Origin of the sequence: Bacillus sp. AFS059628, assembly GCF_002571225.1 — a bacterium.
Classification (GTDB): domain Bacteria; phylum Bacillota; class Bacilli; order Bacillales; family Bacillaceae_G; genus Bacillus_A.
On the sequence record NZ_NVEC01000029.1, the window covers coordinates 1 to 55,865 of the forward strand.

General features: G+C 34.7%; 50 protein-coding genes, 1 pseudogene and 1 other annotated feature. Of the genes and pseudogenes, 17 read left to right on the plus strand and 34 right to left on the minus strand.

Features of this window, described 5'->3' with window-relative positions:
- Window positions 1-306: 306 nt before the first annotated feature.
- Entirely contained in the window at window positions 307-798 is a 492-nt protein-coding gene (locus COL05_RS10960; protein ID WP_098668622.1) for a nitroreductase, read from the minus strand.
- Window positions 799-977: 179 nt separating this feature from the next.
- Here COL05_RS10960 and COL05_RS10965 point away from each other — a divergent pair, with 179 nt between their 5' ends.
- A complete protein-coding gene (locus COL05_RS10965; protein WP_098668623.1) occupies window positions 978-1,358 on the plus strand; it encodes a VOC family protein in 381 nt (126 codons plus the stop codon).
- Window positions 1,359-1,604: 246 nt separating this feature from the next.
- Here COL05_RS10965 and COL05_RS10975 read toward each other — a convergent pair whose 3' ends face one another.
- Window positions 1,605-2,651: a DUF2332 domain-containing protein gene (locus COL05_RS10975; RefSeq protein WP_098668624.1), complete on the minus strand. Its 1,047-nt coding sequence runs from the start codon at window positions 2,649-2,651 to the stop codon at window positions 1,605-1,607.
- A gap of 381 nt (window positions 2,652-3,032) precedes the next feature.
- Here COL05_RS10975 and COL05_RS10980 point away from each other — a divergent pair, with 381 nt between their 5' ends.
- Window positions 3,033-4,535: a malate:quinone oxidoreductase gene (locus COL05_RS10980; RefSeq protein WP_098668625.1), complete on the plus strand. Its 1,503-nt coding sequence runs from the start codon at window positions 3,033-3,035 to the stop codon at window positions 4,533-4,535.
- Window positions 4,536-4,581: 46 nt separating this feature from the next.
- Here COL05_RS10980 and lsrB read toward each other — a convergent pair whose 3' ends face one another.
- From lsrB to COL05_RS11000, 4 genes are read right to left on the minus strand one after another with little or no spacing between them, the layout of a single operon-like run.
- Window positions 4,582-5,625: an autoinducer 2 ABC transporter substrate-binding protein LsrB gene (gene lsrB / locus COL05_RS10985; RefSeq protein ID WP_098668626.1), complete on the minus strand. Its 1,044-nt coding sequence runs from the start codon at window positions 5,623-5,625 to the stop codon at window positions 4,582-4,584.
- Window positions 5,622-6,611, minus strand: coding sequence for an ABC transporter permease (locus tag COL05_RS10990; protein WP_142337429.1), 990 nt, complete (start codon window positions 6,609-6,611; stop codon window positions 5,622-5,624). The genes lsrB and COL05_RS10990 overlap by 4 nt, the downstream gene beginning before the upstream one ends.
- Window positions 6,608-7,561 carry an ABC transporter permease subunit gene (locus COL05_RS10995; protein ID WP_098668628.1) on the minus strand — a complete coding sequence of 318 codons (954 nt, stop codon included), beginning with the start codon at window positions 7,559-7,561 and terminating at the stop codon, window positions 6,608-6,610. The genes COL05_RS10990 and COL05_RS10995 overlap by 4 nt, the downstream gene beginning before the upstream one ends.
- Entirely contained in the window at window positions 7,558-9,039 is a 1,482-nt protein-coding gene (locus COL05_RS11000; RefSeq protein WP_142337430.1) for a sugar ABC transporter ATP-binding protein, read from the minus strand. The genes COL05_RS10995 and COL05_RS11000 overlap by 4 nt, the downstream gene beginning before the upstream one ends.
- Before the next feature lie 197 nt (window positions 9,040-9,236).
- Between COL05_RS11000 and COL05_RS11005 the strand changes: the two genes are divergently transcribed.
- From COL05_RS11005 to lsrF, 4 genes are read left to right on the plus strand one after another with little or no spacing between them, the layout of a single operon-like run.
- A complete protein-coding gene (locus COL05_RS11005; RefSeq protein ID WP_098668629.1) occupies window positions 9,237-10,169 on the plus strand; it encodes a sugar-binding transcriptional regulator in 933 nt (310 codons plus the stop codon).
- The gene (gene lsrK, locus COL05_RS11010; protein WP_142337432.1) at window positions 10,169-11,731 is read left to right on the plus strand and encodes an autoinducer-2 kinase; all 1,563 of its coding nucleotides are present in this window, start codon (window positions 10,169-10,171) and stop codon (window positions 11,729-11,731) included. The genes COL05_RS11005 and lsrK overlap by 1 nt, the downstream gene beginning before the upstream one ends.
- 25 nt (window positions 11,732-11,756) lie before the next feature.
- A complete protein-coding gene (locus COL05_RS11015) occupies window positions 11,757-12,119 on the plus strand; it encodes a cupin domain-containing protein (protein ID WP_000909986.1) in 363 nt (120 codons plus the stop codon).
- 6 nt (window positions 12,120-12,125) lie between these two features.
- Entirely contained in the window at window positions 12,126-12,908 is a 783-nt protein-coding gene (gene lsrF / locus COL05_RS11020; protein WP_000219776.1) for a 3-hydroxy-5-phosphonooxypentane-2,4-dione thiolase, read from the plus strand.
- A 120-nt stretch (window positions 12,909-13,028) separates the two neighbouring features.
- Here the strand turns inward: lsrF and COL05_RS11025 are convergent, their stop codons facing one another.
- The 5 genes from COL05_RS11025 to COL05_RS11045 all read right to left on the minus strand — a co-directional run bounded on the left by COL05_RS11025 (window position 13,029) and on the right by COL05_RS11045 (window position 17,405).
- Window positions 13,029-13,532 carry a GNAT family N-acetyltransferase gene (locus COL05_RS11025; protein ID WP_098668631.1) on the minus strand — a complete coding sequence of 168 codons (504 nt, stop codon included), beginning with the start codon at window positions 13,530-13,532 and terminating at the stop codon, window positions 13,029-13,031.
- Between the two features lie 293 nt (window positions 13,533-13,825).
- Window positions 13,826-14,518 carry a nucleotidyltransferase domain-containing protein gene (locus COL05_RS11030; protein ID WP_098668632.1) on the minus strand — a complete coding sequence of 231 codons (693 nt, stop codon included), beginning with the start codon at window positions 14,516-14,518 and terminating at the stop codon, window positions 13,826-13,828.
- Window positions 14,519-14,666: 148 nt separating this feature from the next.
- On the minus strand, window positions 14,667-14,993 hold the full coding sequence (hmoA, locus tag COL05_RS11035; RefSeq protein ID WP_000469503.1) for a heme-degrading monooxygenase HmoA: 327 nt from the start codon (window positions 14,991-14,993) through the stop codon (window positions 14,667-14,669).
- 96 nt (window positions 14,994-15,089) lie between these two features.
- Window positions 15,090-16,310, minus strand: coding sequence for an MFS transporter (locus COL05_RS11040; RefSeq protein ID WP_098668633.1), 1,221 nt, complete (start codon window positions 16,308-16,310; stop codon window positions 15,090-15,092).
- A 51-nt stretch (window positions 16,311-16,361) separates the two neighbouring features.
- Window positions 16,362-17,405: an ArsR/SmtB family transcription factor gene (locus COL05_RS11045; RefSeq protein ID WP_098668634.1), complete on the minus strand. Its 1,044-nt coding sequence runs from the start codon at window positions 17,403-17,405 to the stop codon at window positions 16,362-16,364.
- Between the two features lie 164 nt (window positions 17,406-17,569).
- Between COL05_RS11045 and COL05_RS11050 the strand changes: the two genes are divergently transcribed.
- Window positions 17,570-18,763 (plus strand): NupC/NupG family nucleoside CNT transporter, encoded by a 1,194-nt coding sequence (locus COL05_RS11050; RefSeq protein WP_098668635.1) that lies wholly within the window; start codon window positions 17,570-17,572, stop codon window positions 18,761-18,763.
- A gap of 49 nt (window positions 18,764-18,812) precedes the next feature.
- Here the strand turns inward: COL05_RS11050 and COL05_RS11055 are convergent, their stop codons facing one another.
- Window positions 18,813-20,060, minus strand: a complete 1,248-nt coding sequence (locus COL05_RS11055) for a glutamate-5-semialdehyde dehydrogenase (RefSeq protein WP_098668636.1) — start codon at window positions 20,058-20,060, stop codon at window positions 18,813-18,815.
- 31 nt (window positions 20,061-20,091) lie between these two features.
- Window positions 20,092-21,195: a glutamate 5-kinase gene (gene proB, locus COL05_RS11060; RefSeq protein ID WP_098668637.1), complete on the minus strand. Its 1,104-nt coding sequence runs from the start codon at window positions 21,193-21,195 to the stop codon at window positions 20,092-20,094.
- A 145-nt stretch (window positions 21,196-21,340) separates the two neighbouring features.
- Window positions 21,341-21,551 (minus strand) — a binding site (T-box leader).
- 339 nt (window positions 21,552-21,890) lie between these two features.
- Here proB and proC point away from each other — a divergent pair.
- Window positions 21,891-22,709 carry a pyrroline-5-carboxylate reductase gene (gene proC, locus COL05_RS11070; RefSeq protein WP_098668639.1) on the plus strand — a complete coding sequence of 273 codons (819 nt, stop codon included), beginning with the start codon at window positions 21,891-21,893 and terminating at the stop codon, window positions 22,707-22,709.
- A 191-nt stretch (window positions 22,710-22,900) separates the two neighbouring features.
- Here the strand turns inward: proC and COL05_RS11075 are convergent, their stop codons facing one another.
- Window positions 22,901-24,541: a M20/M25/M40 family metallo-hydrolase gene (locus COL05_RS11075; RefSeq protein WP_098668640.1), complete on the minus strand. Its 1,641-nt coding sequence runs from the start codon at window positions 24,539-24,541 to the stop codon at window positions 22,901-22,903.
- A gap of 75 nt (window positions 24,542-24,616) precedes the next feature.
- The gene (locus COL05_RS11080) at window positions 24,617-25,366 is read right to left on the minus strand and encodes an IclR family transcriptional regulator (protein ID WP_098668641.1); all 750 of its coding nucleotides are present in this window, start codon (window positions 25,364-25,366) and stop codon (window positions 24,617-24,619) included.
- A gap of 267 nt (window positions 25,367-25,633) precedes the next feature.
- Between COL05_RS11080 and COL05_RS11090 the strand changes: the two genes are divergently transcribed.
- A complete protein-coding gene (locus COL05_RS11090) occupies window positions 25,634-27,058 on the plus strand; it encodes an amino acid permease (RefSeq protein WP_098668642.1) in 1,425 nt (474 codons plus the stop codon).
- A gap of 62 nt (window positions 27,059-27,120) precedes the next feature.
- On the opposite strand, the gene COL05_RS11095 is transcribed toward COL05_RS11090, so the two are convergent.
- The 4 genes from COL05_RS11095 to COL05_RS11110 all read right to left on the minus strand — a co-directional run bounded on the left by COL05_RS11095 (window position 27,121) and on the right by COL05_RS11110 (window position 34,203).
- Window positions 27,121-28,308 carry an RtcB family protein gene (locus COL05_RS11095; RefSeq protein ID WP_098668643.1) on the minus strand — a complete coding sequence of 396 codons (1,188 nt, stop codon included), beginning with the start codon at window positions 28,306-28,308 and terminating at the stop codon, window positions 27,121-27,123.
- 275 nt (window positions 28,309-28,583) lie between these two features.
- Entirely contained in the window at window positions 28,584-29,615 is a 1,032-nt protein-coding gene (desA, locus tag COL05_RS11100; RefSeq protein ID WP_142337433.1) for a Delta(5) desaturase DesA, read from the minus strand.
- Window positions 29,616-29,906: 291 nt separating this feature from the next.
- Window positions 29,907-32,285, minus strand: coding sequence for an immune inhibitor A domain-containing protein (locus COL05_RS11105; protein WP_098668644.1), 2,379 nt, complete (start codon window positions 32,283-32,285; stop codon window positions 29,907-29,909).
- A gap of 256 nt (window positions 32,286-32,541) precedes the next feature.
- Complete coding sequence (locus COL05_RS11110) at window positions 32,542-34,203, minus strand: alkaline phosphatase (protein WP_098668645.1); 1,662 nt, start codon at window positions 34,201-34,203, stop codon at window positions 32,542-32,544.
- A 285-nt stretch (window positions 34,204-34,488) separates the two neighbouring features.
- Here COL05_RS11110 and COL05_RS11115 point away from each other — a divergent pair, with 285 nt between their 5' ends.
- On the plus strand, window positions 34,489-34,971 hold the full coding sequence (locus COL05_RS11115; RefSeq protein ID WP_000809097.1) for a DUF2975 domain-containing protein: 483 nt from the start codon (window positions 34,489-34,491) through the stop codon (window positions 34,969-34,971).
- A 10-nt stretch (window positions 34,972-34,981) separates the two neighbouring features.
- A complete protein-coding gene (locus tag COL05_RS11120) occupies window positions 34,982-35,197 on the plus strand; it encodes a helix-turn-helix domain-containing protein (RefSeq protein WP_000974619.1) in 216 nt (71 codons plus the stop codon).
- A 40-nt stretch (window positions 35,198-35,237) separates the two neighbouring features.
- On the opposite strand, the pseudogene COL05_RS11125 reads toward COL05_RS11120, so the two are convergent.
- The 8 genes and pseudogenes from COL05_RS11125 to COL05_RS11160 form a co-directional block, all read right to left on the minus strand.
- Window positions 35,238-35,548, minus strand: a pseudogene (locus tag COL05_RS11125) (hypothetical protein).
- A 107-nt stretch (window positions 35,549-35,655) separates the two neighbouring features.
- Window positions 35,656-36,042 carry a DUF3887 domain-containing protein gene (locus COL05_RS11130; protein ID WP_098668646.1) on the minus strand — a complete coding sequence of 129 codons (387 nt, stop codon included), beginning with the start codon at window positions 36,040-36,042 and terminating at the stop codon, window positions 35,656-35,658.
- 2 nt (window positions 36,043-36,044) lie between these two features.
- Window positions 36,045-36,722 carry a YhfC family glutamic-type intramembrane protease gene (locus COL05_RS11135; RefSeq protein WP_098668647.1) on the minus strand — a complete coding sequence of 226 codons (678 nt, stop codon included), beginning with the start codon at window positions 36,720-36,722 and terminating at the stop codon, window positions 36,045-36,047.
- Window positions 36,723-36,811: 89 nt separating this feature from the next.
- Window positions 36,812-38,128: a GHKL domain-containing protein gene (locus tag COL05_RS11140; protein WP_098668648.1), complete on the minus strand. Its 1,317-nt coding sequence runs from the start codon at window positions 38,126-38,128 to the stop codon at window positions 36,812-36,814.
- The gene (locus COL05_RS11145) at window positions 38,128-38,862 is read right to left on the minus strand and encodes a LytR/AlgR family response regulator transcription factor (RefSeq protein ID WP_098668649.1); all 735 of its coding nucleotides are present in this window, start codon (window positions 38,860-38,862) and stop codon (window positions 38,128-38,130) included. The genes COL05_RS11140 and COL05_RS11145 overlap by 1 nt, the downstream gene beginning before the upstream one ends.
- Before the next feature lie 162 nt (window positions 38,863-39,024).
- Window positions 39,025-39,606, minus strand: a complete 582-nt coding sequence (locus COL05_RS11150; protein WP_098668650.1) for a kinase — start codon at window positions 39,604-39,606, stop codon at window positions 39,025-39,027.
- Window positions 39,606-40,148, minus strand: a complete 543-nt coding sequence (locus COL05_RS11155; RefSeq protein WP_098668651.1) for a GNAT family N-acetyltransferase — start codon at window positions 40,146-40,148, stop codon at window positions 39,606-39,608. The genes COL05_RS11150 and COL05_RS11155 overlap by 1 nt, the downstream gene beginning before the upstream one ends.
- A 14-nt stretch (window positions 40,149-40,162) precedes the next feature.
- The gene (locus COL05_RS11160; RefSeq protein ID WP_098668652.1) at window positions 40,163-40,546 is read right to left on the minus strand and encodes a VOC family protein; all 384 of its coding nucleotides are present in this window, start codon (window positions 40,544-40,546) and stop codon (window positions 40,163-40,165) included.
- 283 nt (window positions 40,547-40,829) lie between these two features.
- Here COL05_RS11160 and COL05_RS11165 point away from each other — a divergent pair, with 283 nt between their 5' ends.
- Window positions 40,830-41,078, plus strand: coding sequence for a hypothetical protein (locus COL05_RS11165; RefSeq protein ID WP_000433607.1), 249 nt, complete (start codon window positions 40,830-40,832; stop codon window positions 41,076-41,078).
- Between the two features lie 318 nt (window positions 41,079-41,396).
- On the opposite strand, the gene COL05_RS11170 is transcribed toward COL05_RS11165, so the two are convergent.
- Both COL05_RS11170 and COL05_RS11175 read right to left on the minus strand, forming a co-directional pair.
- On the minus strand, window positions 41,397-41,933 hold the full coding sequence (locus tag COL05_RS11170) for a DUF2812 domain-containing protein (RefSeq protein WP_087955877.1): 537 nt from the start codon (window positions 41,931-41,933) through the stop codon (window positions 41,397-41,399).
- Window positions 41,934-41,940: 7 nt separating this feature from the next.
- Entirely contained in the window at window positions 41,941-42,258 is a 318-nt protein-coding gene (locus tag COL05_RS11175; protein ID WP_098668653.1) for a PadR family transcriptional regulator, read from the minus strand.
- 204 nt (window positions 42,259-42,462) lie between these two features.
- Between COL05_RS11175 and COL05_RS11180 the strand changes: the two genes are divergently transcribed.
- From COL05_RS11180 to COL05_RS11190, 3 genes are read left to right on the plus strand one after another with little or no spacing between them, the layout of a single operon-like run.
- A complete protein-coding gene (locus COL05_RS11180; protein ID WP_098668654.1) occupies window positions 42,463-43,392 on the plus strand; it encodes an AAA family ATPase in 930 nt (309 codons plus the stop codon).
- The gene (locus COL05_RS11185; RefSeq protein WP_098668655.1) at window positions 43,389-44,552 is read left to right on the plus strand and encodes a DUF58 domain-containing protein; all 1,164 of its coding nucleotides are present in this window, start codon (window positions 43,389-43,391) and stop codon (window positions 44,550-44,552) included. The genes COL05_RS11180 and COL05_RS11185 overlap by 4 nt, the downstream gene beginning before the upstream one ends.
- The gene (locus tag COL05_RS11190; protein ID WP_098668656.1) at window positions 44,527-45,636 is read left to right on the plus strand and encodes a DUF4018 domain-containing protein; all 1,110 of its coding nucleotides are present in this window, start codon (window positions 44,527-44,529) and stop codon (window positions 45,634-45,636) included. The genes COL05_RS11185 and COL05_RS11190 overlap by 26 nt, the downstream gene beginning before the upstream one ends.
- A gap of 56 nt (window positions 45,637-45,692) precedes the next feature.
- Here COL05_RS11190 and COL05_RS11195 read toward each other — a convergent pair whose 3' ends face one another.
- Complete coding sequence (locus COL05_RS11195) at window positions 45,693-47,150, minus strand: MFS transporter (RefSeq protein WP_098068300.1); 1,458 nt, start codon at window positions 47,148-47,150, stop codon at window positions 45,693-45,695.
- Window positions 47,151-47,553: 403 nt separating this feature from the next.
- Between COL05_RS11195 and COL05_RS11200 the strand changes: the two genes are divergently transcribed.
- Window positions 47,554-47,814, plus strand: coding sequence for a hypothetical protein (locus COL05_RS11200; protein WP_098049166.1), 261 nt, complete (start codon window positions 47,554-47,556; stop codon window positions 47,812-47,814).
- A gap of 87 nt (window positions 47,815-47,901) precedes the next feature.
- The gene (locus tag COL05_RS11205; RefSeq protein ID WP_098668657.1) at window positions 47,902-49,398 is read left to right on the plus strand and encodes a glycosyltransferase; all 1,497 of its coding nucleotides are present in this window, start codon (window positions 47,902-47,904) and stop codon (window positions 49,396-49,398) included.
- A 143-nt stretch (window positions 49,399-49,541) separates the two neighbouring features.
- On the opposite strand, the gene COL05_RS11210 is transcribed toward COL05_RS11205, so the two are convergent.
- From COL05_RS11210 to COL05_RS11230, 4 genes are all read right to left on the minus strand, one after another.
- A complete protein-coding gene (locus COL05_RS11210) occupies window positions 49,542-49,784 on the minus strand; it encodes a hypothetical protein (protein ID WP_098668658.1) in 243 nt (80 codons plus the stop codon).
- 624 nt (window positions 49,785-50,408) lie between these two features.
- On the minus strand, window positions 50,409-52,730 hold the full coding sequence (locus COL05_RS11220; protein WP_142337435.1) for a glycosyltransferase: 2,322 nt from the start codon (window positions 52,728-52,730) through the stop codon (window positions 50,409-50,411).
- Between the two features lie 52 nt (window positions 52,731-52,782).
- Window positions 52,783-54,300 carry a glycosyltransferase family 2 protein gene (locus COL05_RS11225; protein ID WP_098668659.1) on the minus strand — a complete coding sequence of 506 codons (1,518 nt, stop codon included), beginning with the start codon at window positions 54,298-54,300 and terminating at the stop codon, window positions 52,783-52,785.
- Between the two features lie 223 nt (window positions 54,301-54,523).
- A complete protein-coding gene (locus tag COL05_RS11230) occupies window positions 54,524-55,546 on the minus strand; it encodes a hypothetical protein (protein WP_098668660.1) in 1,023 nt (340 codons plus the stop codon).
- Window positions 55,547-55,865 lie beyond the last annotated feature (319 nt).

Here is a 55,865-nt window from a genome sequence, read left to right on the forward strand (position 1 = left end):
GCAGCAGTAGAATGAGATAAAGTGAAACTTTAATCAGTGGGGGTTTTCTTCATCCCCCACTGATTATCATCCCTCACCAATCGGACTTTTAGGGACAGCCCGACCCCCACCTAAATTCTTTGCTTTTCCTGAATTTTGAGGGTGGGGGTCTTACTGCCCGTTAAAGCGGGATAAAATGAATTTTCGCTCTATATAACATATATTAATATTTATGAGGTTGTATTATAAAAATTAAAAATATACTAATACTAGTTTGATTAAAGTTACCTAAAATTCTACTATCAAAATGAAACAATACTTTTTATGCTACATAGTTATTGCAATTCCTGCCAAAAATAAACTTACGATTGCTAAAAATTTTGTGCCGACTATAGCCCCTCTTAAATGAAACTTATAATCTTTATATCCCTTCATGCCTTCTGTAGTAGGAATAACAACAAATCTTGGGGTAATCCAGCAAAAGATTAGCCAATCCAGTATAAACAAATCTACTACATTAAAAATCATTAAAATACCAAAAGCATGTATATAGGCATCAATATATAATAATTTTTCATGTTTATGTAATATATATGTAGAAACGAAAGGAGTACCGAAAAGAATAGCATTATATGCAATGTTAAAGTAAATCGTTTGCTTTTTTTCATGAATCGATTTTGGAAACACTAACTTTTGAATATCTTTTGGATACTCAGTTAACGAAAGACGAGGATTATAATATAAAGATCCTAAAATCAATACAGATAATACAATAGACATAATGACACCAACGTATATCATTTGCTCAAATGGATTCATATGCTACATTCACCTTTTTCTTTAATTACTATGTTGCTCCTTTACTTAATTACACATTGTATGCTCATAAATAACCAAAAATTAATACCACCTTTAACGCCCGATCAAAGTTCTTGCAATGCAAAAACAATTTTTATAAAGTGAAAGCCTAATTAGTTAAGTTAGGATTGGTGAAAACTATGAAAATAGAACATATCGCAATATGGGTAAATGATTTAGAATTAATGTGTTCTTTTTATACGAAGTACTTTAATGGTAAAGCGAATTCTTTATATCATAATAAAGCAAAACAATTTGAATCTTATTTTATTACGTTCGAATCTGGTGCAAGACTTGAAATTATGCGTAAAAAAGGTATAGAAAAAGAGCCTAACCCCAACATAACTGGCTATGCTCATATGGCTTTCTCTGTCGGTAGTGAAGAACATGTAAATGAATTAACTACAAAATTAAAAAATGATGGTTATCCTTTATTAAATGGACCACGTTTCACTGGAGATGGCTATTACGAAAGTGTGATAAGCGATCCTGAAGGTAATCAAATTGAAATTACGATTTAATTTATCTTTTTTCTGAAGAACAAATGAAAATTAGTTTGGAGGAATATATTACATTAAGGAATGGCAAATTATTTTCATAAATGGTGTTCATGATGATTATGAATGTTGGCAAGCTGGTGTTCAATGTGAGAATTGGCTTGTTGTTACTGCACCTTGTAATGATATCTTCACTTGCATTCCCGATGAATTTAATAAAAAATAGCTAATGGCATATTCCCATTAGCTATTTTTTATTTTGAAGAAATATTAACAAAGCGTTTCCTTCCCAAGCTTCCACCTAAACCATCTCCCATGTCCTTCTGTTTCCCCAACCGTTTCACGATATTCGTTTCCGTTAATATAATAATCAATATGAAGGTCACGATCCCACATGTTGTTATATAGGTGTAATACATCACGTTTTGCACCGATTTCTTGTATTTGTTTTTCTAATTTATGTTTTACTTGTTCAGGTATTTGATTTGCGACGTGTGTATGGAAAATACAGATTATAGCATCTTCCCTTATTTGTTCAATAATAGATGGCAATAGCTCTACACCGTCGCCTTCTATTAATTGAACGGATTCATTTTTCACTAAAGATGCTGCTTGGTCAAACATTTCAAGTCTTTCTTTATGTTCTGGCCAAATGAGTGAACGTAGCCATAAATAATCTTCATCACTATGTAAATCATTCACATGTAAGTCCAGTCCAATTCTTTCTACGACAGATGGGCTTTCTTTTAGAAAATGTGGCACATTCTCCCCTCTTATTTCAGAAGTTACATGCACATTTGAATTTATATTTCCGTACATTTCATCCGTTCCGTACGAATAACGATATTGGTCCCAGAACAGTTGTAATCCAGAGCTTGTCCCAATTTCAATTAACGCTAACGGCTTTTTCACTTTATTAAATATGTAACAAAAACTTGGGTATAAGTACGCACATCGCCTTACTTCATTCGTTTGAACGAGTTTCGTTTGTAATAAAGTAATGATTTCTTCTCGGTACGTTTTACAGAAATCCTTAAAATGATCAAAAGCTTGGTCTAAATCGGTATTAGCATTTTCAACTAAGCTACTATAATACGTTTTTACATGATGTTCTTTCCCTGTTAGTAATAAATAATGTACGGCTCCTAATAGTAAGTTTGGGACTGGTTGACCTGCTTGAGCATAGGAAGATAGTGTAAGTACTTCCTCATCTTCAGCAATTTGTATTGATAAGTATTCATATAAGTCACTTGACCCTTTACATTCCTTTATTGAAAAATTTCGAAATAAGTTTGCGATTTGTTCTTGTGTACGCATTGGTATCCCTCCTTTTTAACATCACAGAATAATCTTACTATTTAAAGAACAAAAATTCCATAAAAAGGTATCCATTCTACCCACTTTCGTATACGTAAGCTTTTTCGGGATAATTTCAAACTGTATTTTTTTTCTATTTATCAGCTTAAAAGAGCTTGTTAAATAAGATTTTTGGCGAATAAAACGTTAAATAGTTTAAAATTATCAGATAACACTAGATATTTTAGTCTATTAATTATTATAATAGAGTATGAGATGGTTATATAATTGAGACAAAAAAGGTAAATACCTAGGTGGGGCCTAGGCGGTGTTTTCATTTTACGGCTTAGACATAGAAAACACCTACTCTTTTTTGCCAATATAGGGGATGGAGAGATTATCATGAGCAACATGCAGCAAAAAACAGACGTTATCTTAATTGGTGCAGGAATTATGAGTGCAACGTTAGGCTCATTACTAAAAGAATTAGCACCTGAATGGGAAATTAAAGTTTTTGAAAAACTCGCAAGTGCCGGGGAAGAAAGCTCTAACGAATGGAACAATGCAGGTACAGGGCATTCTGCGCTATGCGAACTGAACTATACTTCCGAAAAATCTGACGGATCTATAGATATTAGTAAGGCTGTAAAAGTGAATGAGCAATTCCAGCTTTCAAGACAATTTTGGGCATATCTTGTAAAAAGTAAATTAATTCGTAATCCACAAGATTTCATTATGCCTCTACCTCATATGAGTTTAGTACAAGGTGAAAAAAATGTTGAGTTTCTAAAAAACCGTTTTGAAGCGCTTTCAAAAAATCCGCTGTTTCAAGGTATGGAATTTTCCGATACTCCTGAAACATTAAAAAAATGGCTTCCACTCATTATGGAAGGACGTACATCTAACGAACCAATGGCAGCAACGAAGATTGACTCTGGAACAGATGTTAACTTCGGTGCATTAACTCGTATGTTGTTTGATTACTTACAAACAAAAAATGTCGAGCTAAACTACAAACATAGTGTCGAAAATATTAAACGCACGAAGAATGGTTTGTGGGAAGTAAAAGTACACGATATGAATAGTGGTAAAATTGAGCATCATACTGCAAAATTCGTCTTTATCGGCGGCGGTGGCGGGAGTCTACCTCTGCTGCAAAAGACTGGTATCCCTGAATCAAAACATATTGGTGGATTCCCAGTAAGTGGACTATTTATGGTATGTAAAAACCAAAAAGTTATCGAGCAACATCATGCAAAAGTATATGGTAAAGCTAAAGTTGGCGCTCCGCCAATGTCTGTTCCTCACCTTGATACGAGATATATAGACAATAAAAAAGCTTTACTATTTGGACCGTTCGCAGGGTTCTCTCCTAAGTTCTTAAAAACTGGCTCAAACCTTGACTTAATTGGTTCTGTAAAACCGAATAACGTCTTAACGATGTTAGCTGCTGGTGTAAAAGAAATGGGATTAACAAAATACTTAATTCAGCAAGTTATGTTATCACATGAAAAACGTATGGAAGAATTACGCGAATTCATTCCGAACGCGAAAAGCGAAGATTGGGATATTGTAGTTGCTGGGCAACGTGTACAAGTAATTAAAGATACTGATGCTGGCGGTAAAGGTACACTTCAATTCGGTACTGAAGTTGTTAGTGCGGCTGATGGATCAATTGCTGCATTACTTGGCGCATCACCAGGTGCTTCTACTGCTGTTCACGTCATGCTTGAAGTATTAGAAAAATGTTTCCCAAGCCGCATGGTAGAATGGGAAGGAAAAATAAAAGAAATGATCCCTTCTTACGGCATTTCACTAACAGAAAACCCAAGATTATTCCAAGATCTTCACACTTCTACAGGTCGTACGCTTGGATTAAATGAAAAAGAAACAGTTCATAACTAATGAAGAAATGAAAAAACGTCCGATATATTCGGACGTTTTTTCGTTACTAGAAATTATATTTATCAATATTCTCTTTCGTAAATACAACCCGCTCTGGCAATACGATAATTCCATTTCCTTCTGCCTCATAATCATAACCTTGGATGGAGTTTGGCTCTACTTTCACTTTTCCGATTCCTTTTACTTCAAAACTATCCCCTACTTTTAACTTCTTCCCTTTTACTACTATTTCATTTGCTACATACGTTGCGAGTGCACCTTGTTGTTTTACATCCCATAATCCAAATTGTTGTACTGTTCCTCGTTTTACGTAATCACGCATAACGTTTGGTGTAGAGAAGCCAGTTACAACAACTTTTTTATCCGTTTTCAAGTTTTCAGCTGCTTGTGCCATCGCTGGTAGTGCCGTTGCATCCGGGCAAATGACTGCATTAATATCTGGATACGTTTTTAATATGTTCTCCCCCACTGACAATGACTTTTGCGCATTATTTTCACCATACTGCGTCGTTACAATTTCCCAGTTTGGATATTTCTTTTTAATAATTTCTTTCGCTTTCGTTACCCATTGGTTTTGATCCGTTACCGTTGGACTAGAATAAAAGAATGCTACTTTTCCTTTATCTCCAATTTGTTTGGAAGTCATTTCAATTAACAAATTAGCAAGTTGATCTGGCGTTCCTTGGCTTATATAAAATGAACGGTCTTTCGGATTGACATCAGAGTCCCATGTTAAAACAGTCATCCCTTTTTTCTTAGCACGTTGCAATGATTGTGATAGACCATCTACTGACGTAGAAGAGACCATAAGTGCATCATAGTTTTGATTGATAAAGTTGTTTATATATTTCACTTGACCTGATACACTTGCTTCAGACGGTCCATCATATTTCACTTGTACGCCTAACTTATCTCCCATCTCTTTTGCTCCTTCACCACCCGATGTAAAGAAGCCAACTCCAGTTAATTTTGGAATGAATGCAAATTTCATATCATCTGCCTTTTTCTTATCTGCCGTTTGACTAGAGCAAGCAATTAAACCGATTAAACAAATGCATACTATTAATATAATCCCCAGTTTTCTCTTCATAACATTTCCCCCTTATGCAAGTTCTTTCTTTTCCACGGTGTGAATTGATGTAATTTGAAATATCTCATAATAACTGAAAGAATAAGAATAATACCAATAACTACGTTAGATTGTTCATTTGTTAAACCCGTCATTTGTAAGCCATACTGCATGAGTCCTATAAAAACACTCGCCAGTACAGTACCGATAATACTGCCTTTTCCCCCTGTAATAAGTGTCCCTCCTAATACAACTGCTGTAATAATGGGTAAAATCGTTTCACTTCCCATATCAGCACGGGCGGAACCGAAATATGCAGTTAAGAAAGCGCCACCTAATCCACCTCCTAACCCGGAAAGTATGTAAGCGATGATGACTACTTTTTTCGTTTTGATCCCAGTGTATTTTGCGGCATTTTCGTTCGCACCTGTTAATTTGACGTGGCGCCCATAAATAGTATGATGAAACAATACAGTGCATAAAATCGTTAATATAATCAATAACCATAATAAATTCGGTATCCCTATAAAACTACCGTTTGCCAGTTGTACAAATGTGTCAGGTAAACCACTTATCCCTTCATATCCAGAAGCACCTGCCCCTCCTGAAATGACGAGTGCAATTCCGCCGTATAAAAACATCGTTCCAAGTGTGACGACAAGTGGCTCTACATCTGTCATTTTTATAATGATTCCGTTTAAAGCTCCTGCTAAACAACTAATTATAAGAGTTAATATGACCGCTAGCAAAATAGGTATTCCATTCATCCAAAGTACACCGATCAAGATCGAAGTGAGCCCCATTATGGAGCCAACCGATACATCAATTCCTCCTGTTACAATAACGAACGTCATTGGTATCGCCGCGATTGCGATAAAAAGGAAATCGTTTGTACTAAAAAGGAGATTACTAATATTTAAGAAATCACTATTTATACAACTAAAGAGAATGAATTCTAAAAGAAGTAATACGATTAGAACACCTTCCCATCTGTATACATACTTCATAGATTCATCCTCCTTTCTGCCTTCCACTTTTTCATAACACTATCTAATATGACGATTAGTAATAATAAGAAACCTGAAATAGCATTATTCCAAAATGCTGGTATTTTTAAAAAGACGAGTGAACTGCTTATCACTTCTAAAAATATCGCTCCTAATGCAGCTCCAACTATAGAACCCGTTCCTCCTTTTAAATGAACTCCCCCTAATACAGCAGCTGCGATAACTTGTAGTTCTATCCCAGTTCCTGTTTGATTTGGAACGAATCCGATATTCATAACAAATATGCAACCAGCGAGCGCAGCGCTTATGCCTGAAATGATAAATGCATATATCTTCACTTTATTAACAGGTATACCAATAAGCCTCGCACCATCTTCATTATCACCTACCGCATAAAAGTATCTTCCGAATGGCACTTTCCTTAAAAAGAAGTATAGTAGTAATAAAATAATAAGAACAATCCATACAATTATCGGCAAACCAAATATGAAGCTTGATGACAGTTGCTTAAAATTGTTTGGTATGTCTTCAATCCACTTTCCGCCTGTGAAAATTAACATCGCACCTCTAATGATCCCTAACATACCTAATGTCATAATAATAGCTGGTACCCGAAACTTCGCAACGCCAATCCCATTTATAAAACCGAGAATAGCGCCAAGTAAAATAACAGCAAGTATGGACAAAAATGCATGATATCCATCCGTTAACAACATTCCGCAAACAGCTGCGCTTAATCCCATAATTGAACCGACTGATACGTCTATATTTTTCGTAAATAAGACAAACGATTGGCCAATTGCTAGCACGACTAAAATCACGCTTGATTTTATCATTAAAGATAACGAGTTAAGCTGAACGAAACTTGGATTTATCATTCCGACAATGGCAATGTAAATGAGTAATAATAGTATGATAGATGTTTCGTGCATTTTATACATACGTTTCATTCCGTTACACCTCCGTATGCAAGACGTGTAACTTCATTTACAGTCATATTTTGTTTCTCTAAATGAGAAACAAATTGTCCATTTCGCATTACATATACACGATTTACTAATTGAACGATTTCTTCAACATCGGAAGAGATTAATAATATCGCGAGCCCTTCCCTTTTCATTTTTTCTATCGTCTCATATACTTCAATCCTTGCTTTCGCATCAATTCCTCGAGTCGGTTCATCAAGAATAATCATTTTCGGATTACACGCAAGATATTTTGCCAGCACGACTTTTTGCTGATTACCTCCCGATAAAGATGCTAGAACTCCATCCATGCTTCGTACAACAATTCGAAACTGTTCTATATACGACTTAACTAAAGCGCTTTCTTTTTCTTGATTAATGAAAAAACGACTCTTCTGGTGTAAACTTGCTGCAGTCATATTTTCTTTAACTGATGCAATTGAGAAAATACCATTTCTTACTCTATCCTCTGGCACATAAACTAATCCCTCACTAAGCCTTTTATGCAAAGAGCATGAATCAATTGATTTTCCTTCTAATAAAATAGAACCTGATTTTATAGATTTCAATCCAAATATGGTTTCTGCTAATTCCGTTCTACCTGATCCAACAATGCCAGCAATACCTACAATCTCCCCAGCATGTACAGTAAATGATATATTTTCGAATGCGTAACTCGTTATATCAGTTACTTCTAATATTTTTTTCGTTTCTTTTGTCTCTTGCACTACTTCTCTTTTCTCTTCTTGTTTATACCCTTTCGGTAATAACCCCTCCATTAGCATGTCATATGTATAGTCACATACATCACCTTGGCTTACAATCATTCCGTCACGTAATATCGCTACTTTGTTCGCAATTTCAAAGATTTCTGGAAAGCGATGCGTAATAAATATCATTCCAATTCCTTTTTCTTGTAAACTTTTCATCAGCACAAAAAGACTCTTTATTTCATGAGTTGTTAATGTCGATGTTGGCTCATCTAAAATAAGAATCTCGGCTTCCCGTATTAATCCTCTAACGATTTCTACTAACTGTTGCTGCGCAATGGATAGTGATCCTCCTAGTTCTTTAAGGTCAATATCCCACCCTAAACTGTCCATCAATTGCTGAATCTTTACTTTTAATTCCTTTTTCTTCCCTTTTAGTCCGATACATATATTTTCTTCAATGGTCATATGCGGAAAAATGAGTGGTTCTTGTGGTATTAAGTAAATCCCGTCTCGGTGTGCTTCTTTCGGATTTACAAACTGTTTCCTCATTCCTTTTACATACATTTCTCCACTATCATACGAATATAACCCCGTTAATATTTTCATTAATGTTGATTTTCCAGCACCATTTCCTCCAACTAAAGCGTATATATCGCCACGCTCTACTTGTAAGTTCACTTCTTTTAGCACAAGTTGATTTGAAAACGCCTTACTCATTTTCTTTACTTGTAATAAGGGTACGCTCTCCACATGATGTCACCTACCTCTATTCAGAACATTTTTTGAGAAAATGATTATTTGTTCTACTTGTTTTGTAGCATTGTATATTCCTTTTTTCATATCTAGAACACTTTTTTCACCAGACAATTAATCGTTTCAACTGGAATAAACAAAATATATAGCACATATGTTTAAGCAGTGGTCAATTGTTGAAAGGGATGACGAGTATGACACAGCTGAACTTTGAACAGAATTTATTAACGAAAGTAGCTTGGTACTATTATAAAGATCAATTAACACAACAGGAGATCGCTTCACTCCTTCATATTTCAAGAAATAAAGTCGTCCGATTATTAGAAAAGGCGCGCAGTGAAGGGATCGTTACATTTCACGTAAAAGGGACTGGTTTACACTGTTTAAGTATTGAGCGTGACCTGATGAAAAAATTCCACTTAAAAGATGCTTTCATTATCCCTACTCCAATAAACAATTATCACACTTCTCTCGGAAAAGCTGCTGCACAATATTTAGAAACTCAGCTCCAGCAAGGCGATTTACTCGGCATTGGATGGGGCGAAACGATTAGCAAAATGCTAGAAAACATTCATTTTGAAAGTTCTATTAATCTTTCAATCGTAACGCTAACTGGAGGAGTAAATCACTATCTCCCAAGAAAACAAAACTATTTACACTGTATGCAAGGGGATCTTCACATCATCCCTACGCCGTTTCTAGCATCTACAACCGAAATGGCAAAAAGTATTCTATCAGAACCGAGTGTAAAAGATATGCTTCATGTCGCTTCACTTGCACATACAGCAGTTGTCGGTATTGGAGGATTATCTCAAGACGCTACGATTGTAAAGGAAGAAAAGTTAACGCTACGTGAGATGACGTATATTCGTAGTCAAAACGGAGCTGGTGATATTTTAGGACAGTTTTACAATACGAATGGTGATTTATTAAAGCTCCCACATCATAATCGACTAATTGGTACGCCGCTCACAATTCTGCGCAAAATGAAACATGTCGTTGGTGTTGCTGGAGGTACAGAAAAGATAGATGCAATTTATGGTGCCTTAAAAGGAAAGTTCATTCATACATTAATTACCGATGAGGAAACGGCCCTCTCCTTATTACGAAAGGATGGTGATTGTTAATGTCTCATTTATTAGCTTTTGATGCTGGTACAGGAAGCATTCGAGCTGTTCTTTTTGATTTACTAGGTAATCAGATTGCAGTCAGTCAAAAAGAATGGGTCCATAACACAGATCCTCGTTACCCAGGTTCTATGAATTTTGATGTAATAGAAAACTGGAAGCTAGTACAACAATGCACGAAAGAAGTTTTACAAAGAAGTAATGCCTCTCCCTCTTCTATTCAAGCAATTAGCGCTACCAGTATGCGAGAAGGTTTTGTTTTATATGATAAAAGTGGGCAAGAAATATGGGCTTGCGCAAATGTTGATGGGCGCGCATCCGCTGAAGTTAGTGAACTAAAAGAAATTCGGTCACATCTTGAAGAAGATTTATATACAAGATCTGGTCAAACTTTTTCATTAGGTGCTTTACCCCGCCTACTCTGGATTAAAAAACATGAACCAGACGTCTATAGCAATATTCATTCTTTTACGATGTTAAACGATTGGATTTTATATAAACTAAGTGGCGTACTACAAATCGATCCTTCAAACGGATGTACATCCGGTATTTTTGACCTGCAAAATAGAGTATGGGATAACGATGTCGCTATCGAGTGCGGTTTAACGTTGCCATTTTCACCAATAGTAAATGAAGCTGGTACAGTAATTGGTACCGTCACAAAAGAGTGTGCGACATTAACTGGATTATGTGAAGGAATTCCTGTCGTCGCCGGGGGCGGAGATGCTCAAATGGCATCACTTGGAACAGGAGTAGTTAGACCTAATCAGACATTAATATGCGGCGGTAGTTTTTGGCAGCAAGAAGTGAATGTTACTGAGCCAATAACGGATCCACATGCTTCCATTCGAGTAAATTGTCACGTCGTACCTAACCTATGGCAATATGAAACGATTGCCTTTTTCCCAGGCCTTGTTATGCGCTGGTTTCGAGACGCTTTTTGCCACGAGGAAAAGAAACTTGCTGACAAACTCGGTGTAGATGCTTATGCCTTATTAGAAGAACAAGCAAAAGACGTACCTGTCGGTTCACATGGTATTATCCCTACTTTTTCAAACGTAATGAACTACATTTCTTGGCGTCATGCCGCACCTTCTTTTTTAAATTTAAGTTTAGATGCAGACAAATGCGGAAAAAAAGAACTGTTCCGTGCTATTGAGGAAAATGCTGCCTTCGTTACACTTGGCAATTTAAAATTAATAGAAAATCTCACAGGAACATTCCCTTCTGAAGTCATTTTTGCTGGCGGTGCTGCTAAAGGAAAACTATGGCCACAAATTTTATCGGACGTCCTTGGTATTCCTGTGAAAGTACCGATTGTGAAAGAAGCAGCTGCTTTAGGAACTGCGATTGCTGCTGGAGTTGGCGCAGGCATATATTCATCCATGGAAGAAACTGCTGAACAGTTTGTACAGTGGGAGCACACATTCAAACCAGTTACTGAAAATCATGAACTATATAAAGAATTCTATGAAACATGGAAAACTGTGTATGACAGTCAACTCTCTTTAGCTGATAAAGGGCTCACCTCACATATGTGGATTGCGCCTGGTGCACTGTAACACATTACATAAAGGAGTGAAATGTATGTTAAAAGCGAATGAAAATGATTTCTCCTATCGCTTTGGTGATAACGGGCCGAAATATTTAATACAAGGTCCGAATATTGATCTTGGCCTTGTTGTCATTCAGCCTGGGCAAGAGTTTCAAAATCACTACCATACGACGTGTGAGGAAGTCTTTTATGCATTAGAAGGTGAAATTGATTTCTATGTGAATAACGAAAGGGTTCCGATTAAACAAGGCGATGTATTGCAAGTCCGTCCTCATGAATCTCACTATCTTATTAACCATTCTGACAAACCTTTTAAAGCAGTTTTTATTAAATCACCACATTTACCAAATAAAGATACGGTACAAACGGAAAATCCAACATTAACGAAGGAGTGATTTCTAATGACTTGGGGATTTAAAAATCGATTAAATACAATTTTACCTGATGGAAGAGCGGTTATGTTAGCGATAGATCACGGCTACTTTTTAGGACCAATTCACGGGCTAGAACAACCACTTGAAACAGTTAAAAACTTACTTCCTTACACAGATTCCCTCTTTTTAACTCGAGGCGTACTTAGCTCCTGTATTCCTGAAAACTGCAGCACACCGATGGTTATGCGTGTATCAGGCGGAGCTACTGTTGTCGGTAAAGATTTAGCGAATGAAACAATTGTTACACCTGTAAAAGAAGCAGTAAAACAAAACGCAATTGGCGTCGGTGTTTCTGTTTTCGTCGGATCGGACTATGAAACACAAACCGTATCAAATCTCGCAAATGTAGTTTCAGAAGCTCACGATTACGGCTTGCCAGTACTCGGTATTACTGCTGTTGCGAAAGAATTGCAAAAACGTGAAGCACGCTTTCTAGCACTCGCTTCCCGTGTATGCGTTGAAATGGGAGCTGACATTATCAAAACGTATTACTGCGAAGGATTCGAAAAAATAACGAGTACTTGCCCTGCCCCAGTAGTAATCGCTGGTGGTCCAAAACTAGATTCAATTGAAGACGCATTAAACATTACGTACAATGCACTGCAAGAAGGCGCAATTGGCGTAGACATGGGCCGAAACATATGGCAATCTGAACATCCTGCTGCGATGATTCAAGCGATTCATGGTATCGTGAAGAATGGATTGAATGTGAAAGAGGCACTCCAATTATTCGAAGATGTAAAAAATTAAGCTAAAATATAAACAAAATCAATATTTACCATAAAGAAAAGCCCATATGTTAGATTATTTAGTAATCTAACATATGGGCTTTCTTGTATATTTTTTATCGTTCCGAATTTGATCAGATTTCTACAGATCGCGCACATTCCAAACAATCTCACCACGTTCACCAAACGTACTGTGATGTCGCTTAAATCCTATCTTTTCTAATACACGGAAAGACGCCGTATTCCAAGCACCTACAGTAGACCAAAGTCTATGACGACCCGTAGCAATCGCTGCCTTAAGCACTGCTGATGCTGCCTCTGTCGCATAACCTTTGCGATGAGCATGTTGAAACAACTCATATGCAATCTCTGGCTCTTCAAGCGTGGAACGACCAATGATTAAGCCACAGTATCCGATAAAATCCCCTTCTTCTCGCCTACGTATAGTAAGAAGAGAAATGCCATTTTCAGTTGCTTTCTTGCGCATTTCGATAAGAGAGCTACGAACAGATTCAATGGTTGGCATGTCCACCCCACGTTCACCAATTAATTTTCTCAGCCAGACTGCATCAGATTCCTCCCACATATTCAGATCGAGTCGTTCTGTTTTTAACTGGAACGCCATATCTTTAAAAACAGCTGTCATAGCGGTAACCTCCTATTTATATCACTGTACTACTTATAATAGTTTCGTACTTTACCATATGGGAAACCTGCTTGATTCATACATTATTATTATTTTATGCATAAGCAATTTCTTTGCAAAATAGAACTTGTTTTCAAACTTCATTTTAAGTCTATAACATTTGATTTACACTTAATATTTAAAAATGTATTGCCCTTTCTTTTTTGCTAAAATTATGAAATTTATATCAACGATTTTTCCAATATATCGGATCTTAGAAACGAGATATCGATTTACCAACAACATTAGCACTATTATTTATGTAACACCCACTCCATTAACACGATTGCCGATTCAATACGTTCTTTCGTATCGCCTAAAAATAATTTATGAAGTAATGCTTCCAAATGAATTGGCTTATTCGGCAACGTTTGAATATATCTTAAAACAGATCCAGCTGGCGGTGTAGGTTTGTTATTAATGGCCCATATCCCTTCTAACAATGTCCAAATTGACGTATAAACGATGTATGAAGCCTTTAACTCATCATTTGCTTTCAAAGCAGACTGAATTTTAATGAGCGAACTATGTAACCAATGAGAAATACCTTTCACTTTGTCGCTAGAAACACGATAGTTTTCAAATTCATATGCAGCTATTTCCTTTAACTTTTTTAACTCACCGCTTTTATCAAACAAAATTTCCCCTTCTAAAAATGAGTATAGTTCCATTGGATTATTTTTAAAGTTTACTAGTATTTGATTAACGTCTGCATACTTATATTCAACTAAAATATCTTCTCTCGTTTCAGAATGAAATTTCTTCTTTTGTCCGTCCTCTAACAGAAAATATAAGTCTAAATCCGAATCAGGATATGCATCACCTCTTGCGACAGAACCGATAAGCATACATCCAATTACCTTATCTATTGATAAGATTTCAGCTACTATTGTTTGCACTAATTTTTTATGTTGCTCATGTTTAATAGATGTTTGTGCTTCTAACATTTGTAACCTCCAAACATTTTTTTCACTTCATTTACCTCCATTTATTACGAAACAATAAACATATATATGCTATCCACATTTTACCATACATTAAAAAAGAGGATATTCGTTTATTACTAAACAAATATCCTCTACCTTTACATATATATTACGATTGTTGATAAGCCGCTTTCGATGATTTCACATAATAAACTGCGTGATCCACGTTAATGATATGATCTGGTTTTGGCTTACCACGACTCGCTCTATGACCTGCTAAATGTTCTTCGCTTGTTTCCCAGTTTTTCCATGCTTCTTCAGATTCCCAGCGAATCATAACGACAACTTCTTCATCGCCGCGTCTTACTTTTTTCACAAGAACACTTAAGTCAATGAAGCCTTCAAATTTTTCAATAATACCTTCGCCAGTGAAACGTTCTACAACTATATTTGATGTACCTTCTTTTACTGTAAATGTTTTCGTTTCGATAAACATATATCCCACCCCCTCTTTATAATACGAATACTACTATTCTTCTATTATAGTTGATTATGATAATTATTTTCAATTATAAAGTTTTAATTATTTGCATTATGCTGTTTTCTCTTCAACTGCCTCATCTAAAAATTTGAAATACGGAAGTAATAATCCTATTAAAGAAGTAACACATATAATCGCACCGATGATAAAGTAAAGTGATCTTACTCCCCACATTTCACTTAGTATGCCTCCTAATAACACACCTAACGGCATAGCGGATCGTATGAAAAATAAACGCACTGAAAATACTTGTCCTATCATATTGTTTGGTACTGTTTGTTGGCAAATTGTTGTGTTATGAACATTGAAAAATGAAATACAAATGCCTGCAACTACTTCAATAAACACCGCAATTACTATACTATGATTGAACGTTAGAGAAATGTATGTGAGTCCTCCTATAAACAATCCACCAAGCATGAGTATACGCCGGCTTTTATATGTTACTTTTCCGACTAGTATAGATCCAATTACATAGCCAAACGGGAAACCAGCCATAAAATAACCAAACTCCGCATAACCTGCTGACAGTTCATCTTTTATATAAGGAAGATTTGTAACCAGCGTTACCCCGACCCCAAATTGTACGAAAGTAAGAAAGACACCGAGCCAAACGATAACTGGTTTTGTGAAAAAATATGTAAAACCATGAAGAAACTGTTCTAGCCACGTTTTCTGAATGGATTGTGTTGTTCTCTTTTCTTTTATATAAAGTAATAATGTACCACTAACAAATAGACAAATACATACGAAAGATAGTGTAAGTTCTACCCCAATCAAATGAATGACTACTCCGCCTAATATTGGCCCAAGAAACATCATAAGTCGAGCCATCCCATCAAAATACGCATTTGCATCTTGAAGTTGTTCTTTACTTACAATGCTCGGTGTAATTGCTTGACTTGCAGGTGTATATAGCGGCGTAATAAGTCCGATTATTATTTGTACGACATACACATGCCAAACTTCTATATTACTTGTAAGTATCATGACGAACGGCAATAAGAAAACGGCAGCTCGCACCCATTGTGAAAAAATCATAATCCACTTCCGGCTCCATTTATCAATAAATGGACCACTTATTAGTTGCAGTATGAGCGATGGGATGAAATATAATAGCCACATACTACTTAAAGCTGTTTTTGACCCTGTTAATTCGTAAACAAGAATCGAATTACATAACGTTCCGAAAGCCCCGCCCAATTCTGAAATCGCGCTACCTATCCACATGAAAAAGAACGAACGATTTTTCAATACATTTTTCAATTTCATACACCAACTTTTCTTTTATATTCCTCCCTTTATGTACATTCTCGTTGTTAATTATCTATTCAAAAACATATCTAATTCTTTCGCTAACGACTGTAATGCTTTCTTTCTTAATACATATTTGCCGTCATGTATATCTACTAACTTCGCTGCCCGTAACAATTTCAAATGGTGGTGTACTGTCGATTTACCGAGTTGCAGTCTTTCTGTAATTTCCTGCAATGTTCTTTCTTTTTTAAACAACTTTTTTACAATGCGTAACCTCGCTTCATCCCCAAGTGCCTTATGTTTTTGGACTAAAAAATAATTCGGTTCATATAAATCTTCAGGATGAATACTTTCGTTTGCGACTGGGTAATGAAATACTTTCGTATCTTCAATATCCGCCTCAATATTCCACGGTCTGTACGTTATTTGCGGGATAAGAAGTACATTATGAACACTTGGTTCTGGCATATAGTTCACACCGCCAGTCGCCCACTCGACGAACTCTTCCGGTTTCATCTTTTTATTCATCTCATTTTTCGCTTCATAGTCTCTTTGTAATATAGAAAGTATTTTCTCTTCCTCTTTCTGAATAACACTCTCATACCAACCTGTCATAACGCCTACTAAATGATCCTTTAGTTTTTGTACATCGATATTACATATAAAACGAATATACGCGGAGAAAAACTGATGATCCTGTGTCAGCTCCTCTAGTTCATATATTGCAGTTACGTCACCACTTGCTGCTAAATGTCTTTTCTTTTCATACTTCTCGCCTAAAAACGGTAAGCATATATATTTCAAATCTACTTCTGAAAGTGTATCGATTTTAGCATGAAACTGTGGTAAGTCCTGAAAATCCTCTTTATACAACAACTGAAGTAACGCTTTCCACGTATTATGTTCTTCTACAAACTGTAAGTGCTCTCTCATTTCTTCTGTTAATGATTCCTTAATTTCTTCCCATTCATTTTGACTCTTTTCAAGGGTATCGATTAACCTTTTATGAGTAATTGCCGCAATGCCTAGTGCACATTCGAAAAGTATCGAATATTTCACTTGAACGTTATAAGTTTCCCTCTTTCTACTCGTTATGTGATAGACCTCCATTTTTATCCCCTCCTTGTTTGCTATATATTGAATTCTATTTTTATCGAATTATCCCTTCTATATTTTTAGAATTAATGGAATTTAAGTTGAAATACATTCATTCTAAATTAAAAAGAATAGAAGCTTTTTTATATACAAATAATAACTTTCAAGGAGTTGTTGACATGTATTTTATATTAAATATGTTAGGAATTTTCGTTGTCATATTAATCGTTTTCCTCTGTTCGCCTAATAAAAAACAAATAAAATGGAGACCAATCGTTATTCTAATCATATTGGAGCTCTTTATTACATGGTTTATGTTAGGCACGAAGCTCGGCAGTATTATCATTAATAAAATTGCATCATTTTTCAGTTGGCTACTAGCATGTGCGAATGAAGGGATTCGGTTTGCATTTCCTTCCGCTATGGAAAATCAAACAATTGATTTTTTCTTTAGCGCATTACTTCCTATCATTTTCGTTATCACCTTCTTTGATATTCTTTCTTATTTTGGAATCTTAACTTGGATTATTGACAAAGTAGGTGCAGTGATTTCAAAGATTTCTCGTTTACCAAAGTTAGAAAGTTTCTTTTCGATTCAAATGATGTTTTTAGGAAACACCGAAGCACTTGCTGTTGTTCGTGATCAACTATCTGTTTTAAAAGAAAATCGTTTATTAACTTTTGGAATTATGAGTATGAGTAGTGTCAGCGGATCCATTCTTGGCGCTTATTTATCAATGGTACCAGCTACATATATTTTCAGCGCAATCCCTTTAAACTGTATTAATGCATTAATTTTAGCCAATGTATTAAATCCTGTGGAAGTTACGAAAGAAGATGATGTCATATATACACCTTCAAAACATGAGAAAAAAGATTTCTTTTCTACTATTTCAAACAGCATGTTAGTCGGGATGAATATGGTTATCGTTATTTTAGCTATGGTAATTGGTTACGTAGCATTAACTGCATGTTTAAACGGGATTTTAAGCTTTTTCGTAACAGGTTTAACAATTCAAAAAATCTTCTCCATTATCTTTAGTCCCTTTGCTTTTTTACTCGGTTTATCGGGCAGCGATGCTATGTATGTAGCTGAATTAATGGGGATTAAAATAACAACGAATGAATTTGTTGCAATGATGGATTTAAAATCGAATTTAAAGTCGTTACAACCACATACGATTGCGGTTGCAACTACATTTCTAGCTTCTTTTGCTAACTTTAGTACAGTAGGTATGATTTACGGAACGTACAATTCATTATTCGGCGGAGAAAAATCGGCCATAATCGGTAAAAATGTGTGGAAGCTTCTCGTTAGCGGAATGGCAGTTTCCTTATTAAGCGCCATGCTTGTTGGGCTATTTGTATGGTAAATACTCTTTAAAATAAAAGACACCCAATCGAATTGAGTGTCTTTTATTTTCATTTTCGAATCTGTCCATTTCCACGAATCACATATTTTGTAGAAGTTAATGCAGGTAGTCCCATTGGCCCCCTTACGTGTAGCTTTTGTGTACTGATGCCGATTTCTGCGCCGAATCCGAATTCAGATCCATCAGTAAAACGAGTGGATGCATTGTGGTACAGTGCAGCCGCATCTACAGCTGTGAAGAATTTGCTGACGTTTTCCTCGTTTTCTGAAATAATCGCTTCGGAATGCATAGAACCATACGTATTTATGTGATGAATCGCTTCTTCTATAGAAGAAACTACTTTCACTGCCAGCGTGAGTGATAAAAATTCTGTACCCCAGTCTTCTTCTGAAGCAAGTACAATTGAAGAATCAATTTCCAATGCTCTCTGATCACCGCGTAGCTCCACACCTTTTTCCTTCAAAGCTGAAAACAGCTCGCTACCAAATTGTTGCGCCCACTTCTCATCAAGTACAATCGTTTCAATGGCATTACATACAGATGGACGCTGCGTTTTTGCATTTATAATAATATCAATTGCCATTTGCTTATCCGCTGTTTCATCAATGAAAATATGACAATTCCCCGCACCTGTTTCAAGTACTGGAACAGACGCTTCTCTCACTACAGTATCAATTAATTGTTTGCCACCTCTTGGAATAAGAACGTCTAGGTAATCATTCATTGTAAACAACTGCTTTGCGCTATCTCTCGTTGTATCTTCTATAAGCTGTACACTTTCTGGAGGCAAACTTGTTTGTTTAAGCGCTCGGTGAATAACGTCAACAATAGCTTTGTTAGAATGGATAGCAGAAGAACTCCCACGTAATATAACTGCGTTTCCTGTTTTCAAGCAAATTGTAGCAGCATCTACCGTTACATTTGGCCTTGCCTCATAAATCATCCCAACAACACCAAGTGGTACACGCATCTCCTGAATAGATAGTCCATTTGGTCGCTCCCATTCACTTACACGTTCTCCAACTGGATCACGTAATTCAATTAACTGCTTAATTCCCTCTGCCATATCAACAATTCGTTGTTCAGTTAGCATAAGTCGATCAAGGAGTGAATCAGAAAACCCTTTTGCCTTACCTTCTTCGATATCACGTTTGTTTTCCTCTAAAATATAATCTGTTTCTACTATTAGCCTTTCAGCAATTGCTGCAAGTGCCTCGTTTTTTTGACTTGTAGATTTAAGCACAAGATCCATTGCAACTTCTTTCGCTCTTTTCCCCTTTACCAACACTTCATTCATTTTTATTTCCTCCTTTTTAACATCACTATTCTTAGAGTGCAACCCAATAATCTCTATGAATGACTTCATAATTATTTCTTTCGCCTCTTGCTTGAATATGTTGGCTTTGCATACCTTTTATCTCTCTTAATTCCTCTGCGCTATAGGTGCATTGTCCTTTTCCAATTACGCGCCCTTGCTTTGTCATTACTTCTACGACATCGCCAACTTTGAAAAATCCTGATACATTCGTGACGCCAGCAGGAAGAAGACTCTTACCATGCTGAATGATAGCAGTAGCTGCACCAGCGTCTACTTCAATTTGTCCGCTAACGAGCGAATGCAACGCGATCCATTGCTTGTTCATCTTCATTTCTTTTTGAGGGGCATTTCCGACATACGTACCATCACCTTTGCCCTTCAAAACATCTACAAACTTCTCTTGTCCACATCCTGTTCCAATAAATACACTCACGCCAAGAGAAAGTGCTGTCTTCGCAGCATCAATTTTTGATTTCATACCGCCAGTTCCAAGTTTTGAACCAGCATCTCCTGCAAGAGAAGCGATTTCTTCCGTAACTTCAGGAAGGAAATAATATTTTTTCGCATCCGCATTTTTCTGAGGATTTTTGTCATATAGACCGTTCACATCTGTAAAAATCATAAGCATATCAGCTGAAACAAGTCCGCTTACTAAAGCTGACAGCATATCATTATCACCGAACGTGAGCTCCTCTAAAGAGATGGAATCATTTTCATTAATGATTGGAAGAGCAGAACGGTTTAATAACTCTCCTAAAGTAGCGTAAGCGTTACTATATTGTTCTTTTCTAGAAAAGTCACTTCTCGTCAGCAATAATTGCGCAGTTACAATACCATATTTACGGAATTCCTCCGTGTACGCCTGCATTAACAAGCTTTGTCCGACAGCCGCAGCAGCCTGTTTTCCTTTAATTGTCACAGGTCTACTAGGATACCCTAGTGCTGAAAAACCTGCAGCGACGGCCCCAGATGTAATTAACAACACTTCATGCCCTTCCTCTTTCAATCGAGCCAATGCGGCAACGTGATCTGACAGTTGTTCTTTAGAAATGCCTCCGTGACTATCTGCCAAAGAGCTGCTCCCAATCTTTACAACAATTCGTTGTTTTTTCACTTTTGTATCCCCCAAGTCTAAAATCAAAGTTTTTTATACATTACACTTTTATTCATTCGGCTTGCAGCGACTACTATTCTCACCAATGCTTCACCTAGCCTATTAAAGAGCAAAATAAAAATGACCGCTTCGCCCTTAATAAAATAAAAAGGACGAAACGGTCATTGTTCCGCGGTACCACCTTAATTGATATACATAGATATCCACTTGGTGCCTATAACGCAGGCGAACGCCTAAACTTTCATTTAAGACTCAGGGATAGGTTCGATATATTCTATACGAGGAATCTTTCAGCCGGTGAATTCCACTCTCTTTCGCAAGAAGACATATGTACTATTTCCCTTCAACGATTTTCGGTTTAATTTTTTTATATTATGCGATATAGTTTGATTTGGTGTCAAGAGGTATTTTAAAAAATAAATAGAGCGGAAAGTAACTTGTATGAAATTAACCCCCTACTGAATGAAAATACAAATCGATATAAAGTTAAATCATATACATAAATATAAGCTCTTAAATGATAGTGTATATATTTACAAAATGTCGAATATAATTCATTTTTATCTTTTACTGTTGCAAAAAGGAATATATTCTCTTAGAATGTTTCTTTATATTGCATGGAGACGTTATTATTATTTTAAAATAACAATTTCAGAATAATATACTTTATTAAAAAGGAGCAAAATTGAATTATTATGAATAAACAAATTGGATTCATCGGATGCGGAAATATGGGAATGGCTATCATTGGCGGGATGCTAAACAAAAAGGTAGTGTCTGCAAATCATGTTATTTGTTCGGATTTAAACACTACGAATTTAAAACATGCTAACGAAAAATATGGGATAACTACAACTACTGACAATAATGAGGTAGCTAAAAATGCTGATATTTTAATTTTATCAATTAAACCAGACCTATACGCAGCAATCATTAGCGAAATAAAAGAAGTCATCAAAAACGATGTTATCGTCATAACAATCGCTGCCGGCAAAAGTATTAAAAGTACTGAAGAAGCTTTTGATAAAAAATTAAAAGTTGTACGAGTAATGCCTAATACTCCTGCTCTTGTTGGAGAAGGAATGTCTGCATTATGCCCTAATGAAATGGTTACAGAAAAAGATTTAGAAGATGTGCTAAACATTTTTAATAGCTTTGGTCAAGCAGAGATCGTAAGCGAAAAATTAATGGATGTTGTTACTTCAGTAAGTGGTTCTTCGCCAGCATACGTATATATGATTATAGAGGCGATGGCAGATGCTGCTGTACTAGATGGTATGCCTAGAAATCAAGCATATAAATTCGCAGCTCAAGCTGTTTTAGGCTCTGCAAAAATGGTACTAGAAACAGGAATACATCCAGGTGAATTGAAAGATATGGTTTGTTCTCCTGGTGGTACAACGATAGAAGCTGTAGCTACATTAGAGGAAAAAGGTCTGCGAACAGCTATCATTTCAGCTATGCAGCGCTGTACACAAAAGTCTATTGAACTGTCTAGTCAAGCAAAAAAATAAAACGATAAAAGAGATCACGTTAGCTATGAATTTAATTGAAAAATGGTGCATTACATACTCTCCCACTTTCACAACATAATAAACGGACAAACTCATAAACACTTGAGTTTGTCCGTTCTTTTGGTTATACTGAGATAATTTTATTTATATCTTCTTTTGGAACTCTAGTTTTAACTCTTCTTTATTCACTACTACGCTTGTGTAATTTTATTAGAAACTAATAATTTTTCAATGCATTTCGGCAACATATCTAATAGCGTTTCAAATGCGTAATTTACATCTAGACGTTCTGTCCATTGATGGGCATCTTTTCCTACCGGTCCCATGTTTAATACTGGAACGTCAAACTCTTCTAGTTCCTGAAGAGGGATGGAGTAACCTTTATCCCATAATGGCATATTGTCTACAAGTGAACTCATTGAATGTAGTGGATTCTGTAAGCCCACATAGCTCAAATCTGAAATTCCTCCAAAATAGTTTTGGTTTTCAAATGTAATGTTATGATTGTAATGTGCATACTTTTCCATTTCTGCAACTACTTCTTTAATTAATGGATTGTTGCGTGAACTTACAGCTGGATAATATGGTGGAGCAAAGAAAAGTACAATCATCGGCGCCTTTTCTTTACATAAAATAGCTAGTTTATCTACTAAATCAATTGTTACCGCACGATCATCTTTCTCTTCTCTATTTTTTATTATACTAGATTGAATATTATCTATTTTCGCTTGACCATGCTGTTCTATTGCATAAGCGATAAGCTCTTCATACGTTAATACATTTACTTTCATATTAGGCGGTATAAACGGATTATATTTAGAAAAGCGATATGCTTGCTTTTCATATTTCTCTTCTATTTTCTCTGCTACTTTCGTTACTTTTTGACGTAACAATGAAACGACATCTGTCATTGATTTTTCTAGTAAAAACAAATTAAATAATGTAACGGCACGATGCGGAATTTGGACAGAATAATCCTCCTTTAAGTCCCTTTGCAGTAAGTTAGTTGGCGGAGGACTCGCTTCCCCTTCTACAATATCACAAAGGTCTGTATTCAACTCTAATTCTGCTGTTATTAATGACGCCATATAACTCCCATTTAAGCCCGCAAAAGGTTCACCTACATGTGTTTCTTTACCATAGCAAAGAAATCCAGGTAACACTTTACCAATAGAACCAGTGTAAATATACTTATTTTGGTCACCAGGATGTCTTGCAAACATAGGCTCTGAATTTAGCACTGTTTTATAATTTAAATCATGTTCTCTTGCTAATTCTAGTAATCTTGGAACAGCAGCCCTCATTCCCACCGAATTTACTTCTTCATCTGGAACGGCTAATAAAAGAACATTTCCATCAAATCTTCCTTCACAGGCCTGCTCAATCATTGCCATTTGTAACGTGAGGCCGCATTTCATGTCCATTGTTCCTCTACCAAATAGCCAATCTCCTTGTTCTATATCTTCACGTACATGGCCTGGTAGTTCATCTTTATGAGAATAAAACATAGACGTTAACTTTTTAGGGTTGAATGCATCCTCTTTCCATACTCCGTAATCTTGTACATCTACAACATCAAAGTGACTAACTAGAATTACTGTATTTTTTGTACAATCGCTTTTCTTTACGAGCGCTGTAACAAAATATCGTCCGTCCCCCGTCGGATTTTTTTGCAAATGATGCGGGTTGTCTTTGAAGTACTGTAAATCAGATAATTGTTCCACAACAAAGTCTGGCAATATTACTTCAGCTTCTGTACCTGTAATACTAGGAATTTCAACAAGACTGCTTAATAATTGAATCAATTGTTCTTTTGATTGCCACTTTGACATATAAATCCTCCTATTTTTCCGTATTATGAAAATGAATTCCAGTATATGAATAAAAAATGACGACAGTTATCAAAATTATAGTTCTGATGTACTGCCGATTTTTATTGATATTTCATGAGCTGCTTGTTTTACCTTACTAATAAGAAAAGATAGTCGATCTTCATTAATGCGATGACTAATTAACCCAACACTTAATGCTCCTACTACTTTATGATTAAATCCGATAATTGGTGCAGCTACTGAAGCTGTCCCTTCTGTTTTTTCACCATAACTTACCGCATATCCTTCATTTCTTATATGCTTTATTTGCTCTAAAAGAATGCGCTTTTGTTCTGGTAAAGAAGAAAGCAAATGTTCTACAATATGTTCCATTTCATTCGTTTTCATATTGGCAAGCATTGTTTTATTTGCAGCACCAATTGAAAGTGGAATTTGCTCCCCTAAGTTATCGATCACTCGAATTTTTAAAGGGCTATCAATTCTTTCAATGATAATAGAATGTGTTCCATTTGGAATGTTCAAATACACACTTTCTTCCACTTCAGAGGCTAATCGCTTCATCACTTCTCTTGCCACAGATCTGTAGTCTACTTTCTCCAATTGACGTAATCCTATTTCCATCCACATGGGCCCGATTTTGTATTGTTTCGTTTCTGAAATTTGTGTAACTAACCCATGCTCGATTAGAGAATTAAGTAATCTATGTACTGTACTAACTGGGAGATGTGTTCTGTCCGCTATATCAGAAATAGCCCAATACTCTTTTTCATTAGTAGAATTTAATAATTTTATAATGCTTATCGCTCGATCAATGGACTGTACCATAACTCACCTCAACTTGACTTATAATATGTTAGTACGCTCAATTATCTATCAATTTAACAAATATTCAAAATGAAATCAATAAATTTATTTAATTTTCTAAAAATAAAAATATACCGCCAATAATAATTTGAAAGCGTAAACAAAAAAATATTGACTTTTCTTTTCAATTATCTGAAAATTATAACAAGATTTCACATCACGGAATACATTCCACAATACGGAAAAACATCAAACTTTATTCTATCAACTACGAAAGTGAGGAAAACAATGACGCAAGTAAACAATACAAATAATGAATTAAAACGTACGATGAAAAGTAGACACTTATTCATGATTGCACTCGGTGGTGTGATTGGAACGGGATTATTTAACGGATCTGGCTTTATTATAAGTCAAGCTGGACCTGGTGGATCCGTACTTGCCTTTATGGCTGGTGGGTTATTAATGTATTTCGTTATGCTATGTCTTGGTGAGCTTGCTGTAGCCATGCCTGTTTCAGGTTCGTTCCAGGAATATGCCACTAAGTTCATCAATCCTGCAACTGGATTTACAATCGGATGGTTATATTGGTTAAGCTGGGCGAATACGACCGGTCTTGAATTTACAACTGCCGGCATTACAATGCAGCGATGGTTTCCTGATATTCCTGTTTGGGTTTGGTGTTTAATATTTGGCGTTACGATCTTCACGATTAACGCATTATCTGCTCGTAGTTATGCAGAAACAGAATTTTGGTTTTCAAGTATAAAAGTATCTGCTATTATAGCTTTTATTATTCTTGGCGGCGCCGCTATGTTCGGTTTTATTGATTTAAAAGGCGATGAACCAGCCCCATTATTATCAAATTTCGTAAATCATGGCGGTTTATTCCCAAATGGACTAGCAGCTATTCTATTAACAATGGTTACAGTCAATTATTCCTTCCAAGGTACAGAACTTGTCGGAATCGCAGCAGGTGAAAGTGAAGATCCAGCAAAAACTTTACCTCGTTCTATTAGAAATATTATATGGCGCACAATGTTTTTCTTCGTCTTAGCAATCTTTGTTCTCGTTGCTTTAATTCCTTGGGAAGAAGCAGGATTAACAAAAAGCCCGTTCGTTGCTGTATTTGATAATATCGGTATTCCATATGCAGCGGATATTATGAACTTTGTTATCCTTACTGCTGTTCTTTCTGTCGCAAATTCTGGGCTGTACGCCGCAACTCGCATGCTTTGGTCATTATCAAAAAATGAAATGGCTCCAGCCTTTTTGAAGAAATTGTCATCACGCGGAATACCTTTAAACGCTTTAATTATGACAATCGCTATTTCTGCTTTTTCCCTTTTGACGAGCGTTGTAGCTGCTGAAACAGTTTACTTATGGTTAATTTCTATTTCTGGCGTCATAACAATCATTGTTTGGATGTCAATTTGTGTCTCTCAATTCTTTTTCCGTAAACATTATTTAGCAGACGGTGGAAGATTAGAAGACTTAAAATTTAAAACTCCACTTTATCCACTTGTACCAATTCTTGGTTTTGGATTGTATGGCATTATATTAATTAGTCTTATCTTTATCCCTGAACAACGACTTGGAATCTATTGCACTGTACCATTTATTATCTTTTGCTACACGTACTATCACTTTAAAGTTAAGAAAAGAATTGCTACTAACACTCGTAGTGAAAGTAAAATTAGCGAAACTATGTAATACTATACTTATATATAAAAGACCGCACATAGCTTTTACCTTATGTGCGGTCTTTTATCATTCTAATTCGCTTTAAAATTATATAATGGCTTAATAATGTGCTTTATATCTATTGTTTCTTTCGTATTTTCGATAATTTCATCCATTGGCTTATATACCATTGGTGCCTCATCAATCGTGCTTTCTACTACTGATGTAGTCCAAACCTCTGTCATCGTATTTTGAAATTCCTCTAGACTCAATGATTCTTTAGCCTTCTTACGACTCATGATACGTCCTGCCCCATGCGGACCAGAAAAGTTCCAGTCTGGATTACCTTTACCAAATGCAATAATTGAACCATCTCTCATGTTAATTGGAATAATGACTCGTTCATCTCTCTGAGCTGAAATAGCCCCTTTTCGTAGAATCATATTTCCCATGTCAATATAGTTATGTATTGTAGTAAATTGATCCGTAATTTTCCAGTCCATTCTCGTAACAATTTCATCAATCATTGCTTTACGATTTAACGCAGCATACTTTTGGGCAATATTCATGTCATTCATATAATCTTTGAATCCTTGTCCTTCTAAATAAGCTAGTTCTTTACGAATCTTAGGCTTCTGAATTCCACGTAAAGTTTCTTGTATTTCTTTTGTTCTTCCCTCTTCAGTTAACCTCTTAATAATCTCATCTTTCATTGATGTAACATCAATGAGTTGTTCATATGCGAAGTTTTGGTAATACTCTGCTATTTGTTTACCTAAATTACGAGAACCACTATGAATGACAATATATACATTACCTTTTCCATCTTCATTTAATTCGACAAAATGATTTCCTCCCCCAAGTGTACCAATACTTTTTTGAGCGCGTTGTAATGTAAATGGAGCTCTCACACCATCAAAATCAATCATTTTTGAGAATCGATGTTCTTTATCTCGTATACGAAAACCACTTGGAACGAACTTACGAATTGTTTCGTCTAAGCAATCGAAATTAATTTCTTCTTTTTTCTTATCAATTACAACAACTTCCATCCCACACCCAATATCTACCCCTACAAGATTAGGAACAATTTTATCTTGTATTGTCATTGTTGTCCCAATCGTACAACCTGCTCCTGCATGTGTATCTGGCATAATACGAATTTGACTATCCTTTACGAATTCTTGGTTACAAAGATCAATAATCTGCCCAGTCGCAGTCTCATCAACGTTATTTGTAAAAACTTTCGCTTCATTGTATTTTCCTTGTAATTTCAACATCTTTCATGTCCCCTTCCTTTTGAAAGAATTATTTTATTACGTTGTTTCTGTTCTTATCATTACTCTCATCCACCTTCTGCTTTCCATTATATATGCACGATATCCTTCACAGTAATAAAAAATTATGATGATTATTCTTATTTACATAATATAATTACCGTCTCTTTATGTTTATACCTACACATGTAGTTTTCCACATCCTCGATATCCGTTATGTATAACAAAAACTCCCCTTACATCGTTAATGATTAAGGGGAGTTTTATAGCCGATGAAATTATAGTTCCGATTTCACCCGGACAGAAACATTGTTTTTAATTATATTTTTGACTTCTTTAAAGCTAACAAAATTGTTACTTTTCTCATCCCAAAGACGGAAACGAAGTGAACGCAAGCTTGTAGCAAGTGTAATCGTTGGTACATTTTTTAACGGAAGCGTATTATTGTGTGCCTCTTCTAGTTTATAGTTAGGCACTCTTGGACTTAAATGGTGAACATGATGAAATCCAATATTACCAGTTAAGAATTGCAAGATTTTTGGAAGTTTATAAAATGAACTTCCTTCCACAGCCGCTTTCACATATTCCCAATCTTTATCTTCTTCAAAATAAGAATCCTCAAATGTGTGCTGTACGTAAAACAGCCAAATCCCTACTGAACCTGCAATTAAGAATATCGTACCATGTACTAATAGGAACGATTGCCATCCTATTGCCCAGCAAAGTATAGCTACTACAGCAACGATAATAATATTCGTCAAATAAGTATTCATACGTTCTTTCTGTCTAGCACCTTTTCGGTTAAATCTATTTTTAAGCAAGAAAACATAAATCGGACCTAATCCAAACATAACGAATGGATTGCGATATAAACGATATGCTAAACGAAGTCTAAATGGCGCAGCTACATATTCATCCACTGTAAGCGTCCAAATATCTCCTGTACCTCGCTTATCCAAATTACCACTTGTAGCGTGATGAATCGCATGCTCATGTCCCCATTGATCAAATGGGAATAATGTTAACACACCCATACATGTCCCTACTATTCTATTGGCACGTCGACTTTTAAAGAACGAATAATGGGTACAATCATGAAAAATTATGAAAATTCGTGTCATAAAACCAGCAGCTAACAGAGATGGAACTAATGCTAACAAATAAGAAACAGACAAACTTTTATAAGCAAGGTACCATAAAAGAATAAATGGCACGACTGTGTTAATAAGTTGCCACACACTTTTTTTAATCGTTGATTTTTCATATGGAGCAACTTGTTTTTTTAAATTTTTAGTATTTTCTAATGTCATTGTTCTAATTCCTTTCCTTTTTGTTGCTAATTCACATTATAGCATACTATTAGTATCAGGTGTTAAAAGTAGATGTAATAAATATTATATACTATAAAAATTTCTTTTTTCTTACTCAGTACTTACAAATTACTTACGCCTAAAATAGGGCTATAATTGGACAGATTGAGCATTTTATTCATCGAACGAATTCCCAGTATTTACAATTAAAACAGAGAATTTTTTTACAAGCAGAAAAGAGCTACCATAAGTTAGTTTCACCAGCTTATGGCAGCTCCTCTTCATTTCATTTTATCGATGGATCCAAACTGCACCTGCAGATTTGTCTTCCGCTTGACCTACTACTTCAAACTTCAATCCCAGTTTCGGCAACTTACGTCCGGCATCCGGAATTACGTTATTGATGTACTGCTTAGAATCATCAAATTTTGCAACGCCTGGTAATCCTTTGTAGTCAAAGATACCGCGAGTCGGTGAATTTACTTTCCATGCTGGCGTTTGATCGAATGAAAATGCCGCATCAGCAATTTGATAACGCGTACTGCTCTTCACAGTTGGTTGTCCGTTTAATGTCCCTACGATTGCCTCTGGATGAGAATCTACTACTCCAAGGAATCCTTCACCTGGATGGACACCTACCCAGTTATCTGTAAAGCTTTGATCCGCATACCATACAACCATTCCTGTATTAAATACTGGACCACGTGCATGTTGTAACGCTGTGTCAGAACCGGCGTAATTTCGCCATTCGATATAGTAGTTATGTTTTTTCTGTTCAAATCCGTTAGACACTGTAAATCCTTTTAGCGTCATTGCTGGCTGACCTTCTGCATCATCAGAGAAAACAACTTTTCCATCTACAGTTAATGCTGCATTGTCTAGCGCAAATCCTTTATATGCTACTGCAATATCTGTTACATACTCAAATTGCAGTTTTACTTTCTTTCCTTTAAATTGACTTAAATCGTATGATTTATCAACCCACTTACCATCCGTTGTATCTACGCCGCCTTTTACATCTTTTTCGCCCATTCGATCAATACGTGTCTTCGTTCCATCTTCTGTAATCGCATTTACGTCAAGGAAATCATACTTCGCTTCCAGTTCATAAAAAGCCTTATAATCAAACTTAGCATCCGTTGCTTTCGTCAAGTCAAATACTGGTGTCTCAAGTGTTGTATGCATGTCATTTCCTTTTGTGCTGTAATAAAACTTCTTACCAAATGCTGATTCAATATTTTTTATATCTTTGTCTGGCAAGTTCACACGAACGATTCCTGGTCGATTTGATTTTGTCACACTTTGATCTAAATACGTTGCAGCACCAATTCCCGTACGAAGTTTCTCATAATCTACTTCAAGGATATTCGCCCAGTTCCCCTTCATATTCTTTTGGAAAAACTCTTTATTTTGCGGTGAAAAACTTGTTGGCTCTGTTCCTGCAATTTTTCCAGCCCAGCTACCGCCACTCATAAGAGACCATGATTCAACAGGTTCACCTTGTCCAGAGTACTTTGTGTCATATTCATCTGGTAAACCTAAATCATGACCATACTCATGCGCAAACACACCAACTGCTCCGTCTTCAGGCTCGATTGTATAATCATATGCAGCCATCTTTCCGCCCCAGTTTGATACATTAGATTTTGTACCATCAATCGCATAAGGCTTCGATCCTAGTTTTGAACGATGAGACCAAATCGCATCATCTTTTAATTTACCGCCGCCAGCTTCTTGCCCTACGCCAGCATGTACTACCATTAAGTGGTCAATAATTCCATCTGGTTCATTTTTATTTCCATCACCATCTTGATCATATTGATCAAATTGGTCATAATCTGCTAAATTAATACCTTTTGCTACTGCTGCTTTCAATGCTTCTTTCACAAAATCCTTTGGACCTAAAGGACCTTTGTTGTCATGACCAGTTCCCGCATCAGCACCATAATCTGACGCTTTTCCTGGAACAGTAAGCCATTCCGTTACAGTTCCATCAACTGTGTAGCTTCCGCCAGATTGTTCTTCATAATACTGTTTAAAAGTATTAATCTTCGATCCATCAAATAACGTAAATGGCTCATCACCAAATAACATTTTTTGATAATGTTCACGATTAAAGTCCTTAGAATACATATAACCCGGTTCTTGATCAATATTATTATGCTTAAAATCGCTAAATTCTACGAGTAAAACAAGTACTTTATCTTTTCGGACAGCTCCATTATACTCAGCTTGCTTTGCTGGTGTAGTAGGTACTTTTCCAGTTAATTTTCTAGCATTCAATCCTACATCTTGTCCAGCAACTGGTCCTACTTCGGGTTGCTGTGCCTTTTCATTCTCCTTCATTTTTGCATCTTTTACTTTTTTCATAAAATCTGAAGCTTCTTGCGTAAGGTTATCTCCCGTCAAGATTTCTTTTCCAGGGTTTTCCCCTTTCTTTTTCTCAACATATTTTTCGACAGCTTTTGACGTTTCAGCTTGTGATGCAGATTGATCAATTATTCCCCGTTGTTTCAGTGCTTCTGCCAAACGCTCCTCAGGTATTAAATGCTCATCAATTGGTAGAGATGGTGGCGTATCAGCATACGCTGCATGACTTCCAAAAGCAAACGTACTACTTAGCACTGCCGCTGTCGTTAATACCGTTAAAGGCTTTAATTTCTTTTTCAATGTATTTCCTCCCCAGTGTCTGCAAATTATCGTTTTTTGCCGATAGCAACATAATATTCGTTATAATACGAATATTCAATCTTTTTAAAGGGCTAAAATGTTGAGAAATATTTTTCGGAGTGTGAAAAATATAAAATAGATACATTTACAGGAAGTCCACTCTAGAAATTGTGACTCCCTTCCTTCTTTTTTTCGAGTGAATTCTCATCCACAAAAAAAACCAATTCCTAAGTACTAGCTAAGGAATTGGCGTTTTTTAACGAGTATACTTTATGAATAAACGGATTGCTTCTTCTGGTACATAGAACTTGCCGTTGCTTTCTACAAAAACACTTCCTAATTCATAATCTTTATTCTGAACATGCATTATATTTTTGTTAACAAATAATTGAGCTGTTACATTATTACGTTTTACTATGAGCACCGGGTTTGCTGCATTAGTATTATCTATAGTGACTGTTGCTCCGTTTTGTTTAAAAGCTGATTCACTCTCTACAAATAACTTGTTTGTTACTTCTTCTAAGTTAAAACCCATTGCTTTCGCCATCGTCTTCGCAATGTCTGTGTTTTGAATCAAACCGTATGGCTTTTGTGGACCGTAAGAATACAAAAATACATCCTCACCTGTATGACCACCTGTTGTAAAGCCTATGTTCGCACGATTGGCCAATAATGTAGTGAATATCGGACCTACTTCCGATTTCTTTTTTACTGCTTTTACTCTTTCTTTTTCATCATAAGTTAAATTGTCCAAACCGTATAGCTTAGCTACATCCTCTACATTTGATAAATCCGATTTCAGTTTATTAGTAGTCCCTTCAAGTGTCATTTTCGCTTTTTTTAATGGATCAATATATGTAGAAATCGGCGTAGTATTATATCTTTTTGTCGTATTCATATTCCCGATAGAAATACCGCTATTACCATGGTCAGCTACGGCTATTAGCATCGTATTACCATCTTTTTTTGCAAACTCTAATGCTTCTGCAACTGCATTATCAAATGCTAATACATCGCTAATCATCCCTATTGGATCATTCGTATGAGCTGCCCAGTCTGGTTTACTTCCTTCCACAAATAAAAAGAATCCATCTTTATCTTTTGATAGTGTTTGAATTGCTTTTTCCGTCATTTGAGAAAGTGTCGGTTGCTCTGGATTTGTTGCTTCACGATCCATATCAAACGCTAAAGCATGATGTGAAAAAGAGCCCCAAATTTTCCTAGATTTAGCATTCAATAATGCATCTTTCGTTTCAACAAAGTCATATCCTTTTTCTTGAATCACCTTTACTAAATCTTCACCATCTTTTCTTTTTAAAGGTAACAGTGCTGCTTTCCCACCGCCTAATACGACATCTATATGTTGATACACTTGTTGCTCCGCAATTACGTCAAAATGCTTGCGGTTTACATGGTGAGCGGAGAATCCAGCCGGAGTAGCATGCTGAATTTCAGCTGTAGCAACAATTCCAGTTGCGCGGCCAGTACGTTTGGCACCTTCTAAAACATTGGCAACTGGCCGTAACTTGTCCTCTTCTTTTATTGGTTTTAAGCTAGGTGAACTTACAATAGAAGGTAATATACCTACATATCCAGAATTCGATTTATTCCCCGTCGCTAAAGCTGTAGCTGCTGGGGCTGAGTCTGTTATAGCTGATTCAGCCGAATATGTACGAACACCTCCTGTTACCATTTCGTCTAATGCAAGTGGTTTCCCTTTATACAAGCGAGCTAATGTAGTTGCTGAAGAACTCGTTCCGTCCATAACCATTATGATTACATTTTTCGGTTGACGTTCTACCTTTTTCACTTTAGCTTCCACTCTATGATCATTCTTCAAACTTTCAGTACATAACATACTTATTGTGATTGTTCCTAATAACAACAATCTCTTCATCTTTAAAGCTAATTCTGACATTATTACGCCTCCATTTGTTTCACACTCATTTACATACAAAGGTCTGATTTCCCTTTACTTTTCACAACCTACACATGTTTTATTAGTCCCCAATTCTTATAAAGCTAACAATCGTAACTTTCTCATTCATTACATGTCGGTATAGTTTATCTATCTTAATAAAGAAGATTTTTCATTATTAACTTGTTTAACAATAAATCCCCAATTGAAATAAATAAAAATTTATTGTTAAACAATAAATTTCATGGTAAATTAATAAGATATTAAATAAATGAGGTGCTTTTTATGAAACAAGGGTCAACACTCTTCTTAAAGACAGCTGTGATTCTAATGGGTATCCCCGTTCTTGCTATGTGCATCTTTTTAGTCCCTAAAATAGGGAATTTCGCTGCAGAACTATATCCTGATATTGCATATATTAAATATCTTGTATTTATCAACTTATACGCAACAGCAATACCTTATTATTTTGCGTTGTACCAAACATTCAAGCTGTTAAACTATATTGATAAGAACAACGCATTCTCAGAGTTATCTGTTAAAGCTTTAAAAAATATTAAGTACAGTGCATTAGCAATTAGTGTATTATATGTATTAGGTATGCCACTTTTCTATCTTGTGGCAGAGAGAGATGACGCCCCTGGCATTATTATTATTGGAATGATTATGATTTTTGCTTCAATGGTAATCGCGGTCTTTGCTGCCGTTCTCCAAAGACTATTAAAAGATGCGATAGATATAAAATCAGAAAATGATTTAACGGTCTGAGGTGAATAATATGGCAATTATTATTAATATTGATGTAATGTTAGCGAAAAGAAAAATGAGCGTAACAGAGCTTTCGGAGAAGGTTGGAATTACAATGGCTAACCTTTCTATTTTGAAAAACGGAAAAGCAAAAGCAGTTCGCTTTTCAACTTTAGAAGCCATTTGTAAAGCATTAGAATGCCAACCTGGGGATATTCTAGAATATCAACCGGAAGATACCGAATAAAAAGAGTCCTTCATACGAGAAGGGCTCTTTTTATTGCATATTACGGCGCAAAACTAATTTGACCAGTAAACAATAGGATAATTGCGATTATCCAAAATATAAAAAATGATGAGGACAGTATGAATGAAAGAATTGCAATTCCCTTCTTCTCGTTTTTTTCATCATCGTAATGATAGAAAGTATGATTCCTGCAACTGTCAAGGCGACTGTAATATAATCTCCCACTATATTACCTGCATTCGCTATCCTTGTTGGTGTAATAAAAACGAATAGAAAACATAAAACGCCGATGAGTAAAGATATATAACTTATCATACTGTACCTCTTTTTAAGAACTATTTCAGTTTTCATGCTAACCCACCCCTTCTCTATAGCTATGAGTTCATATTAGCACTAATAACCATAATTTGGTTATACAAAAAAAATAGATGCAGCGGAAATTTCCACTGCACCTGTTTTTATTTAATAAATAAACCTGCTATTTCCTCTTTGTTATTATAAGTTATAATAAATGTCCGTTGCTCCTTACTATATTTCGCTACAAGAATAACAATGTATAAACCATCTTTTTCTTCAATCGATTTTTTCTCAATTTTTTCGAACGTACCGGCTTTCTCTATTACAGGTGTAAGATCTTTCATTTTTTCTTCTGGTAATCCCGCTTTCATTTTACTATCAAATTTTTCATGCACTTCTTTATACTTCGCTTCATTTAATAATGATACGATTTCTTCCGCCTTTGGAATAAACTTTTTTGACGTACTTTCATCTACTTTATTACCGGTACATGCTGCGAGCGCGAACGCCGCAATGACACTTATAATAATAAGTAACATTCTTCTCATTTTCATACACCCCTTCTTTTTAAAATGAAACTATAACTAAAAACAAGTAAAGCACAAATTGCTAATGAAACTTCTGACATAATGATCCCGTTTTTCCCTTGTACATATAGCGATATAATGACAGCTAATGCATTTGCAGTCCCATGGATGAGAATTGCATATACAACATAACGAAATTTCTTTTGGACGACAGCTTGCAATAAAATGAAGGAAAGCCCAATATGCAATACCATCGCGAAGATGCGCTCAATACCGGCGAAATAGTAACTGTCACCATTTTGAATGGCTGTTTGTGACAATAATAGAGATATTACCGGAATGCCAACTATCAACACTGCTTCAATACCACCATGCCCTGTTCCAAATAAAAAACCAGACTGCCAATCTCGTTGCTTCATAAAATAACGCATTGCGATAAAACGAGCTATCTCTTCAAATATTCCAGCTGATAAACTAAGCAAAAGTGCAAATAGTACAGGCTGCATAACAGAAAACATTTGAAAACCTGTGCTAGTTCCATTTACATAATTCAGTAATGGTATGCGAATCAATATTTGTGATACAACAAAAGCCAATATACCTAACATATATGGAATAGAGCGTTTCTTCCAGACAGCATATAAAAGTGCTACAAGCGGTAAACCAAAGCTAATCATTGTTGTAAAAATAAGACCATTCATCTCGCTTCACCTCTTACTTGAAGTGTATAAAAACGAGTGAAAAAAGTATGTAGTTCTTTCCTATTCGGTTACATTTTCATCATAGATGGTCATTTTATCTCTTTTAATATAAATGTTTGCTTGAAATACGGACTTACATAAGTTGTTTCTAACGTCGCATTATTTGTTTTATTCATGATCCGTTTTAACGAGAATAACCCGTATCCTCTAGCTGCTTTTTTACTTGAATAGTTTCTCTCATAAATTTTTTGCAAATCAATTGCTTCACCCTTTGAACTATTGCGCACGATAAAATATTGTCGTGAATCCATTTCAAAAAATGCAATTTGCAATATCTTTTCCTCACTATGTACCGCTTCTTCAATTGCATTATCTACTAAAACTGAAATGATGCGAATAAATGAAATGATTTTCATTGAAACACTTTCAATGTTCTCTGGTATATCGAGCATTACTTTTATTTGTTGCTGCTGGGCATTGCCGACTTTCGCCCTTAATACACTTCTCACTTCAGGAATATGTATGCGAGATAATTTCGCAATATCAAGTTCATGATCATTTATTGTTTTTAATGTAGGTGCTATAACGTCATAGTACACTTGCTCAATTTCTTTCACATTTTTTGTACGTATACCCTCTTCTAACGATAGTAATACGTTCATATAATCATGACGGAAACTAGCGAGCTCATCGTGCATATCTTCTAATTTCTCTACATAATCTAATAACTCTTTATCTAAACGTTTTTCATGCTCTTCTCGTAACTTTTCTTTTGATAAGTGTGAGCTTATTAGCACAATGATTAGTAATAATAAAAATATAATAATCGCTGAAATATAACTTACTTCACTGTATTGTTGATTTAATTGTGCTAAAAACTCAGTTGATGGCTGAGTTAAAATTAGTTCAATAATAAATCCGGCAATTAATAATATATAAGTTACATAGTATAGCGGACTACCGACTATATATTGAGCAATTTTTTGGATTCTTTTACGGGCTACAAAAATACCGATAACAGTAAGTGTCGATACGATAAGATGAATTATGCTACCCGTCCATAAATATAAATTGAATGGCGTTAACATAAAGATTTTCATTCCTAAATCCAAAAGTAACATTTTTACTAACGTTATAATCACCATGCTCACTAGTGCAAAATATACATTATGCTTAAGTTTTAGTTCATTTTGCATTAGTCCTAAACTTATTAAAAATAACACAATCGTACTATTCAATTCTGGATATCTCGTTACTGTTACGACAATCGCAAGTAAAATAATGAATACCGCACTTAAAGCTATTAACATTCTATATGACAATCTATTATACCGGATTAATTGAATGTACAAAAACGTATGGCTCATACTAGTAAGCAGTATTGCAAATAAATCATAAATATACATTACATCTCACCCTTTAATATGTTACGTACTTTACTCACTAAACGACGTGATACTGGAATGCGTTTCCCGCTTTTTAAAACTATCATTTTCTGCTTCGCATCATAAGAAGACATTTGCTTCGTATTCACGATATATGATTGATGACATCGAAATAAACGTTCATCTATTAATTCAATTTCTTTTAAAGTCCCGTAAAAATAAACAATTCGATCTAACGTCACTAATGCTACACGATGCGGTTCATCGGTCATAACATATTCAACTTCATGAAAAGGAACCCGTACAGTGGCATTACTATTTTCAACGATAAAGTCATCGGACGGAATAATATGCTTATTTCTCGCTTCATATTGGAGTAAACATTGTTCAAAAACTTTACACCTCTCCTCGTATGGCAACCCTTTATCAATAAAAGTTAAAGCTGATACCATGTATTGATATGAAATAGGTGCAAATTCAGAATGCGTCGTTACAAACACAATAATTCCTTGCGTATCATACTTTCGTATTTCTTGCGCCACTTGTAAACCTTTACGCTCTTCTCTTTTTATCTCTATATCTAAAAAATAGATTGGGACATACTTCGCCTTTGGAATGTTAGTAATGATGTTTTCACTTTTACTAGTCACCTCTATGAAATCAAAAGGCAACATATATTTCTCACAAATCTCTTCAACTAACCGCTTCATTTGCTGCGCCTGTATGACATCGTCTTCTAAAATGAAAATACTCATGTGATCACTCGCTTTATTAAAATCTTTTTATCTATAAATTTATCTATATCTATACAATTCAAATTGTTATACTAATCTCCTTCCTAAGAATTAAAATAATTAATTTGCTATTACATAGAGAAACCTCAACTATTCAAACACAAAGTTGAGGTTTTCTTCAAATCATTCTATAACTAAATCCGCCCGATCCTTCGGTAATTCCGTTTCTAAGTAATAATCCTCTGCTTTCCAATACCTATTTTGAAACTTCGAAAGTTTCTTTTGGGTCTCTTCGCTTTCTCGCAGAAACCGTGTCTCTCTTGGACAATCTAAATACACCATATAATGAAAGAAATCTCTCCATTCTTTTCGTTGTAAAAAAACACCTTCAATTACAATTACACCTACTATGGGGATCTGTACTTTTTTCATTTCGCATGAATCTGCCACATCATGATAGAACGGTAAATTCAGTTTTGTTTCAGTTTGTAACTTTTGAAAAAACTTCTGCCGAAGCCACTCGATATCCCATTGTAAATAATAATACTCATACCATTCTTCATATCCTGTATCATATCGTTTATTACGCTCTACTATATGATCATCAATATGAAAAATATGAAACGGAATACTTTCTTGTTTCATATTTTTCTTTAAGTTTGTTACAAATGTTGTTTTTCCTGATCGGCTTAAGCCATCTATACCTAAAATGAACCTATTTTCTTTATGCTTCTTCATAACATTTATAATTTCACTCGTACTCATTATTTCTTCCACTCTTCTTTTAATAACGAATATAAAATCGTATCATGCGCAACTCCATTTTGAATCATATGTTTTCGAAGTAATCCTTCTTCTTGAAATCCTGCTTTATTTAATAATTTTTGAGAAGCTTTATTTTCTACATATACAACAGCAGCAATTCTCGTAAGTTGCAATGTTTCAAACCCGTAAGCTAAAATCGCCTGTAACGCTTCCGTTGCGTACCCTTGTCCCCAATATGTATCGTCTAATTCATAACCAATTTCAGCTCGCTTATGATGCTTGTTTATTAAATGAAATCCACAAGTTCCAATTAATTGGCCCGTGCCCTTTTTCTCAATTCCCCAGCGAAATACACTTCCCTCTTCATAACGATTTTTAAACGTTTGAATCGTTGTTTTCGCTTGCTCAATATTTTCAAAAGAATCCATTCCGAAATAACGTATAACAGATTCTTTTGAAAAATAACGGAACATCGTTTCTGCATCTAACAGTGTTAGTTCTCTTAATACTAAACGTTCTGTTTCTAGTTTCGGAAACCCCATAGCTTTTTCTCCTTCTATTCTAATGAACTGCAAATTTCAATATAATTCCCATCTGGATCGGCAATGTATGCAATTGTTTGTCCCCACGGTTTCACAATTGGTTCAACTAAAACCTTAATACCTTGTCCTCTAAATTGCTCAATCGTTTCTTGTACATTTTCGACAACGAATCCTAATTCGAAATGAGAAGATTGTAACTCGCCTTCTGTAAGTGGTAGTCCTGTTAATTCTTTCACATCTTGCCTCGTGTTCATCGCTAATATTGTATCTCCAGTATTAAATTCAATATATGTACCATGCTCTGCTTTTATAGGTAACTGTAAAATATCTTTATAAAACCTTACACATTCTTCAAACTTTTCTACATATAAAATTATGTACTTCATTTTTAAATTCATTTTACATCCCCCTTTATATCCATCCCTAAAATTTCGACAAAAGTCTCATAAAAACCTTGTTCCTTATAGTAACGAGCACAAAAAAATGAGGCCGATTTCTCGGCCCCCCAGCTTATTGGCATAAAACAGGAGATTTGGTTTGGACATAACCAGTTCGTACCCTTATTATATTTTATTTTTTCTGAATTTTAAATACATTAAACACCTATTTATATTGAGAAAGTTTTTTTGCTTGCATAAAATTAATGAGTTTAAGAAATGCTACAAATGGAGGTGTATACATATGGAACCAATGCTATGTCCAAGCTGTAAAACGAACCGTACTCGCTTTAATATTCTTGAACAACAAGTAAAACCAGTCAAGTTAAATCCACAAACTGGTCAAGTAGAAGAAGAATACACAAATGAAAATATGAATGCTTTTCATATGGCCTATCAAGGACCAACATATAGAGTCCAATGCGCTGTATGCGGACTTGTTGAAAACCCAGAGCAATTTATTAAACCTGCGCAAAATCAGTCTTTTTCTTAAACATTTTTATTACCCCCTACCGATTTTTTGTAGGGGATTTTTCGATTTAATATGTTAATCAAAAAATGTTTTTCTTCCTTATTATAAGTTACACCTCACACCTTTTTATCCATCTTTTATTTTTTGATTTTTAATATAAATCGTTTTTTCTTCTTTTATTATTTCGGGGATGTGTGTTGGTAAATGTAAATTCCGCACCTTCATATAGAATTTTATTATGTAAAAAATAACGAGTAAAAATACAATTATTTAAAAACAAAAGAAGTTAATCCCGATATTTCCCTTACAAAATCAACTTCTTTTTATTTCTACTTCTTATTATAATATTTCACTTTTTAACTTCTTAATTTTCCAAGTGAGTCTTATAAAGAAGTATATCCACATACAACCTGTAAGACCCGTCATAGCTTTCGCCCACATTGGCACTCTTGATTCCATCGGGCTTATAAATAGATTGTACATTGATGGTAATATAGTTGCTAACATAATAACAAAGAATACTAATAACTGATTTAGTTTTTGTATCCTCGTCTCCTTTTCCGAGTAAATATCAGGCAATTCATTTACTTCTTCTACTTCTTTACAAAAATAATTCCAGCTTGTGAAACTTGTTACGCGTTTCCAACCTGACATTTCGTATATTTCGAAATACTCTTGTCGTTGTTCTTTCGAATCTCTATAAACCAATCTAAAATCAGCTTTGTATATTACATCTTTTGGCTCAGTTTTCTTAAACGTATACATTACATTATATTTTTGTAATGCCCAACCTTGTTGATGCATCTTTCGTAAAAAAGCTTCTTCTTTTTCTAAATTCCATGCCGTAAAAAACTTAAATACCCTTTTTGTCTCCATCTTCCATTCACTCCCCTAATATACTATTTCCATTCCTTACAGATCTCTGCAACCTGTTATACTCTAGCTCTAATACTTCTCTACCAAGTGACGTTAACTCATAGCATTTCTTTCTATCTGTAGAGGCAACTTCAACAATTAATTTCTCTTTTAATAACTTCGTCGTATTGCCATATAAAGTACCAGGACCGAGTTTTACTTCCCCATTTGTCATCTCTTCTACCATTTGCATGATCCCATATCCATGCATTGGTTTCACTAGTGATAACAATATGTAATATGTCGCCTCTGTTAATGGAATATATTTTTTCGCTTTCGTATTCATTATAATCACCTCCGATACATCGCTTTCTGATATATCGTGTTGCGATATATCGTATACCGATATTATATATTCACATTTCAAAATATGCAACTATAATTTAATAATCGGATATTTATTTCTTTGAATTGAAAAATCATATCAATTTTCTGAATAATTCGTTAAAATATAGAAATATCCGTTTATATTTTGAAAGGAATGATACATATGATAAATAAATTAAAAGAAAATATAGGATCCGTTTTTGTCGGTAAAGAAAATGTTATTGATTTATTACTTGTTTCTTTGCTTGCTGACGGGCATGTACTGCTTGAGGATGTGCCTGGTACGGGGAAAACGTTACTAGCGAAAACACTTTCAAAAAGTATTGGTGGTAATTTTTCTCGCGTCCAATTGACACCGGATGTACTTCCGAGTGATATAACAGGTATTGAATATTTTAATCCGAAAACGAGCGAATTCGAGTTAAGACTTGGACCAGTCATGACCAATATTTTACTTGCGGATGAAATTAACCGCGCTATGCCTAGAACACAGTCTAGTTTATTAGAATCGATGGAAGAACGACAAGTAACGCTTGAAAAGCAATCTACTCCTCTTCCGAAACCGTTCTTTGTTATTGCAACGCAAAATCCAATTGAATCACAAGGAACGTTTCCTCTACCAGATGCACAGCTTGATCGTTTTTTTATGACAATTTCTATAGGTTATCCGGAACCTGAAGATGAGTTGAAAATGATGCGTCGTTTTCGTAACGATACACCGTCAGAAAGCGTCAAGTCTGTTATTTCTTTAGAAGACATTTTAGAAGCACAGAAACGAGTAAAAGAAATTTTCGTATCAGAACCGTTAGAACATTACATTATTAAACTTGCTCACGCTACAAGAAATCATGATTACATCGCTAACGGTGTAAGTCCACGTGCCACACTTGCTTTAGTGCGTGCTGTTCAAGCACTTGCCTTTTTACGTGGGAGAGAGTATTGCACGCCTGAAGATATACAATTTTTAGTTCCTTCTGTTTGGAATCACCGCATTGTCTTATCAATGGAAGGCGCATTACGTACGACAAAAAATGAAATTATGCAGAGGATTTTAAAAGAAGTTGACGTACCAGTGGAGATTGAGCAAGCATGAATGGACAGCGCGTTGTAACTGTACCGTTATTTTTCCAACTCCATATTATTCAACTAACTGTCCCAGGCGCTATACTATTTACATTTTTCATGCCGCAACGAATTATTATGTTTCTCTTTTTCATCTACTATTTATTTGCGATTTTCATTTATAAATATGTCGCTTACATAGAGAAAAAGTTTCAAGTGATAAACGAGAAACAAATAACTCGGTTATTCCCTAATGAATCTGGACAGTTTTTCATTCATTTAAAAAATGGAGCAAATATACCACTCGTTAACGGTGTTTGTTATTTTCATTTAAATCCGTCCCTACTACCACAAAAAGATCAAGGGATTGAACAAATATCGAAAACGTTATTTTCTTTCCCGTTTTCACAACCTGCATGTTCAGCGCAAAAATGGGATTTAACATTAACCGCAACGAAACGTGGTGTGTTTCAAATTGAACAATTCGAATGTGTCTTAAAAGATCCTTTTCATCTTTTAACTGTACATTTACCCATTTATGATAAATTACGAACTGAAATTATTGTGTACCCTTCTCCTAAGAAAGTAGCAGGTTTGCAAGAACTTCAGCAACTTCTAACAGGATCTTATCGAACGAATTTTTCTTTTTACAATGATGAAACATCTATTATCGGTGTTAAACGATATGAGCGTGAATCTTTTCGTTCTATTCATTGGAAAGCATCTGCTAAAATGCAGACATTACAGGCGAAGCAATATGAACCTGTTAAAAATTATAGTTGGACAATTTGTCTTTCATTAGCTGCTGATCGCGGATTTGGTTGGAAAGATAATATTGAAGACCTTATTTCATTTGCAACATACATCTGTCAATACGCAACAAAGCATCAAATACCGTTTGAATTATTTATTAGTGTATTAGCTGAAGGTGGTCCTCTGCATTTACCGCTAAATGAAGGGCAAACACATTACGGAATATCTTTAGAGGAATTAGCGCGTATTTCAGATGATAGTACGTTACTTCCGAAACAAGGGTTCCTTCATTATGTAGAGAGAAAAAGGGTACAATCATCCAAAATGATATACATTGGTTTACAGAGAAATGAACTCCCTCTTCTCTCACAACCTACGTTTCTCATCACTAACGAAGGGATGGTGGAAAAGCTTGAAAACTTGGCTCTATCACGTTAATGACTTTATTCTGCTGCTCCTCCTTTCGTTATTAACGGAAAGAGATGAACTTGTTGCTATTACTATATTTTTAGCAACAGACTATATGGGAGTATTGCTTATCTATAAACTAATGAAGAAAAAAACACCAGGTTTTGTCATACTGTTAATGACTCAAATAATCGGTTGTTCTATCTTTCTCCCTTTCTCGCTATTTAGCACAATTATGTTACCGCTTTTCTTCTTTATCGTACATGTAGTCGGGCCTGGATATCCAGTTCAAAAATCGTTAGGCGGCATCGTTTGGTTTGGTATTTCAGCTATATTTCATGCGCCCTTTCCACCTTTATGGAAACTGTCACTATTAGTTTTACACATTATGATTACATTTTGGTTAACCGGGGCAAATCGTAATCAACAGTTATTACGTTTCGCTTCTATTATTACAATTGTTGTAATGAGTACCATACTTGTTCTAGTTTTCCCTTTTATTCGTCTTATTTTTAGTTTTATGACAGAAGTAGTCGCATTAGGGGTCGGTTATGTTATAAATCCATTTCTCATAGCAGCTGAATTGAAAGATACTGAAGGGGTTTGGGCAAGTAAAGGGCATCTCTTAAAACCACAAATTGCAGATGGGAAAACACCTCCTGATTTTGATCCACCCCTTATAAATAGCATGACCATAATAGCCTGTGCTGCCATTGCTATTTACGTCGTATGGAAAATATTAAAAAAACGAAAACAATTCAGTTTACCAAATATGCCTGTCTTCGAATCTACTATCATTACTGATAAAGAAGGAGTGAGCCAAAAACGTTTGAAGCGAAACAAACCGCCGCATAACGAAATTCGAAAAGAAATTTTCAAACTTGAAAGTAAGTTAGCTCCTCCTTTGAATAGAAAACGAGGAGAAACTGTTGAAGCATGGTTAGGACGAATAAATAGTGAAGAAAATGTAAATATTGAGAGTCGTATTGTTATAGATGCTTATAATATAGTGCGTTATTCAAATGAGGAAAACACCGTACTGTTACATGAATTTAAGGAAGAGATTCAAAAACTCTATGCATATCAGAAGAGTTTGAAGAAAAGAAAGAAATAACACAACAAAAAGACTCCTATTTTCATAGGAGTCTTTTTCTACTTCTACGTTACTTTTTAAATTGAAGCATTCTTCCCTGCCTCGATTTCTAATGACTCTTCATGCCACCAAAGTGTTTCTTCAGGGTCTTCTTTCGCAATTTGATGTGCTTCTTTTTTCGTTTCTACTGTAGGATATGAACCTTTTAGCGCACGTCCTGATGTTGTAACGAATAATACACTAAATACGACTAATCCAATAATACTTACACCCGCTAAATAAAATGCCGGTGCTAGCGGGTTACCAGTCGCATGAACTAAGTATGAACATACGAGCGGCGTTGTTCCACCGAATATAGATACAGAAATATTAAATGAGATCGAAAGTGCTCGATAACGTACATCGGTGAAAAAGAGTGATGGTAATAACGAAGGTAATGTTCCTTCATATACACTTAGGAAGAATCCTAATACGAAAATACCTGCAAATATAGCTGCAATATGCCCGTTACCTATTAGTAAAAATGCTGGGATTGCAAATATAGTTAAACCGAGTAAACCAATTTGCACGACGCGTTTATTACCAATTTTATCACTTAATTTACCGAAATATAGTGCTAGTGGAATCATAAGTGCCATCGTAATAGAAATAATTAATAAGCCAGTTGTTTCTTCGACTTTAAGTACTTGAGTTAGATAAGAAGGAATATACGAAAGAATCATATAATTCGTAATATTAAAGAAGGCGACAATTACTGTGCTTAATAAGAAGTCTTTTTTGTGATATTTCATAATATCCATAAATGAAAATTGTTCATTGTCTTCAGATTCCTCTTGTGCTTTTTCCATCTCTTCAAAGATGGGAGATTCATCTAAATGACGGCGTAAATATAAACCGACCAAGCCAATTGGTGCAGCTACTAAGAAAGGAATACGCCAGCCCCAGCTGAGCATTTGTTCATCTGTTAACAATAACGTCAAAATGGTAACAATTACCGATGCAGCAATGTAACCTGAGAGTGTTCCAATTTCAAGACCACTACCGAGTATACCACGCTTTTTATCTGGAGAAGATTCTGCGATATAAACCATTGCACCTGAATATTCGCCGCCTGTAGAGAAGCCTTGAATCATTCGGGCAACTAAAAGTAGTATTGGTGCCCATACACCAATTTGTTCATAGGTTGGTAGTAATGCGATGAATAATGTAGAAAGTGCCATTAAAATAATAGTAGTACTTAACACGATTTTTCGGCCGTACTTATCTCCTATTCTACCAAAGAATACACCTCCGATTGGTCGAACGAGAAAGGCTGCTGCAAATGTACCGAATGTAAGTACAAGTTGCAATCCACTATTATCAACACCTGAGAAGAATAATTGACTTAAGATAACCGCTAAATACGCGTATAATCCGAAGTCAAACCACTCCATTGCATTCCCTATACCAGTAGCAACTACTGCTTTCCTGGCTTGTTTAGGATTGACAATATTAACGTCTTGAGGTTCAAAATTTAAATCATTATTTTGTTGCATATAATTAAACAGCTCCTTTTTTAATTTAACTTCTTTAAGCACACCTTCTCTTATTGAATAAAATTAATCCGAAGCACTTAAGGAAAAGCAACGTCTCCTTTTCTGTTATTATTATTTCACATAATTAATTATTTGTCCAATTAAATGCTCTTTTTGTATAAATTTACACCCTATTTAACTTTTCATAAAATGAAGTTAAGGCTATATAATATATACCTTTACACTAAAAATGAACCATTCATTTTTTTATATTTATAACGTTTCTATAATCGCTTCCTCTAACTTAGAAATCAGTAACTTTTACTTAAGATTTGCATATATTTAAAAAGTGAACTCATTAGCTCGCATTCTGTTTTATTACATTTAACTATAATATTATTATAGTTTTAAAGGAGGCTATTTTATGTTGGAAATAATACTTGTAGTTGCTACTGTTTCTTTTCTCTTAATTATTTCTGGATTTTTCATTATCTTAAAACAATATAAAGAAATTAAAAATATAAAGACTATATTAACTACAAAAAAAGAAAATGAGAAAACTTCCCCCGAAAACTCCATCCCTTTGCAATTAGACCTTAGTGTTCTCAATAATTTACTCGCTTCTGGAATCAATAAAAACTCTAATTCAAGTAATGAAAATTGTGAGTCTGATAAAAACAAATGATTGTTATGCTTATACCAAAAAGAAAATATATCTCCTATTTTATCAAATCTTATTAACAACTACCTCTGATTAAAAAGGAGGCTGCTTATGTGTAAAAATTCAATTTCTATTATTATCCCCATACAACATAAAATAAAAAATTTACCTAGAATTTTGGAAGCATGTAAACAACTACAGCCTTTAGAAATTATCCTTACTATTAACGGATATACTCAGGATTCAATTGAGAGTGCAGATTCCTACAATTGTGAAATTATTCCACTAGAAGAACCGATAGAATCTACTAATCTTTATGTAATTGGCGCAAAAAAAGCAAAGGGGCAGTACCTCTTATTTTTAGATGAAAATTACATGATTGACTCCTTCTCACTTATACAATTTCTTCAACCATTACGAAATGGATCGGCTGACGTCGTATTAAATAATTTAGATGAATTTTTTTATCAAAAACAACAGCCCCATTTAGCAATGATTTGGCAACAAGTTACAAATCATTTTTTTCATCACCCGGATTTAAATATTAACTCCTTATTATTCCCTCCCTATGCAATGACAAAAGAAGTACTTGAGGTAATTAATCCAGATAATTTATCAAATCCAATATTGGCCCAAATGAAAATTATTAAACATAAATTTCGAATTTGCGATCAATTCAACATTTCTATCCCTCAAGTTCCCTCTTTTCCTTCAACTCAACTCATTCATTATCATCTTGAAGCCATTGCAAATTGGCTCAATATAGAGCAAAATCCAAGAGGAAACTTTACCGACAATAATCGAAAGCGTGATATTATTTTAGGGCTTCAAAACGGGGAACAAAAATCCATTCCAAAAATAATTACAGGTAAAGAGTTTTATTCGAATACTTATGGAGAGCAACAATTATCAGTTATCATCCCTGTTCAAAATGAAGAAAAAACGATAGAATCTGTCATTTTTGAGGTACAGAAATTAAAACCTTTTGAAATTATCGTTATTGTTAATGGATCAACAGATAAAACAGAGGAATTGGCTAAGGGTTGCGGTGCAACAGTTATTAGTTACGAAGAAGCACTTGGAAATGATACAGGACGTGCTGTTGGTGCCTTTTTTGCCAAAGGTGACATATTATTATTTATAGATGGAGATTTCTTAATTTCTAGTTATGAATTATTACCATTTGTACAATCTATTCAAAATGGCACGGACTTAGCTTTAAATAAACTAGAGTACTACTATAAGTATCGTCTCCCCTATTCTATCGTCACCGCATGTAAATATGCTGTCAACTTAGCATGTAATCGAAAAGATTTAGGTATGGGATCCACAATTGCTGTCCCTCATGCTTTTAGTCGAAAATGCATTCATACAATTGGATTTGATTCACTTCTTTCACCAACCTTAAGTCAAGTGAAAACAATTTTAGCAGGCTTTCATGTACAAAATATCCATTCTGTCGACGTTGATAAATTGAATCGTGTTCGACCAGAAAAACACTTCACTGAGAAAGGTTCCCTTTCATTAGCAACACAACAAATCATTGGTGATCATATAGAAGCAATTTCTTATCTCATCGAACATAAAAGAGGTAAAGAGTGCTTTTAATTATACATCCTGTCTACTAAATAATATATTATCTCATTTTTAATATATGACAGAATAAAAAAGATGGGTTGTAACCATCTTTTTTATTTTTACATTAGATCAAAAGAAAAGTAGCAGGTAGGCTTTTCATTTCTGTATCTTTCTTAAGAAGTTTGAAAAGAGAGGCTTGTTAATGAAGAGTCAACACTTAAATCATCTTTTAGTACAATTGAGAAACATGCAACTAATGGTAAAGTAATAACAATTGATCCACTAGGACTAATTACAATAGTAGGACTTGTCCCACATGTGCCTCCACAATCGACTACTGCATCAATTCCACTACCAGGGGTAATTGTAATTTTAAGACACACATCTAAACAAACATTATTCGTAGTACATGCCATAACTCTCCCTCCTTTCTTTTAACAATATATGCAATTTATTGAATTCGGACACGACTCTCCTACTAAATTTTATAAAATAGATGCTATTTTACTATTCGTTTTATAGGTAATTAACGTTTGATTAAACTATCTAAATCCAAAAAAACTCATATCATCTTTTACTGAAATAGAAATACATGCGATAAAGTGAAACTTTAATCAGTGGGGGTTTTCTTCATCCCCCATTGATTTAAAGTGGGATAAATGGTATTACATTAAAATCAGATGAAAATTCATCATCGCATCTTACAAATATTTCTGCCCCGCCATTTGGATAAACTTTAGTTTCTAAACAAATATTAAAACAACTTTTATTGATGCAAGACAAGGCATTCCCTCCTTTCTTGTACCTAACATTAATTTATATAGACATAAAAATATCGTTACTTCTTTATTTACTCTTCACCTTATATACTTAAAATAAAGTGAAATAAAAAAAGTAAAAACCTCTTCATGTATTTGAAGAAGTTTTCACTTACAGCTGAACCAAAAGAGTAACTTTTTTAGAATTTTGTTTTCATCCCAATATTCAACTTACACTCTATCCGTTGCTATTTCACCCTTATTAGTAAAGTAGCTTCCAAATTAAAATAAATCTTTAAAATCCCTATTCTTCAGTAAATAAGAAAGCCCTTCTACATGATCGCCGGTAATTCTCAATACAGCTGGTGGATGTCCTACTGTTGCAAAGTGTTCATTTGGACGAATACGATTTGGTTTCATTACATCTACAAAATGGACACATTCGACTTTATACCCTTCTAATATTGCCTTTACTTGTGCAACACACGCTGTGTGAAGAGTGTCCCACCCGATTCCCTCTAAACATTTTCTACTAATAGCATGGGGAACAGCAATTGTAGATCCTACCCCTAAATCTTTACGGTTACAAGCAATATTCAACATATATTTATATAAATTTACAATATATAGAGGAAATCTAAGATTTAAATTTAAATCGTTTAAAACCATATCAACACCATCCGCAACAGCCTGTGTTAACGGATGAAGATCTTTTGCTGGAATAGCAAAATCAGCATCAATAAAGAGAAGTATATCCCCTGTGGCTTCTTGTGCACCAATTGCCCGTCCTACATCATGCCCTACTCTTTCTTCATAAACAATTACTGTTGCCCCTGATTGCTTAGCGATTACTTCTGTCTGATCTGTTGACCCATTAATGACAACAATTATTTCTTTCGGTTCAATTTTTCTTGCCTCAAGGATAACTTCTTTAATTGTCGCTTCTTCATTTTGTGCTGGTATAACAATTGATAACTGTTTTCCATTATAAATTGATGAATTCATACCCCATCCTTTATAGAAACGTGAATAACTCTTTTGTTTTTTTAGTTGCTCTATAATGTCTCTTTTTCTTCCTCCATCTGTATAGTTCCCTCTATTATCTTTTCGTTGTAACCAACTTTCCAAAGCTTTTACATTCTCTTTAATCTCACATACTTCTAATTTAGTTAATTCATTTTTATAGAAAGAGGTTTTGTTTGCGGGTATATTATTCAAGGAGGTGTTAGTGATAGCTGACGAGGATTGTAGTCGCCACCCTTTCTCAATAAGAGTTATTTGAGATAGAACCGGGGTTTGCAAAGTGTCATATCCAATGTCTTCAATTGCTTTTTTTATAATGGCATATGGCATAGATAACATCGAATCATATTTTAAATCCATACGTCCCAATACATCGTTTACTATTTTTCTATACACCATAGCAATACTTGGCCATTCCACACTTATCTTTTCAAAACATACGGAGTCTATGTTATTTAAGATTACATCCTGTTCCTTTTTTAGTATCGGTTCTAAAAATCGTTCTAGTTCTACCGAAAAGATAACATCTTCTCCATCTAAAAATAAGACTACATCTCCATTGGCGATTTTCGCCCCATGAACAGGTGCTTTCCGTTTATTTTTCTCTTCTATAACAATAACGTTACTTTCAACAAATGTAGGTATAGCTTGTATTGCACTCATTCTATCATCAGCCACAATAATAATTTCTAGTGGTTTTATATGCTGCACTTTGTTTAAAATTTGATTCAATTTCGATTTTTCTTCTCCTAAAACTATAACGACTGACAGCCCCACTTCTTTTTGTTCTTCTTTTATAATTTGGTTAGGCTTTACTTTTTTTATATATTCAATTGTTTCACTCTTACCTACAGCTGCATGCCCTGCTTTTTTATCGAAATATAAGTCTATTACAATTTGATTTATTTCCGTATCTTTATCCAGTTGTTCTAATTCAGAAATGAATGGTAGTAAATGATTTTGCACATCAAATTCACATGTAAAATTTTGCAAAAAATAAATATTCGGTACATATTTAATGTTATTAAAAAATTTCACAACATTAATTCTTTCCCCAAATTTCTCCTCAACTTCTTCTCTTGATAAACCTGGATAAGACAAATCGAAAACTAGATTTATTGGTACAGGTATCCATTTTAATAAATTTGTTTGAGGATTATTAATTAAAGCTGTGGAGCCCTTAACGAATCCAGCTAAAATTAAAGACATAAACCCTCCCCCGGAACTACCATAAAACAACACATTTTTCGAATCAATTTTTAACTTTGTAAATAATATTTTTAAAATATTTGCTATATCTTGCAAGTAAAATCTATCTAACTTCCCTTGTCCCCAACCTAAAGACAATTTTCCAAGATATAATGTAGGATCATTATAATATATAACAGTATCTTCAAATTCATCCATCCATGAATGCCGATGAAAAATAGGTGGACCAATTGGCTGTTCTTGAAATCCACCTGCTCCGGATCCAAAAACAATAGTATTAGAAGCATTAGGCTTAATACGAATTAAAAATTCATACGTTACTTTATCCCAATCAATCTTGAGTATAAACGGTTCTGTAGTTTGAAAATCCATTTGCCATAATTCTTCATATGAAATGTTAATTTTCTTGTACTGGTCTAACAGTTTAATCACCCTTTCCATCTATTTTGAGATGTTCTATTAAGTAAGAGAGAGCTTCAACGTGATCTCCAATTATTCTTAATACTGCTGGAGGATGTCCATTGTGACTTACATTCTCCATTAAACGTATTCTATTCGGTTTTACAACATCAACGTAATGTACACATTCTACTCTATACCCTTGTAATATAGCTTTTACTTGTGCAAGACTAGGGCATAGTAAACTTTCCCACCCTATTGCATCTAAGCATGATCTACTCATAGCATGTGGAATGGCTACTAATGAGCCATTACTTAATTCTGGTCGATTATATGCTAAATTAAGCATATATTTTACGACGTCTACAACATAAAACGGAGGATGTAACATCGGATTCAAATCATTTAATGCGATGTCTACACCAGCTGAAACTGCTTTTGTAAAGTGATGCAAATTACTTCCTGAAACGCTAAAATCACCATCAATAAATAAAAGAATATCTCCTGTAGCTTCAAGCGCTCCAATAGCACGTCCAACATTATGACCAAGTCGTTCGTTATATTCAATAATAGTAGCACCAAGTCTTTTAGCGATACTGGCCGTTTGATCTGTCGAACCATTTACAACGACAATTATTTCTAGCGGTTCTATTTTTCTTGTCTCAAGTATTACTTGTTCTATAGTCTCTTCTTCATTTTGCACTGGTATAATGACAGAAAGTTGTTTCCCGTCATAAATTGAAGAATGCATTCCCCAACCTCGGTGATAAAAAGGATATTGCTTGCTTTTACCTAATCTTTGAATAATATCTCTTCTTTTTCCTGCATCAGTAAACCCTACTCTTCTTCCCTTTTTCTCTATCCATTTAGAAATACCGATTAAATATTTTTCCACTTTCTCTTTTTCATTCTCTAACAATTCTTTTTTAACTAAATACCCTTCTTCTTGTAACGTCTCATCTCTAGATAACGTTTTTATTGCATATTGATCGTTAATCCGCCAGCCCTGATTCACTATGTTCATATGAGCTAGAACGATATTTTTCATATAATCTAAGCCGATATTTACCACTACTTCTTTCGTAAGTGCATATGGTAATGAAAGTATTGAATTACTTTTTAAATCTGGTCGACTTAAAATTTCATTTAATATTTTTCTCCAAACAATATCCATATTTGGACATTTACCAACTTCTACAAATTTATCTATTTTGTTTAATACTACATCAGCCTGATTTGTAACAACTGGTTCAATAAATTTCTTCATCTCATTTGTAGATAATGAAAAATTACTATCTACAAATAACAAAACATCTCCTTTTGCTGCCTTTACAGAAGCTTCATACCCATCATAATACGTACTATATTTATCCATCAAAACAATATGGCATTTATGTTTCTTTGCTATTTCATACAAATTACTTCTATCGTTAGGAACGAAAATTATAATTTCAAGAGGATTTAGCTTCCATATAGATTGAATTGACTCTTCTAATATTTGCTCTCTTTCACTATACAAAATAATAACCGTTAACGATTTCATTACACGCCCCCTTTACACATCATGTGACATAAAATATTAAGTATTACCATTTCCTATGAATTTGCTACTTTATTAACATATTCAAAAGTGAATTATACTGTGTAAAAACAACCGTCTATTTTTGAAAATATAAGTTCTGCACTTACCTCCTTCCTCTTATCATTGTTTGTTACAACTCTCACCATAAAAAGCAAAAAAAAGTCCTAATTTCTTTAGGACTCTTTTAAATAAATTTATCAATATTATTAATTTTATATACTACCTTTTTCCATGTTATACCGCGATCTTTTGTAGTAAATATTTCTTTTTTATTACACGCCCAACCTTTACGCCGATTAAAAAAATGTAAACAAAATACATTTTTTAATAATGGATTACTTGATACTTTAATCCATTTTGCTCCTTTTTTTATTATTTGGTATACACTTCCATTTTCACTATTTATAACCCAGCCATAATAGGAACTAAAAAACGAAACAGCCACTTTACTCGTATTTATTGTTTTATTTGAAATATGCCATGAATTCCCTTTATCAAATGAGTAATTCATTAAAAATACATCATCATTCATTTTAGTTGGTATTACTAATAAGTTATTTTTATAGATTGCTTTATAAGCCATAGTAGTCTCATTATTAATTCCTTCAAGACTTGGAATATCTTTTATAGGATGCCAACTTTCCCCACCATTTATTGTTTTAAATACCGTTGATGTTTCATAATGTTTTTGTAGTGAAATAAACCCAATTAGATCATTTATAAATGTTATCCCTGAAATACTATCACGAATACTTATATTTTTTATTACTTTCCAATCTTTCCCTTTCGTTTTCAAATAGTATAAATTATGTTCAAATTTATTTGATGCAAGCTTTCTAGATAGTACAATCCATATACTATCCATATTCGTGGCATGCAATTGCACTTGAACATCAGTCGATTTCTCCCACTCTTCTTCAATTGGTAATATAAACTCACTCCATTTCTCTCCTCTATTAACTGTATAAAATATAGCTGGCAATAAATCGTCATTCGTTTTTGTTAAACCATATGCCCAAGAGCTTCGAGCGTTTATTGGATATGCAAATAATATAATTGAATTAAGAGGATTGACAACATCCCATTCTACTCCTCCGTTTCGAGTATATAAGATGGCTTGCTTTTCATTTGTATATTGAATACCAGCCCAACCATATTTATCCGTTCTCATTTGTAAAGAAGTAAATTGAATATCATTATTTTCCAATATATCACCTCATTCTTATTATTTATATATTCGTATGCTATTATTTTCAAAACGTTCTATCATTAGTTATTAGTACCAATCGTTTATCTACTATCTTTATATTTACTTTCTCTTTTCTTCAAAAGTAAATATCATTCAATCATGTATCAAATCTAATAAAATCCATTCTAATTCTTGCTATTATTATTTAAAAACAACTGGATTTTATAAAGTGAAACTTTAATCAGTGGGGATTTTCTTCATCCCCCACTGATTATCATCCCTCACCAATCGGACTTTTAGGGGCAGCCCGACCCCCACCTAAATTCTTTGCTTTCGC

Bases quoted from the DNA above. Each gene is read 5' to 3' on its own strand.
- COL05_RS10990 (WP_142337429.1), bottom strand. From the start codon at position 6,611: ATGAAGTATGTATACAGATGGGAAGGTGTTCTAATCGTATTACTTCTT.
- lsrK (WP_142337432.1), top strand. From the start codon at position 10,169: ATGTCTCATTTATTAGCTTTTGATGCTGGTACAGGAAGCATTCGAGCT.
- COL05_RS11050 (WP_098668635.1), top strand. From the start codon at position 17,570: ATGTATTTTATATTAAATATGTTAGGAATTTTCGTTGTCATATTAATC.
- COL05_RS11220 (WP_142337435.1), bottom strand. From the start codon at position 52,730: ATGGATTTTCAAACTACAGAACCGTTTATACTCAAGATTGATTGGGAT.
- COL05_RS11040 (WP_098668633.1), bottom strand. From the start codon at position 16,310: ATGAAATTGAAAAATGTATTGAAAAATCGTTCGTTCTTTTTCATGTGG.
- proC (WP_098668639.1), top strand. From the start codon at position 21,891: ATGAATAAACAAATTGGATTCATCGGATGCGGAAATATGGGAATGGCT.
- COL05_RS10980 (WP_098668625.1), top strand. From the start codon at position 3,033: ATGAGCAACATGCAGCAAAAAACAGACGTTATCTTAATTGGTGCAGGA.
- COL05_RS11055 (WP_098668636.1), bottom strand. From the start codon at position 20,060: ATGAATGAAGTGTTGGTAAAGGGGAAAAGAGCGAAAGAAGTTGCAATG.
- COL05_RS11120 (WP_000974619.1), top strand. From the start codon at position 34,982: ATGGCAATTATTATTAATATTGATGTAATGTTAGCGAAAAGAAAAATG.
- COL05_RS11080 (WP_098668641.1), bottom strand. From the start codon at position 25,366: ATGGTACAGTCCATTGATCGAGCGATAAGCATTATAAAATTATTAAAT.
- COL05_RS11095 (WP_098668643.1), bottom strand. From the start codon at position 28,308: ATGTTGAAATTACAAGGAAAATACAATGAAGCGAAAGTTTTTACAAAT.
- COL05_RS10995 (WP_098668628.1), bottom strand. From the start codon at position 7,561: ATGAAACGTATGTATAAAATGCACGAAACATCTATCATACTATTATTA.
- COL05_RS11165 (WP_000433607.1), top strand. From the start codon at position 40,830: ATGGAACCAATGCTATGTCCAAGCTGTAAAACGAACCGTACTCGCTTT.
- COL05_RS11155 (WP_098668651.1), bottom strand. From the start codon at position 40,148: ATGGGGTTTCCGAAACTAGAAACAGAACGTTTAGTATTAAGAGAACTA.
- COL05_RS11205 (WP_098668657.1), top strand. From the start codon at position 47,902: ATGTGTAAAAATTCAATTTCTATTATTATCCCCATACAACATAAAATA.
- COL05_RS11175 (WP_098668653.1), bottom strand. From the start codon at position 42,258: ATGAATACGAAAGCGAAAAAATATATTCCATTAACAGAGGCGACATAT.
- COL05_RS11150 (WP_098668650.1), bottom strand. From the start codon at position 39,606: ATGAGTACGAGTGAAATTATAAATGTTATGAAGAAGCATAAAGAAAAT.
- COL05_RS11195 (WP_098068300.1), bottom strand. From the start codon at position 47,150: ATGCAACAAAATAATGATTTAAATTTTGAACCTCAAGACGTTAATATT.
- COL05_RS11180 (WP_098668654.1), top strand. From the start codon at position 42,463: ATGATAAATAAATTAAAAGAAAATATAGGATCCGTTTTTGTCGGTAAA.
- hmoA (WP_000469503.1), bottom strand. From the start codon at position 14,993: ATGTTTATCGAAACGAAAACATTTACAGTAAAAGAAGGTACATCAAAT.
- COL05_RS11210 (WP_098668658.1), bottom strand. From the start codon at position 49,784: ATGGCATGTACTACGAATAATGTTTGTTTAGATGTGTGTCTTAAAATT.
- COL05_RS11015 (WP_000909986.1), top strand. From the start codon at position 11,757: ATGTTAAAAGCGAATGAAAATGATTTCTCCTATCGCTTTGGTGATAAC.
- COL05_RS11140 (WP_098668648.1), bottom strand. From the start codon at position 38,128: ATGTATATTTATGATTTATTTGCAATACTGCTTACTAGTATGAGCCAT.
- COL05_RS11160 (WP_098668652.1), bottom strand. From the start codon at position 40,546: ATGAATTTAAAAATGAAGTACATAATTTTATATGTAGAAAAGTTTGAA.
- COL05_RS11115 (WP_000809097.1), top strand. From the start codon at position 34,489: ATGAAACAAGGGTCAACACTCTTCTTAAAGACAGCTGTGATTCTAATG.
- COL05_RS11045 (WP_098668634.1), bottom strand. From the start codon at position 17,405: ATGGAGGTCTATCACATAACGAGTAGAAAGAGGGAAACTTATAACGTT.
- COL05_RS11110 (WP_098668645.1), bottom strand. From the start codon at position 34,203: ATGTCAGAATTAGCTTTAAAGATGAAGAGATTGTTGTTATTAGGAACA.
- COL05_RS11135 (WP_098668647.1), bottom strand. From the start codon at position 36,722: ATGAATGGTCTTATTTTTACAACAATGATTAGCTTTGGTTTACCGCTT.
- COL05_RS11075 (WP_098668640.1), bottom strand. From the start codon at position 24,541: ATGTCAAAGTGGCAATCAAAAGAACAATTGATTCAATTATTAAGCAGT.
- COL05_RS11005 (WP_098668629.1), top strand. From the start codon at position 9,237: ATGACACAGCTGAACTTTGAACAGAATTTATTAACGAAAGTAGCTTGG.
- COL05_RS10975 (WP_098668624.1), bottom strand. From the start codon at position 2,651: ATGCGTACACAAGAACAAATCGCAAACTTATTTCGAAATTTTTCAATA.
- COL05_RS10965 (WP_098668623.1), top strand. From the start codon at position 978: ATGAAAATAGAACATATCGCAATATGGGTAAATGATTTAGAATTAATG.
- lsrB (WP_098668626.1), bottom strand. From the start codon at position 5,625: ATGAAGAGAAAACTGGGGATTATATTAATAGTATGCATTTGTTTAATC.
- COL05_RS11200 (WP_098049166.1), top strand. From the start codon at position 47,554: ATGTTGGAAATAATACTTGTAGTTGCTACTGTTTCTTTTCTCTTAATT.
- desA (WP_142337433.1), bottom strand. From the start codon at position 29,615: ATGACATTAGAAAATACTAAAAATTTAAAAAAACAAGTTGCTCCATAT.
- COL05_RS11225 (WP_098668659.1), bottom strand. From the start codon at position 54,300: ATGAAATCGTTAACGGTTATTATTTTGTATAGTGAAAGAGAGCAAATA.
- COL05_RS11170 (WP_087955877.1), bottom strand. From the start codon at position 41,933: ATGGAGACAAAAAGGGTATTTAAGTTTTTTACGGCATGGAATTTAGAA.
- COL05_RS11030 (WP_098668632.1), bottom strand. From the start codon at position 14,518: ATGTTAGAAGCACAAACATCTATTAAACATGAGCAACATAAAAAATTA.
- COL05_RS11145 (WP_098668649.1), bottom strand. From the start codon at position 38,862: ATGAGTATTTTCATTTTAGAAGACGATGTCATACAGGCGCAGCAAATG.
- COL05_RS11130 (WP_098668646.1), bottom strand. From the start codon at position 36,042: ATGAGAAGAATGTTACTTATTATTATAAGTGTCATTGCGGCGTTCGCG.
- lsrF (WP_000219776.1), top strand. From the start codon at position 12,126: ATGACTTGGGGATTTAAAAATCGATTAAATACAATTTTACCTGATGGA.
- COL05_RS10960 (WP_098668622.1), bottom strand. From the start codon at position 798: ATGAATCCATTTGAGCAAATGATATACGTTGGTGTCATTATGTCTATT.
- COL05_RS11185 (WP_098668655.1), top strand. From the start codon at position 43,389: ATGAATGGACAGCGCGTTGTAACTGTACCGTTATTTTTCCAACTCCAT.
- COL05_RS11090 (WP_098668642.1), top strand. From the start codon at position 25,634: ATGACGCAAGTAAACAATACAAATAATGAATTAAAACGTACGATGAAA.
- COL05_RS11025 (WP_098668631.1), bottom strand. From the start codon at position 13,532: ATGACAGCTGTTTTTAAAGATATGGCGTTCCAGTTAAAAACAGAACGA.